General features: G+C 58.7%; 65 protein-coding genes and 1 tRNA gene (2 of these 66 cut by a window edge). 49 read left to right on the plus strand and 17 right to left on the minus strand.

Annotated elements, in window-relative coordinates:
* Positions 1-2: a 2-nt sliver of a hypothetical protein gene (locus tag PH552_RS12335; RefSeq protein ID WP_285166028.1), read on the minus strand. Its footprint begins 214 nt before the window's first position; only 2 of the gene's 216 nt are visible here; its start codon straddles the left edge of the window (only 2 of its three bases are visible, at positions 1-2); the stop codon falls past the left edge of the window.
* Positions 3-17: 15 nt separating this feature from the next.
* Here PH552_RS12335 and PH552_RS12340 point away from each other — a divergent pair, with 15 nt between their 5' ends.
* From PH552_RS12340 to PH552_RS12405, 15 genes are all read left to right on the plus strand, one after another.
* Complete coding sequence (locus PH552_RS12340) at positions 18-443, plus strand: phage tail terminator-like protein (protein ID WP_285166029.1); 426 nt, start codon at positions 18-20, stop codon at positions 441-443.
* 3 nt (positions 444-446) lie between these two features.
* Positions 447-932 (plus strand): hypothetical protein, encoded by a 486-nt coding sequence (locus tag PH552_RS12345; RefSeq protein WP_285166030.1) that lies wholly within the window; start codon positions 447-449, stop codon positions 930-932.
* A gap of 77 nt (positions 933-1,009) precedes the next feature.
* Positions 1,010-1,411: a hypothetical protein gene (locus tag PH552_RS12350; protein ID WP_285166032.1), complete on the plus strand. Its 402-nt coding sequence runs from the start codon at positions 1,010-1,012 to the stop codon at positions 1,409-1,411.
* Between the two features lie 23 nt (positions 1,412-1,434).
* Positions 1,435-1,743 carry a phage tail assembly chaperone gene (locus PH552_RS33835; RefSeq protein WP_483315493.1) on the plus strand — a complete coding sequence of 103 codons (309 nt, stop codon included), beginning with the start codon at positions 1,435-1,437 and terminating at the stop codon, positions 1,741-1,743.
* A 53-nt stretch (positions 1,744-1,796) separates the two neighbouring features.
* Positions 1,797-3,911, plus strand: coding sequence for a hypothetical protein (locus PH552_RS12355; RefSeq protein WP_285166033.1), 2,115 nt, complete (start codon positions 1,797-1,799; stop codon positions 3,909-3,911).
* Positions 3,911-4,567 carry a hypothetical protein gene (locus PH552_RS12360; protein WP_285166035.1) on the plus strand — a complete coding sequence of 219 codons (657 nt, stop codon included), beginning with the start codon at positions 3,911-3,913 and terminating at the stop codon, positions 4,565-4,567. The genes PH552_RS12355 and PH552_RS12360 overlap by 1 nt, the downstream gene beginning before the upstream one ends.
* Positions 4,567-5,196: a hypothetical protein gene (locus tag PH552_RS12365; RefSeq protein ID WP_285166036.1), complete on the plus strand. Its 630-nt coding sequence runs from the start codon at positions 4,567-4,569 to the stop codon at positions 5,194-5,196. Before PH552_RS12360 ends, PH552_RS12365 begins: the two co-directional genes overlap by 1 nt.
* Positions 5,193-5,615, plus strand: a complete 423-nt coding sequence (locus PH552_RS12370; protein WP_285166038.1) for a DUF6950 family protein — start codon at positions 5,193-5,195, stop codon at positions 5,613-5,615. The genes PH552_RS12365 and PH552_RS12370 overlap by 4 nt, the downstream gene beginning before the upstream one ends.
* A complete protein-coding gene (locus PH552_RS12375) occupies positions 5,615-8,179 on the plus strand; it encodes a phage tail tip fiber protein (RefSeq protein WP_285166039.1) in 2,565 nt (854 codons plus the stop codon). Before PH552_RS12370 ends, PH552_RS12375 begins: the two co-directional genes overlap by 1 nt.
* 9 nt (positions 8,180-8,188) lie before the next feature.
* Positions 8,189-8,596 (plus strand): hypothetical protein, encoded by a 408-nt coding sequence (locus PH552_RS12380; protein ID WP_285166040.1) that lies wholly within the window; start codon positions 8,189-8,191, stop codon positions 8,594-8,596.
* Positions 8,596-9,078, plus strand: coding sequence for a hypothetical protein (locus PH552_RS12385; RefSeq protein ID WP_285166042.1), 483 nt, complete (start codon positions 8,596-8,598; stop codon positions 9,076-9,078). Before PH552_RS12380 ends, PH552_RS12385 begins: the two co-directional genes overlap by 1 nt.
* A gap of 2 nt (positions 9,079-9,080) precedes the next feature.
* A complete protein-coding gene (locus tag PH552_RS12390) occupies positions 9,081-9,461 on the plus strand; it encodes a hypothetical protein (protein ID WP_285166043.1) in 381 nt (126 codons plus the stop codon).
* Positions 9,462-9,469: 8 nt separating this feature from the next.
* On the plus strand, positions 9,470-10,522 hold the full coding sequence (locus tag PH552_RS12395) for a hypothetical protein (RefSeq protein ID WP_285166044.1): 1,053 nt from the start codon (positions 9,470-9,472) through the stop codon (positions 10,520-10,522).
* Positions 10,522-11,679 carry a hypothetical protein gene (locus tag PH552_RS12400; RefSeq protein WP_285166045.1) on the plus strand — a complete coding sequence of 386 codons (1,158 nt, stop codon included), beginning with the start codon at positions 10,522-10,524 and terminating at the stop codon, positions 11,677-11,679. Before PH552_RS12395 ends, PH552_RS12400 begins: the two co-directional genes overlap by 1 nt.
* The gene (locus PH552_RS12405) at positions 11,676-12,473 is read left to right on the plus strand and encodes a sialate O-acetylesterase (RefSeq protein ID WP_285166046.1); all 798 of its coding nucleotides are present in this window, start codon (positions 11,676-11,678) and stop codon (positions 12,471-12,473) included. Before PH552_RS12400 ends, PH552_RS12405 begins: the two co-directional genes overlap by 4 nt.
* Here the strand turns inward: PH552_RS12405 and PH552_RS12410 are convergent.
* Together PH552_RS12410 and PH552_RS12415 are read right to left on the minus strand one after the other, a co-directional pair.
* Complete coding sequence (locus PH552_RS12410) at positions 12,470-12,727, minus strand: hypothetical protein (protein WP_285166048.1); 258 nt, start codon at positions 12,725-12,727, stop codon at positions 12,470-12,472. The two genes, PH552_RS12405 and PH552_RS12410, sit on opposite strands and share 4 nt — an antisense overlap.
* A gap of 17 nt (positions 12,728-12,744) precedes the next feature.
* A complete protein-coding gene (locus PH552_RS12415; protein WP_285166049.1) occupies positions 12,745-13,866 on the minus strand; it encodes an acyltransferase family protein in 1,122 nt (373 codons plus the stop codon).
* A gap of 138 nt (positions 13,867-14,004) precedes the next feature.
* Between PH552_RS12415 and PH552_RS12420 the strand changes: the two genes are divergently transcribed.
* The 6 genes from PH552_RS12420 to PH552_RS12445 all read left to right on the plus strand — a co-directional run bounded on the left by PH552_RS12420 (position 14,005) and on the right by PH552_RS12445 (position 16,455).
* A complete protein-coding gene (locus PH552_RS12420; protein WP_285166050.1) occupies positions 14,005-14,304 on the plus strand; it encodes a hypothetical protein in 300 nt (99 codons plus the stop codon).
* Positions 14,288-14,782: a glycoside hydrolase family protein gene (locus PH552_RS12425; protein WP_285166051.1), complete on the plus strand. Its 495-nt coding sequence runs from the start codon at positions 14,288-14,290 to the stop codon at positions 14,780-14,782. Before PH552_RS12420 ends, PH552_RS12425 begins: the two co-directional genes overlap by 17 nt.
* Before the next feature lie 2 nt (positions 14,783-14,784).
* Positions 14,785-15,123, plus strand: a complete 339-nt coding sequence (locus tag PH552_RS12430; RefSeq protein WP_285166052.1) for a ubiquitination-like system serine protease family protein — start codon at positions 14,785-14,787, stop codon at positions 15,121-15,123.
* On the plus strand, positions 15,123-15,581 hold the full coding sequence (locus PH552_RS12435; RefSeq protein WP_285166053.1) for a hypothetical protein: 459 nt from the start codon (positions 15,123-15,125) through the stop codon (positions 15,579-15,581). Before PH552_RS12430 ends, PH552_RS12435 begins: the two co-directional genes overlap by 1 nt.
* A complete protein-coding gene (locus tag PH552_RS12440) occupies positions 15,563-15,886 on the plus strand; it encodes a hypothetical protein (RefSeq protein ID WP_285166054.1) in 324 nt (107 codons plus the stop codon). Before PH552_RS12435 ends, PH552_RS12440 begins: the two co-directional genes overlap by 19 nt.
* Positions 15,887-16,023: 137 nt before the next feature.
* The gene (locus PH552_RS12445) at positions 16,024-16,455 is read left to right on the plus strand and encodes a hypothetical protein (RefSeq protein ID WP_285166055.1); all 432 of its coding nucleotides are present in this window, start codon (positions 16,024-16,026) and stop codon (positions 16,453-16,455) included.
* A 32-nt stretch (positions 16,456-16,487) separates the two neighbouring features.
* Here the strand turns inward: PH552_RS12445 and PH552_RS12450 are convergent, their stop codons facing one another.
* Positions 16,488-16,865 (minus strand): hypothetical protein, encoded by a 378-nt coding sequence (locus PH552_RS12450; protein WP_285166056.1) that lies wholly within the window; start codon positions 16,863-16,865, stop codon positions 16,488-16,490.
* Positions 16,866-16,946: 81 nt separating this feature from the next.
* Between PH552_RS12450 and PH552_RS33750 the strand changes: the two genes are divergently transcribed.
* The 3 genes from PH552_RS33750 to PH552_RS12460 all read left to right on the plus strand — a co-directional run bounded on the left by PH552_RS33750 (position 16,947) and on the right by PH552_RS12460 (position 18,109).
* Positions 16,947-17,099 (plus strand): Arc family DNA-binding protein, encoded by a 153-nt coding sequence (locus tag PH552_RS33750; RefSeq protein WP_350223714.1) that lies wholly within the window; start codon positions 16,947-16,949, stop codon positions 17,097-17,099.
* An 84-nt stretch (positions 17,100-17,183) separates the two neighbouring features.
* Positions 17,184-17,879, plus strand: coding sequence for a phage regulatory protein/antirepressor Ant (locus tag PH552_RS12455; RefSeq protein ID WP_285166057.1), 696 nt, complete (start codon positions 17,184-17,186; stop codon positions 17,877-17,879).
* Positions 17,879-18,109: a hypothetical protein gene (locus PH552_RS12460; RefSeq protein WP_285166058.1), complete on the plus strand. Its 231-nt coding sequence runs from the start codon at positions 17,879-17,881 to the stop codon at positions 18,107-18,109. Before PH552_RS12455 ends, PH552_RS12460 begins: the two co-directional genes overlap by 1 nt.
* A 67-nt stretch (positions 18,110-18,176) precedes the next feature.
* Here PH552_RS12460 and PH552_RS12465 read toward each other — a convergent pair whose 3' ends face one another.
* The 8 genes from PH552_RS12465 to PH552_RS12500 form a co-directional block, all read right to left on the minus strand.
* On the minus strand, positions 18,177-18,371 hold the full coding sequence (locus PH552_RS12465) for a hypothetical protein (protein ID WP_285166059.1): 195 nt from the start codon (positions 18,369-18,371) through the stop codon (positions 18,177-18,179).
* A gap of 1 nt (position 18,372) precedes the next feature.
* On the minus strand, positions 18,373-18,672 hold the full coding sequence (locus tag PH552_RS12470; RefSeq protein WP_183763007.1) for a hypothetical protein: 300 nt from the start codon (positions 18,670-18,672) through the stop codon (positions 18,373-18,375).
* On the minus strand, positions 18,669-19,406 hold the full coding sequence (locus PH552_RS12475; RefSeq protein ID WP_285166060.1) for an SOS response-associated peptidase: 738 nt from the start codon (positions 19,404-19,406) through the stop codon (positions 18,669-18,671). The genes PH552_RS12470 and PH552_RS12475 overlap by 4 nt, the downstream gene beginning before the upstream one ends.
* Positions 19,407-19,417: 11 nt before the next feature.
* Entirely contained in the window at positions 19,418-19,660 is a 243-nt protein-coding gene (locus PH552_RS12480; protein ID WP_285166061.1) for a hypothetical protein, read from the minus strand.
* 315 nt (positions 19,661-19,975) lie between these two features.
* On the minus strand, positions 19,976-20,215 hold the full coding sequence (locus tag PH552_RS12485; protein ID WP_183762998.1) for a hypothetical protein: 240 nt from the start codon (positions 20,213-20,215) through the stop codon (positions 19,976-19,978).
* A 110-nt stretch (positions 20,216-20,325) separates the two neighbouring features.
* Positions 20,326-20,568: a hypothetical protein gene (locus tag PH552_RS12490; RefSeq protein ID WP_285166062.1), complete on the minus strand. Its 243-nt coding sequence runs from the start codon at positions 20,566-20,568 to the stop codon at positions 20,326-20,328.
* 218 nt (positions 20,569-20,786) lie between these two features.
* Positions 20,787-20,860: transfer RNA gene (locus PH552_RS12495), tRNA-Cys, on the minus strand.
* A gap of 202 nt (positions 20,861-21,062) precedes the next feature.
* Complete coding sequence (locus tag PH552_RS12500) at positions 21,063-21,203, minus strand: hypothetical protein (protein ID WP_183768573.1); 141 nt, start codon at positions 21,201-21,203, stop codon at positions 21,063-21,065.
* Positions 21,204-21,265: 62 nt separating this feature from the next.
* Here PH552_RS12500 and PH552_RS12505 point away from each other — a divergent pair, with 62 nt between their 5' ends.
* Complete coding sequence (locus PH552_RS12505) at positions 21,266-21,559, plus strand: hypothetical protein (RefSeq protein WP_183763515.1); 294 nt, start codon at positions 21,266-21,268, stop codon at positions 21,557-21,559.
* 21 nt (positions 21,560-21,580) lie between these two features.
* Here PH552_RS12505 and PH552_RS12510 read toward each other — a convergent pair whose 3' ends face one another.
* On the minus strand, positions 21,581-22,006 hold the full coding sequence (locus tag PH552_RS12510; RefSeq protein WP_183763512.1) for a Rap1a/Tai family immunity protein: 426 nt from the start codon (positions 22,004-22,006) through the stop codon (positions 21,581-21,583).
* A 450-nt stretch (positions 22,007-22,456) separates the two neighbouring features.
* Here PH552_RS12510 and PH552_RS12515 point away from each other — a divergent pair, with 450 nt between their 5' ends.
* From PH552_RS12515 to exoR, 6 genes are all read left to right on the plus strand, one after another.
* Entirely contained in the window at positions 22,457-23,125 is a 669-nt protein-coding gene (locus PH552_RS12515) for a protein-L-isoaspartate O-methyltransferase family protein (protein ID WP_113249858.1), read from the plus strand.
* A gap of 246 nt (positions 23,126-23,371) precedes the next feature.
* Positions 23,372-24,205: a PopZ family protein gene (locus PH552_RS12520; protein ID WP_183763509.1), complete on the plus strand. Its 834-nt coding sequence runs from the start codon at positions 23,372-23,374 to the stop codon at positions 24,203-24,205.
* A gap of 121 nt (positions 24,206-24,326) precedes the next feature.
* Positions 24,327-27,170 (plus strand): valine--tRNA ligase, encoded by a 2,844-nt coding sequence (locus tag PH552_RS12525; protein ID WP_183763506.1) that lies wholly within the window; start codon positions 24,327-24,329, stop codon positions 27,168-27,170.
* A 502-nt stretch (positions 27,171-27,672) separates the two neighbouring features.
* Positions 27,673-28,926 carry an OmpP1/FadL family transporter gene (locus PH552_RS12530; RefSeq protein WP_112340964.1) on the plus strand — a complete coding sequence of 418 codons (1,254 nt, stop codon included), beginning with the start codon at positions 27,673-27,675 and terminating at the stop codon, positions 28,924-28,926.
* 313 nt (positions 28,927-29,239) lie between these two features.
* The gene (locus tag PH552_RS12535) at positions 29,240-29,617 is read left to right on the plus strand and encodes a hypothetical protein (protein ID WP_183763491.1); all 378 of its coding nucleotides are present in this window, start codon (positions 29,240-29,242) and stop codon (positions 29,615-29,617) included.
* Entirely contained in the window at positions 29,610-30,413 is an 804-nt protein-coding gene (exoR, locus tag PH552_RS12540; RefSeq protein ID WP_112340962.1) for an exopolysaccharide production regulator ExoR, read from the plus strand. Before PH552_RS12535 ends, exoR begins: the two co-directional genes overlap by 8 nt.
* Before the next feature lie 168 nt (positions 30,414-30,581).
* On the opposite strand, the gene xth is transcribed toward exoR, so the two are convergent.
* Together xth and erpA are read right to left on the minus strand one after the other, a co-directional pair.
* A complete protein-coding gene (gene xth, locus PH552_RS12545; RefSeq protein ID WP_285166063.1) occupies positions 30,582-31,373 on the minus strand; it encodes an exodeoxyribonuclease III in 792 nt (263 codons plus the stop codon).
* Positions 31,374-31,500: 127 nt separating this feature from the next.
* Positions 31,501-31,833 (minus strand): iron-sulfur cluster insertion protein ErpA, encoded by a 333-nt coding sequence (gene erpA, locus PH552_RS12550; protein ID WP_112340960.1) that lies wholly within the window; start codon positions 31,831-31,833, stop codon positions 31,501-31,503.
* A 306-nt stretch (positions 31,834-32,139) separates the two neighbouring features.
* On the opposite strand from erpA, the gene PH552_RS12555 reads away from it, so the two are divergent.
* The 13 genes from PH552_RS12555 (at position 32,140) to PH552_RS12615 (ending at position 47,419) form a co-directional block, all read left to right on the plus strand.
* A complete protein-coding gene (locus tag PH552_RS12555) occupies positions 32,140-33,357 on the plus strand; it encodes a deoxyguanosinetriphosphate triphosphohydrolase (protein ID WP_183763489.1) in 1,218 nt (405 codons plus the stop codon).
* Between the two features lie 55 nt (positions 33,358-33,412).
* Positions 33,413-35,173, plus strand: coding sequence for an arginine--tRNA ligase (argS, locus tag PH552_RS12560; protein WP_183763487.1), 1,761 nt, complete (start codon positions 33,413-33,415; stop codon positions 35,171-35,173).
* A 61-nt stretch (positions 35,174-35,234) separates the two neighbouring features.
* The gene (locus PH552_RS12565; protein WP_183763485.1) at positions 35,235-37,946 is read left to right on the plus strand and encodes an SPOR domain-containing protein; all 2,712 of its coding nucleotides are present in this window, start codon (positions 35,235-35,237) and stop codon (positions 37,944-37,946) included.
* Between the two features lie 126 nt (positions 37,947-38,072).
* Positions 38,073-39,086 (plus strand): beta-N-acetylhexosaminidase, encoded by a 1,014-nt coding sequence (gene nagZ, locus PH552_RS12570; protein ID WP_113249862.1) that lies wholly within the window; start codon positions 38,073-38,075, stop codon positions 39,084-39,086.
* 74 nt (positions 39,087-39,160) lie between these two features.
* Positions 39,161-39,958, plus strand: coding sequence for a segregation and condensation protein A (locus PH552_RS12575; RefSeq protein WP_113249950.1), 798 nt, complete (start codon positions 39,161-39,163; stop codon positions 39,956-39,958).
* Positions 39,959-39,995: 37 nt separating this feature from the next.
* Positions 39,996-40,688 carry an SMC-Scp complex subunit ScpB gene (gene scpB / locus PH552_RS12580; protein ID WP_112341072.1) on the plus strand — a complete coding sequence of 231 codons (693 nt, stop codon included), beginning with the start codon at positions 39,996-39,998 and terminating at the stop codon, positions 40,686-40,688.
* Positions 40,689-40,933: 245 nt separating this feature from the next.
* Positions 40,934-41,134 (plus strand): twin-arginine translocase TatA/TatE family subunit, encoded by a 201-nt coding sequence (locus PH552_RS12585; protein ID WP_113249863.1) that lies wholly within the window; start codon positions 40,934-40,936, stop codon positions 41,132-41,134.
* Between the two features lie 55 nt (positions 41,135-41,189).
* On the plus strand, positions 41,190-41,900 hold the full coding sequence (gene tatB, locus PH552_RS12590) for a Sec-independent protein translocase protein TatB (protein ID WP_113249864.1): 711 nt from the start codon (positions 41,190-41,192) through the stop codon (positions 41,898-41,900).
* On the plus strand, positions 41,897-42,724 hold the full coding sequence (gene tatC, locus PH552_RS12595; protein WP_112340953.1) for a twin-arginine translocase subunit TatC: 828 nt from the start codon (positions 41,897-41,899) through the stop codon (positions 42,722-42,724). Before tatB ends, tatC begins: the two co-directional genes overlap by 4 nt.
* Positions 42,725-42,824: 100 nt before the next feature.
* Positions 42,825-44,108, plus strand: a complete 1,284-nt coding sequence (gene serS, locus PH552_RS12600; protein ID WP_113249865.1) for a serine--tRNA ligase — start codon at positions 42,825-42,827, stop codon at positions 44,106-44,108.
* 15 nt (positions 44,109-44,123) lie between these two features.
* The gene (gene surE, locus PH552_RS12605; protein WP_113249866.1) at positions 44,124-44,888 is read left to right on the plus strand and encodes a 5'/3'-nucleotidase SurE; all 765 of its coding nucleotides are present in this window, start codon (positions 44,124-44,126) and stop codon (positions 44,886-44,888) included.
* A gap of 4 nt (positions 44,889-44,892) precedes the next feature.
* Positions 44,893-45,546, plus strand: coding sequence for a protein-L-isoaspartate(D-aspartate) O-methyltransferase (locus PH552_RS12610; RefSeq protein WP_112340950.1), 654 nt, complete (start codon positions 44,893-44,895; stop codon positions 45,544-45,546).
* A gap of 169 nt (positions 45,547-45,715) precedes the next feature.
* The gene (locus tag PH552_RS12615; RefSeq protein WP_183763483.1) at positions 45,716-47,419 is read left to right on the plus strand and encodes a LysM peptidoglycan-binding domain-containing M23 family metallopeptidase; all 1,704 of its coding nucleotides are present in this window, start codon (positions 45,716-45,718) and stop codon (positions 47,417-47,419) included.
* A 78-nt stretch (positions 47,420-47,497) separates the two neighbouring features.
* Here PH552_RS12615 and PH552_RS12620 read toward each other — a convergent pair whose 3' ends face one another.
* Positions 47,498-48,373, minus strand: coding sequence for an ATP-binding protein (locus PH552_RS12620; RefSeq protein WP_210278891.1), 876 nt, complete (start codon positions 48,371-48,373; stop codon positions 47,498-47,500).
* A gap of 201 nt (positions 48,374-48,574) precedes the next feature.
* Here PH552_RS12620 and yajC point away from each other — a divergent pair, with 201 nt between their 5' ends.
* From yajC to PH552_RS12645, 5 genes are all read left to right on the plus strand, one after another.
* Positions 48,575-48,922 carry a preprotein translocase subunit YajC gene (yajC, locus tag PH552_RS12625; RefSeq protein WP_047634659.1) on the plus strand — a complete coding sequence of 116 codons (348 nt, stop codon included), beginning with the start codon at positions 48,575-48,577 and terminating at the stop codon, positions 48,920-48,922.
* Between the two features lie 157 nt (positions 48,923-49,079).
* Positions 49,080-51,623 (plus strand): protein translocase subunit SecDF, encoded by a 2,544-nt coding sequence (secDF, locus tag PH552_RS12630; protein ID WP_285166064.1) that lies wholly within the window; start codon positions 49,080-49,082, stop codon positions 51,621-51,623.
* A gap of 4 nt (positions 51,624-51,627) precedes the next feature.
* On the plus strand, positions 51,628-52,014 hold the full coding sequence (locus tag PH552_RS12635) for an Mth938-like domain-containing protein (protein WP_069611981.1): 387 nt from the start codon (positions 51,628-51,630) through the stop codon (positions 52,012-52,014).
* Positions 52,015-52,029: 15 nt separating this feature from the next.
* On the plus strand, positions 52,030-52,890 hold the full coding sequence (locus PH552_RS12640) for a phytoene/squalene synthase family protein (protein WP_113249869.1): 861 nt from the start codon (positions 52,030-52,032) through the stop codon (positions 52,888-52,890).
* A gap of 77 nt (positions 52,891-52,967) precedes the next feature.
* Positions 52,968-53,429 (plus strand): hypothetical protein, encoded by a 462-nt coding sequence (locus PH552_RS12645; RefSeq protein ID WP_112340945.1) that lies wholly within the window; start codon positions 52,968-52,970, stop codon positions 53,427-53,429.
* A 33-nt stretch (positions 53,430-53,462) separates the two neighbouring features.
* On the opposite strand, the gene trmFO is transcribed toward PH552_RS12645, so the two are convergent.
* A protein-coding gene (gene trmFO, locus PH552_RS12650; RefSeq protein ID WP_113249871.1) for a methylenetetrahydrofolate--tRNA-(uracil(54)-C(5))-methyltransferase (FADH(2)-oxidizing) TrmFO crosses the window boundary here: on the minus strand, positions 53,463-54,156 show its 3' end. It continues 743 nt past the right edge of the window; only the last 694 of its 1,437 coding nucleotides appear in the window; the start codon falls outside the window, past its right edge; its stop codon occupies positions 53,463-53,465.

Consider the following 54,156-nt stretch of genomic DNA (forward strand, 5'->3'; position numbering starts at 1 on the left):
ATAGGTAGCACCGATACATGGCGACCACGACCGACGCAATCATATTCGCTGCATTGCAGGCGCACTTGCGGACGATGCCCAATGTCCTGCCGATCGCTGGCCCGAACGTTACGTTTCCGGCTGCAGGGCAGACGAAGCCAGAGAAATTCCTGAAGCTCGACTTCCTGCCGAACCGGACGCGACAGATCACGCTTGGCGACGATCCGCAGCAGAAAATCGGGCTGTTGCAGGTTTCGGTCATGTGGCCGGTCGGAAAGGGCATCCTCGATGCCGTGGAAGTGGCCGGCACGATCATCAACCGCTTCAAGAACCAAGTCCTATTCGCCTCTGGCGTGAAGATCACGATCAGCAGCGAGCCGTGGGCAGCAAGCCCAATCCAAGACGTGGACCGGCTGAATATCCCGGTCACCGTGCCTTACATCGCCTTTGAACCGGAGACCTAACCCATGGCGAACAAATCCACCAAAAAGGGCTCGAAAGTTTACGTCTGCGCGACGGCCCAAAACAGCGATCTTGTCGAAAGTGCCTATGCCGCTCTGACATGGGTTCAGGTCGGCAAAGTCGGCAATATCGGTGACTTCGGCTCTGACTCCACCATCAACAATTACAATACCTTGGACGAGCCTGTTCAGCAGAAACAGAAGGGTGTCGCCAATGCCGGCGATCCGCAGATCGAAGTGGCTTCCGTTGGCGACGATCCGGGCCAGATGATCCTGCGCACCTTCGGAGATCCGCTGAACATCAACAACATCGCCATCAAGATCGAGCGCAATGATGCGCCTCCCGGCAAGACAAATACGATCTTCTATTCCCGCGGTGTCGTTTCCGGCCCGCTCTATCCCGGTGGTGGTTCCGATGATTTTGATCTGGAGCGCTTCACCATCGGCCTCAACCAACTGCCGATCCGCGTCGAGCCGGTAGACACCCCGTAAGCGCGACCCCGCCAGACCGTATGCGCGCGTCCAGTCGGGCGCGTGCGACAACCCACGCCAACCAGTAAGGTGCTTCCTTGGACATCTCCAAACTCGTCAATTCCGAAGACCTCTTTGAACTTCAGCTCTTGCATCCCGCAACCGACGAGCCGCTCGGCATTACGTTTATGGTCCGCTCGGCTGAGAGCAATGAAGTGAAGAAGGTCGTTCGCCAACATTCCGACAAGTTCCTCGCCAGCCGCAAGAAGAAGCTGACATCGAGCAAGGTCGAAGACGAATATCTCGACCGCGCCGCCGCTTCGATCGCTTCCTGGAGCTGGGGCGAGCAGCAGTGGAAGGGCGAGCAGCCGGTGCTCTCCTTCGAGAAGGCTCGTGAGGTCGTCGAGGAGGCGGGCTGGATTTACGATCAGGTCTCCGCCGCCAGCGAGGAGCGGGCAAATTTTACGAAGAACTCGGAGAAAGGCTCTCCGAAGCGGTAGCCATCGTAGCGCGCTACGACACCCTGAGGGATAAGAACGGGGAAACACGGCGCGAGCGAAACGAGGCATTCGAGGTCGACAGCCCGGATCCCGACGTTCCCGAGTTCTGCACATTGCTGTGGGACTGGTTTTGGCAGTTGCGATCGGCACAGGCTCCGGGGTTTAGCGGCCCGGTACCGATCTCCAATGCTGAACTGCTCGCTTGGCTCCAACTTACCGGCAATGTCCTACGACGGGAGGAAATTGCCATCTTTCGCACCATTGACCTCCGCTACGTGACGGAGGTCGAGCGGGAGGCTGAGGCGATCCGAGAGCGAGAAAGTCAGAAATAGGGTTTTGGGTGCTCGGCGCCCCATGTTTGCCATTGTATGGGAAAGGCTGAGCTATGGCTGATGTCGCGCAACTCGGCGTGCAAGTTACCAGCAATGGCGTCAATGAAGCCACGGCTGGGCTGACGAAGCTTTCCGGTGCCGCAGCTCGGGCCCAGGCTGATACCGAGAACCTCTCCCACGCCAGCCTTGGCGCCATTGGTGCATCTTCCGCCGCGGCCAAGGCCTATGCGGATGTCGGATCGGCTGCGGCCTCGTCCTCAAAGCAGGTCGAGATGATGAACCGCGCGGCAAATCAGAACAATGCCGCCCTGAATGCAACCATAGCGCCGTCGAAGAATGTCGCCTATCAAGCCCGTATGATGGCCTTGCAGCTCTCGCAGGTCGCGCAGCAGACGCAGGCCGGTGGCGATTTCATCCGAGCACTCGCCATTCAGCTTCCTGACTTGGCGACAGGTTTCGGAGCCGTTGGTATCGCGATCGGCGTCGTGGGTGGCATTGCACTTCAGTATTTCGGTACACTGATCGGAAGCGGTGAAGATTCAGCGAAGGTGCTCAAGGAGCAGCAGCAGCTTATCGAGGCCACCGCGCAGGCATGGGATGAGGCCGTCCCGGCGCTTCAGCAGTATGTCGATCAGCTTCAGCGCGCAGCCGATCTGAAGAATTTGGACGAGTCCCTGAAAGTCCTCAGTCAGCAGACGATTGCCAACGTCAAGAGCAGCGTCGATGATCTCAGAGGATCGTTCGCCAATCTGACGCAAGATTTGCGGCAGGCCGGCGAAGAAGATCAGGTCATCATCAATCTGGAAAAGGCGTTCAATGATTTCGTGAAGGCGGCCCAAGAAGGCAAAGACGTCACGAGTCAAGTGAAGGCCGTCAACGATGCCCTCTCGGCGGCGATCAACAGCACGGGGCTGCCGGCGCTATCCGAATGGGCGACGTCATTCAACGGCGTGGCGACGGCGGCGGCAAATGCGGCAGGCAAGGTGGAGCAGCTATCAAACTCTGCGCTTACAGCAAAACTCTTTGGCGGCGACAAACTGAACCCGCTCAACCCACTCTCGATCTATGATGGAAAGGTCGTCTCGAACGATAACAATCCGCCTGGAACGGTAGTCACGGATGATGGGCGTTACGTCCCGACCCCTACGCCTTCCGATCGGCCTTCGCCATATGGCTTTGCGGAGCCGAAAACGAACACTGCCGGGCTCAAGCGCAACGCCGATGCCTACCGCGATCTCATCAAGAATGCCCACGACCGCATCGACCAGATGAAGCTTGAAGCTCAGACGGCCGGCGAAACGGGCATTGCAGCGGAAACTCTGAGTTTCAAGCTCAAGCTGTTGCAGGATGCCACCGATAAGGGCCGGACGGTGACCGCTGCGCAGCGCGCAGAGATCGAAAAGCTTGCCGACGCTTATAAGGAGGCTGCGACTGCTGCAGCGACCGCCAAGCTCCAGGCCGACCTCGCCTTTCAGCAGAGGCAGATGGGCCGATCGACGCTCGATCAGACCGTAGGGTCCACGCTGCAGCAATATGGCCTGCCTGATGATTTGAACTCATATGAGGCCAGCCTTATTCGCGCCAATGAGCAGATGAAGACGGCTCGCGAGCTGGCGGGCGACTTCGTTTCGACGCTCACAAGCGGTCTGCGCAACGGGGAGGGGCTCTGGAAGTCCTTCGGTAACGCCGCCCTGAGCGTCTTGAACAAGATCACTGATACTCTACTCAATGACGTGCTGAACGCCTTGTTCAAAGTCGGCTCTGCTGGGTCTTCGGGTGGCGGCCTGTTCTCTAGCCTTCTTGGTTTGGGTGGCGGCGCGTTCCCACCGGCTCCGACCCCGAGCATCGGTCTATATGCCAACGGGACAAATTCGGCGCCAGGCGGCCTTGCATGGGTGGGCGAACGAGGCCCTGAGTTGGTCAATCTCCCGCGGGGGGCGCAAGTTGTGCCGAACCATCGGCTTACTGCGTCCAATCAGAATGACGCCAGCGGCTCCGCTTCCGGCGTGCATGTCACGGTCGGTGTCACGGTCGATCAGAACGGAAACCTGAAGGCCTATGTGAAGAACGTCGCGCAGAGCGAGGCAAAGGATGCGGTTGGTCAGTATGACAGCCAGGTGCTGCCGTCTCGCGTCAACCAGATAAACAAGGATCCGCGGGCGCGATAATGGCACTGACCTTTCCCCTGTCGTTGGCGAACTTCGCTGACAAGCTGAAAATCGTCTCAGTCAAATGGCAGTTGCAGCGCCGTGATGAGATTTCAGGGCTCGGTAGCGGCCTCGTCCTCACGGCGCAGCTATCGCCGCCGCTGTGGACCGGCTCTGTCACCCTGGCACCGCTTTATCATGGCGAAGCGGATCAGATACAGGCGCTCATTGAAAGCCTCGACGGCTCCCTGAACGACTTCTATCTCTATTCGCCTCGTCGAGCCTATCCTCAGGCCGACCCTACAGGATCTATCCTTGGAGCGGCTACCCCACAGATTGCGGCGCTTGGAGTCGACAATAAATCGATCCAACTCCAGGGCCTTCCGAACGGATATAAGCTCACGGCTGGTGACTTCCTGCACTTCGATTACGGGAGCAATCCAGTTCGACGTGCTTTCCATCGGCTGATGGAGACAGGATCGGCCAATGGTAGCGGTACCACGCCGATGCTCGAGGTGCGGCCCCACCTTCGGCCGGGAGCTGTGGTTGGCGCGGTAGTCACGCTGATCAAGCCCGCCGCCCGCTGCTTTATTCCACCGGATACGTTTGATCCGGGCGAAACCGCCGCGATGATCGCAGGCGGCATGTCGTTCCAAGTGATGCAGAGGATTGTCTGATGCGCGATAACATTGATAGCGCGACAGCCGCCTATCTGCAGGCGCGCCGTGGAATCATCCGGCGCAATTTCGTCTGGGTCGAGGCGAAGAACAGGAGCACCGGCGGCGTCGAAACCATGGGCCTTTGGGATGGCGACGAAGTGGTGACGGCCACCGTTATCAGCGGGCAAACAGGCCTGCCGGTGAGCCGGATTTACGTCGGAGCCGGTTCTCTTCTCAACGTCGACAGCATTCCCTTGACCACCGACCTGACGGTGCGGACGGTCAAGGTTTCCCTCTCGCAGATAAATGCTGCCGTTCAGCAGATGGTTCGCGGCTACGACACACGCCGGGCTCCCATCGAAATCCATCGCGGATTTTTCAGTATCGATACAAACGATCTGGTGGCACCACCAATCCCGCGTTTCGTCGGGTGGATCAACGGCAACCCGATCAATACGCCTCCCATTGGTCAATCGGGGAACATAGAGGTCTCATGTGTTTCCCACACCCGAGCCCTCACATTCCTCAATCCAGCGAAGCGGTCGGATGAATATCAGCAGAGGAGGAGCGGCGATCGTTTCCGCCGCTATACCGACGTCGCCGGCAATTGGCAGATCTATTGGGGTGAGAAACGGGCGAACACATGACGATCGAAAGAAAGTACACCTGGCGCTCCGATCTGTCGGCCTACATCCATTCAGTCGCGAGAGCACCGTTCGAATGGGGAGGGCATGACTGTGCCCTCTTTTCCGCTGGCGCTGTCGAAGCAATGACTGGCGTTGATATCAGCGCCGACTATCGCGGGCGATATACCACCCTTGCCGGTGGCCTTCGCCTTCTGAAGCGGAAGGGCTTCGCCAGTCATGCCGATCTCGCCGCATGTATCTTCGAAGAGATACCGGTCGCCATGGCATCCGTAGGCGATATTGCGGCGATCAAGGTCGAAACAGGCGGGATCTATGCAATTGGCGTTGTCCAGGGGCCGCGCATCTATGTCGTTCGGCCGGGTGAGGCTGGATTAGGAACGGTCGATCTCTTGGCCGCTGAAAGGGCTTTCCGAGTCTAATGCCAATCATTCGTGTTCTTCTAATCGCCGCATGGTTTCTGCTGGCGATGATCTCGCTTGCCCATGCGGACCCGATCACGGCCGCTATCACGACGATTGCGACTACGATCGGGCAACTCGGCGTCGCTGCAAAGCTGGTGTTGGGCATCGCGCTCGAGGTTGGCGGCTCGCTTCTATCACGAGCGCTTGCGAAGAAGCGGGATACACCACAGTCGGGCATCAAAACAGATGTAGCTTCTGGGGGGAATAATTCCCTTGCTTTCATCGTGGGTACCTATGCCACGGCAGGCAGCCATGAATATGTCGGGAGCTGGGGAAGCGCCGGGAAGACGCCCAACGCCTACCTGACGCAGGTTCGATCGCTCTCTGATTTGCCTATCGCCGGTGTGGGCAATCGCATCTGGATCAATAGCGAAGCCTGCACGATCGACTATAGTGATACCAGTTATGGCACCCAAGGTTTTCCCGTTAATGAGTTCAAGACCAACGGCAATGACAACCACCTTTGGGTGAAGCCGTTAACCGGAAACCAGATTGCTGCTGACCCATTTTTGCTGTCGAAATTCGGGACCGATCCTGATCGGCCGTGGTTAAATGACATGATCGGTCGTGGCGTCGCCATGGCGATATTCACCGCTCAGTATGATCGTGAGCTCTTCACAAGCACGCCGTCGCCCATCTTCGAGGTTCAGGGCATCCCGCTCTATGACCCGCGCAAGGATTCAACCGTTGGCGGCTCGGGATCGCATCGCTGGGGCCAGCCGGGAACCTATGAGTTCTCGGATAACAACGTCGTCATCATCTACAACATCATGCGCGGCATCTACTATGCCGGCACGTTGATTTACGGTCCTGCGGTACCGGCCGCTCGTCTCCCGCTTTCTAATTGGTTCGCGGCGATGAACGAATGCGACCGCCTAATCAATCTTGATGGTGGCGGTACCGAAAGACAGTTCAGGGCCGGCTACGAGATCGAAACCTCCAATAAGCAGCCGGTCGATATCATCGACGATATCTTGCTCGGCTGCAACGGTCGGATGGCGGAAATCGGCGGCGTCTATAAGATCCACGTGGGCGCGCCGGCGCTCCCAGTCTACTTCTTTACCGATGACGATATCATCGTCACGGACGGCCAAAGTCTCGATCCTTTCCCTGGCTATGAGAACACCTACAACGGCGCATCGGCCTCATATCCGGAGCCGGAAACCGGCTGGCAGATGAAGGATGCGCCGCAATACAGCGATGCAAGCTTTCTGGCGGCCGATGGCGGTGAAATCCGCCTCGCCTCGTTGGAGTTCAATGCCACACCGTTTCCGGTGCAGGTTCAGCGCCTTATGCGGTCAGTTACCAATGACAACCGCAACTTCCGGCGCCATCAGATCAATTTGCCACCTGAGGCGTGGCTGTACGAGCCGCTTGATACCTTCTCGTGGTCGAGTGACCGCAACGGCTACGTGTCAAAGCAGTTCCTGAACACGGGTATGGATGATCTCGACAACGCCAACCAATCGGTGGCGCTGTTGGAGACTGATCCGACCGACTATGATTGGAGCCCGACATTCCAGCTCCCTTGGACGGTGGGGCCGCTTACGCCGAAGTTTCCACCATCCCAGCCCATGTACGGCTGGCAGGTAGGACCGGCGACTATTAACGATAGCAATGGCGTACCTTGGCGTCCGTCGATGTTTGTCAGTTGCGCGCCGGATCAAACGGATGTCAGCAATGTATGGGTCCAAGTGCGGCTGGCGGCAACGGGAGATATCGTTTTTGACAGCGATTCCACACGTTACGGCTCGCCCTATAGCTGGGTCCTGAATGCCAATTTCAAAGGCAATACAGACTATGAGGCACGAGGAAGATTTGTGCCGTTCTCGGGTCGAGCAACCGAATGGTCTGCATGGCTGCCGGTCACGACGCCAAATGTCCTAGTTACCGATCTGCTGGTCGATCTGGCGCACGTTAAGAACGACATCCTTAACCGCTTTAAGGAGCTGCAGGCCGAGATAGATGATACTAGGCCGCTGATCGAACAGCTCTTGGTCAATACCCAATCCGATAGCGTAATTTTTGACGCCGCACAGCGAACTCTTACCGCTACGGTTGGAGAAAACAAGGCGTCTTTTGATGAGCAAATCGCCGTGGTCGCCGATGATATATCGGCTGCTGTCGCCCAAACAACTGAGATATCCGCAGAACTGGCAGACCGCTTTGCCGAAGGACTCATCAAGTTTGCTGCTGCCGCCGACCAGACAGGCGTGAATGCTCGCTTTTCGATCTTCCTGCGCGCCGGGGTAGGTGACGCCTATATCGAAAGCGGCATGTTCCTCGAGATCTACACAGTGAGCGGTGTGCAGAAATCGCGCTTCTCGGTCTTGGCGGATCAGTTCAGCGTTCTGAACCCTGACAATCTCGGCCAGTCATTTCTGCCTGTGGTGGTCGAGGGCGGTGTGTTGAAGGCACAATTCGCCAACATCGGCACAGTAACGGCCGGTCTCATCAACGGCGGTCCCGGAGCAAAGATGGTGATCGATATCACCAACGGCTCAATTACCGTTTCTGATTGAGGAGGGATCATGGTTGCTAGAGCACTGATATGGCCCGCACGTATCATTATTTCGAGGCCTGGGGTCCCGGTTTCAGGTTCGATTGCCGACAGCGACAAGATATTCGACTCCGATTGGAATTGGTCAGGTCTGCTCCTCGAGGCAAAATCTGCAACCGATCCAGGTGGCGGAGATTGGAACGTTTTGTTCAATCATGATTACGGCTATCGACCATGCGTTGTTGCCAGGATGCTTGCAGCGAGTAGCGTGTCGGTGCCGTGGTCCGGCCCGAGCGTGCAATCACCTTCGCAACAAATGGGGGCAGGGCAAGCGGTCCCGATAATTTACAGCGACAGGATCGTGTTTCCGCGAGACCGCACAACTGGCGGTTCAATGAACTATGGCACGATCGAATATGAAGTTTATGGCGTCGATTGATGGCAAACAGGATAAAAATTGGCTTCAACCCGGCAGTCTCGGATTACGGCATTTTCATCAGCAAGCCTGGACGGGATGTTTCCGACACAAGCACAAACTATCTGCTGGATAGCCGCTATCGTACGCTGATGCTTCACGCGAATGGCCAAGTAGGCATGACCAGCTATTCGGGCGTTGCAGGGAAAACAATCTGGTATGCCGAGGTAAGCTTTCCAGATCTCGGATATCGGCCGGTTTTCTTCGGCAATATCAAATATGACAGCGCCAACCCAGCCAATATCCCGGTCAATAGCGCGGGAGTTCCAATCTCGCTGTGCGGAACCTACGGTCAGGTCGGTTCCGGCGGACAGGTGTTCCTCGAAAGCGGCGTTTGGCTTTTCAACAACACCACACTTCGCGGGCGGGCAGTTATGGATGTAAGCGGCTCGGGCGGCAGTATGACCATGACCTGGATGGTCTTCAAGAACAGGTTTGGTGAATAGCCATGGTCAGGCGTGTCTGTATCGGCAATTCCGGCGGTTCGTTTCTATTCCGATCCAGCCAGGCCGGAAACGATGCCGTTTCCGGTGATATTTCGCGGATGGCGATCTACGAGGGACAGGTGCCGATGGTGCCGAAGGCCTTCGGCGAGGTGGACGTTCCGTTTAGCCTGAGCTTGGGGGCATCAACGACGGTGAACATTCCTTCGCAGGTGTTCTCATACCCGCCATTCATACTCATCAAATCTACGGATGGAGTCTTGCCCGGCACAGATACCATTGGCGGCTGGTTTGTGGCGGGAACAACGCCACGCCTGCAACTCTACAATCGGGCGCAGCCAGGTATTACCCGTCGCCTGCGTTGGTGGGCATTCGCTGAACTTTAGGACAAAACATGACGACGCCATATAAGACGGGCACCATCACGCTAACGAACGGTTCCGCCACCGTCACCGGATCAGGCACTGCTTGGCAAACTGCTTTGATAACGGGCGGCACGGTCTACGCAGAAGCTCCGGGCGGCAATGCGTTGCCGATCGAAAGCGTCGACAGCGATACTGAGATCACGGCGGCAGTCGAGTGGACGGGTGCCAGCGGTACATATTCTTACGCCCTCATGCGCGACACGTCTTATGGCGCGCAGCAGGTCGCCAACGCAAATACCCTTGCGCAGCTGATTGCTGAGCTCAGGGCTGGCACGATCTTTAAGTACGACGCCAGCGGAACTTTGGCGGGGCGGTCTGCTTATGACGGTCGCGCAGCGGGCTTCGCATATCTTGTGTCGGCTGGCGTCACTGAGCCGGTACTATACGTAAAAGCTTCTGCGACAAGCGGTGACTGGAGCGGCCCATTCCATTACGGAGTAGGGCCGACCGGGCCGATTGGCCCGGCGCCGAACCTTTCCATCGGAACCGTGACAGGCCTTGCGCCAGGGTCCAATCCGACAGCTTCCTTCAGCGGTGCAAGTCCATCATATGCCCTGAACCTTGGACTACCGCAGGGCGCCAAAGGCGACAAGGGGTGGGCGATTGCACCCGAGCTGGTGGCGGACGGCGCACGCTACGTCCTTCGTATTGCATCATTCATAGGCGGCGAAGGAGCGCCGCCAAGTGGCGCCGGTCTTTACGTGGGAGCATCGGGGCTCGTCTCGAATATTGCGGATGCAGTCGACATTCGAGGCGATACAGGTCCTCAAGGCACGCGTGGCGTTCAGTGGCGTGGCGCGTGGTCTGGCTCAGCAGCCTACGCGGTCAATGATCTCGTTCTGGATAACGATAGTGACGGAAAGCAGGCTGTCTGGATCGCGATCACTGCCAACACAAATGCGCGTCCAAAGGACAATCTCTCAAGCTGGACTTATTTCCCCGGCTCATTTCCCGGCACGATCAACGATGGCCTCTGGAGTGATCCGGTTACCGAAACCTATAATGATGGGACCTGGGCATAATGAGTACAGACAGAATTCTTATCCATGGCAGCACCGCGCAACGAATGACGAGAACGCCTGCTATCGGGCAGATCGGCAGCGACGACACGCTCAAAAAGATTGTTCTAGGTGACGGAAGCACGCCCGGCGGTAAAGTCATGCCGGACCAAGCTGACGTTGATGCCGCAAAGGTCCGTGCAAATCATACTGGCACACAGGACATTGCTACCGTCACTGGCTTGATCTCCTTCGGAGGTCGACTATCCCTTGCCTCTGGGTCCCCAACCTCGGAAAGCGATATTTCTGGGGGCGTCAATATCTACTATGTCCCGCTGATGGGTGCCTACGTGCCTATATACAACGGCACCGTCATCGCCATGGCATCGATCGGCACGCAATTGACACTTGCTTTGGACAATGCGAGCGGTCACGCTGGTTACCATCAATCCGGCAAGAACTTCGATCTGTTTGCTATCAATGATGCCGGTACTATCAGGCTCGGAACGGGGCCTTCGTGGAATTCCGGCGCTGTTGCCGGTTCGGATGTTGCGCGAGGCACTGGCGCAGGGTCTACTGACCTTGAGAGGTTCAACGGCCTTCTTGTGAATGCCAACGCCATGACGGTCCGTTTTGGCGCTGCTGCCGGAAATACCGTTTCTGTCCCGGCGCGCCAAGGGACTTATCTTGGCAGTTTCCGTGCAACAGCGGACGGCCAGGCGAGTGACTCGAAAGCTCAGCGCCTGCTCTTCAACGCTTACAATGTCATGTTTCGCAATTTTCGAGTGGCGGGTACGGCAGCCAGCTACACTTACTCGACCGATGCATGGCAGAGCCTTGCTAACGCCGGGCTTAAGGCTGAAATCCTTCTCGGGCTCACCGGGACGATTGTGAAGGCCCAAGCAAGCGCACTAGTGCAAAATAGCACGGATACAGTACGCGTGGTGCGGGCCGGCATTGGCTTGGATTCTATGGGAGCGCCCTTCGATGGAGCTTTGACTGCAAGCATCCATGCCACCACGCAGCTCAAGCAGATGCTGGCCGCTTTTGAGGACTGTCCTGGTCTTGGCTACCATTATCTTGCTCCATTGGAGAGAGGTGCAGGCACCGATACACAAACATGGTATGCCTACGGTTCCGGCATTTACCGTGCAGGAATGATCGGGAGTTTGCTTTCGTGACCATTGTCTATGGAGCGCCTGCCGATCTATTCAGGATGTCAGAGACAGCCTTGAAGTCATACGCCGATACCTCGCTAAAAACGCCCTCTGACCCTCGCAATTTTTCTGGAGATCAGATGGCGACCTTCATCGTCGCAGGTCAATCCAATGGGGCAAACTATTCTACCGGATCGCTGTACAGTCCGACGAATGCCACCAAGGTCGACAACCTGAATCCCTTGGACGGGGCGACCTATCGCGGCTCAGATCCAGCGCTAGGCGCGTCTGGAGATATGGCGTCATGGTTATTTCGCTTTGCTGACCTGCTGATTGCAGCAGGTCTCTATAGCCGGGTTGTAGTGGTGCCGGTCGCGGTTGGAGCAACGAGCATTCTGCAGTGGGCGCCTGGCGGTGCCATTGCAGATCGCCTTGGCGCAGCTGCGGCGAGATGCGCAAATGTCAGTCTTGCCGTCACAGCCGTCCTCTGGCAGCAGGGCGAGGCGGATACCGCAATGGCAACCGCTGACTATAAGTCAAATCTAATGGCGATGATTGCTGCCATTCGAGCACGAGGTCTAGCCGCTCCGTGGCTGATCGGCAAATCAACATACAACGGCGGCGTCACATCGGCGAGCGTGCGAGCAGCTTGTTCTGAGGTTGTGAATGGAACGGATATCTTCGCAGGAGCAGATACAGATACGCTCACCGGTACGACATATCGAGAGCCTACGCTGGTGCACTTTAATGAGGCGGGGATAAGCGCGGCCGCTGCTCTTTGGAGGGATGCCGTTTCCGCCGTATTTGGCGGCTCCTAGTAGGTGTCAATCCACCCGTCATTGTCATTGCGCTCGCGATGCGTCAAATGCCGAAATTGCCATCTGCCGTCGATTTTTCGAGTCATGACGATGCCGCGGGCACTGGTGCCGTCGATGAGCTTTCTGGTGCGCATAAGGTATCTGCTGTGCCATTCATGTCGTCGCAATTCGAAGACAGACGTCATGTGCATTAAAATATAGAAGGCCGGAGTAACCACGAAAAGAAAGATAAAAAAGCCGATCTCTGGCGTCATGGAGGTCTCTCGCAAGGCTAAGACGACATATTATTCGGTGCGGCCGCAGATTGTCCAATGGAATTTGTGTGCGGACGGACAACCCATTCCGTGAATTTGCCGCTTGCGATATGCCCAATTCTTTCGATTGGGAGAAAGGCTCTGGCGACTCCTACGCATGCCATTGCCGTGACCACACCGATCGCGAATGTCGTCTTTGGTCCGAGATGATCGTGAAAGCGGATAATCAGGGGAGCCATAAAAGCGCCGATGACTGCAAAATGTGTGAGGAATATCGGGAATGATATTCTGCCGAGGAAGATCGAAATTCTGTTGGTTGATAGAAACTTGCGGAACGGTCTAAAATTGAGCGCCTGATAGAGAACGAGAGCGCAGACTACCGTGCGGATCTGATCAACGGCAGGGATGGCGTAAGCAAGCGCGGCACAGCTAAAGATGTAGAGGCCAAGGATCGACAAAACACCGATAATGGGATGATCTAGCACAAAATGGTTTTCCTGCTTAATCCGGCGTTCAACAATCAGCGATCCGAAGAAGAAGCATGCGAGGCTTGGGAAAACGACGAGCAGAAAGCAGCCGGCGACCAAAAAGGCCATCCCAGGATTTCGCATTGCGTCGCTGCAGAAAAGCGCCAGGAAAAGGATGATCGATCCCGCGAACTCAATCGCCATGGTCCATAGAAACGGCACCATATCGGATTGAATCTGCGTTGGGGCAAATACGCCAGCGAACGAGAAGTAAAATACGTTCTTGAGAGTGACATCCGCAACCCAGTTTAGCCCGCGCCAATCCTCTCGCTTCACAAACACCGACGCTTCTGGACCTTTCATAAGATGAAGGTGAAATAGTAAATATACCAGCAAGGCAGCGGCAAGAATTGGCAGTGCGAGGCGCAGATGGCGCCTGATCGCTGCGGATATCAAATAGTTCTGGCCGCGGCCCATGTGAAAAGGTGCCGACAGTGCTGCGCCGGACACTAAAAAGAAGATTGCAATGGCGGTCTGCCCATTGATCAATCCGTTTACGAAAAAGGAGCGATACGCGGGAATAATACCGCCGAAGCTCTCCCAAAACAGATGAAACAGTACCACGGAAAGCGCCGCCCAGCCGCGCAGGCCGTCGAGTTCTGAAATTCTCATCCTCAGCTCCAGCTTTTGTCTCAAGCTGACCGTTTAGCTGGCTGCGCCGAATTCGCCAACATCAATCATAGACGGAAAATACAATGTACCCCACGAAATATTTCGCGGCGGTGCGCTCTGCATTTCGTAGGACACCCCATGAAACCGAAACTTGTTCCAGAGGCCTGGACCGTGCTCCTCCACGCATGGTCCTCGCGGCTGATGGTGATCTGCGTGCTCCTGCAATTGCTCGAGCAGCCGATCGTCGACGCCATCCAGCAGTGGGTAACCGGATACTCGTGGTGGACCCGCGAGATCGTTCAAATCCTGATCGCTGCGGTCGGCGTTCTCGCGATTTGGGCGCGCGTCACCTTCCAATCCAAACTTCAGGAAAAGATCACAGCCGCCAAGATCAAGCGGCAGATAAGGGCACGGTACGGCGATGAAGAGCAACGTTAAGAAGGGCGGTGGGGCAGCCGTCGCCGCCGGCATAGCAATGGCCGTCACAACATTGGCAGCCCCGTCTGAGGGCTATTACGGGTACGTCTATAATGACCCGATCGGCGTCCTGACATATTGCTATGGCGAAACTCAGAATGCCAAGGACATGAAGGGGCGCACCTTCAGCCAGCAAGAATGCCTCGATCTGCTGAAAAAGCGGATGGCGCATTACCAGCAGGGCAACGCGGCTTGCGTGAAGGGCTATGACGACCTCTCGCCCTACGTCCAGATGGCGTTCAACGACTTCAGCTACAATCTGGGCAATGGTGCGTTCTGCGGGCCTATCGCTGGCCTTCTGAATGCCGGCAAGGTGAAGGAAGCCTGCCAGCGGCTCACGCTCTACAACAAGGCCCGCAAGAACGGCGTGTTGGTCGAACTCCCCGGCCTGACCAAGCGGCGCTCTCTTGAGCAGATGTATTGCTTGAAGGGGGCATGACGATGGCTGCTATTTCCAAGAAGCTGCGAAGCGTTCAGGGCGGCCGCCTGATGTTCTGGTGTCCAGGCTGCGATGGCGCGCATATGGTTGTGGTAGGCGAGGGTGACGGCCCGCGTTGGGGCTACAACGGCAACCCCGACGCTCCAACCTTCACGCCGTCCGTTCTCGTCCAATATAACGGCAAAGACGCGGGCATCGATGGCGCACCGCCGGCAATCTGCCATTCGTTCGTGACTGATGGAAGAATTCAGTTCCTCGGGGACTGCACCCACAGCCTCGTTGGGCAGACCGTCGAGCTTCCGGATTTCGATCCTGAATACCAGATCATCGGAGAATCTTGATGCTCGCGATCCTCAGCGCACTCGGCCGCCTGATCGGAATAGGCGGCGTCCTGTTCATCGGTCTGCTTCTCTATGAGGAGGGCGTGCCAGGCGCCAGCCGCATCGCCTTTCCGGAGAGTTGGCCCGTTGTCGGCGGCTTTGGCCTCGTTGATATTCCGATCGCCGGCGACCTCACCGCCGGCAGGGTCCACACCTACGCTGCCCAGCAAGTGAAGCTGGCGACAGCCGACATGGTGACGAAGTTCGAACGCGATACCTTGGCGGCTCAGCTGGCCAAGGAGAAGGAAGATCGCCTGCGCGCGGAGCAGATGACCACTGAGGCATCGGAACGCGCTGACGCGGCAATCCATGCCAAGACAAAAGCGCAGCAGGACCTTGAAGCGCGGATCAAGGCAGACACGGCCCCAGACGGCGGCCGCTGGACCGAGGAGGATGAGAAATGGAACGCAAAGCGCTGATCCTCCTGCTCCCGGTCGCTCTCGCACTGATGAGCACCAAGGGGTGCCAGACGCTCGAGGAGCGTGCGGAGAGGTCCGCAAAGGTGAGGGGCGAAGTACAGGCCTCGTCTCCGCCGCCGCCCATGCCGGCTGCATGCACTGCTCATGTCGAGCGCGTCATTCCCAAGGTCGGCGAAAAATTTCGCTGGATCAATCAGCGTTGGGAGGTGACTGCCGACAATCGCGACCGGTTGGCAGACGATTGCGCCGCCTGGGACCGCGACCGGATGTCCGGCAGGGCAAACTCCAGCTCCGCCTCGAAATGAAGTCTGCCGCGAACCTTCTCGGCTTCCTCACATTCTCTTCCACGCTCGCGGCTCTTTTGCTGCTGGCGTGGCATTCCATCTAGCATTTCATAGGGCAGGGCGCGGATTAAATGGGCACAGGCAAAGAGGACACGGCTATGAACAGGCCTCGGATCATCTTCGACTTCAATCTCGGCACTCTTCTTCCGCTGCTCGCCTTGGCTCTGGCCGGCTGGGACCGCTATGCGGCATTGGAGGCGAAGGTTCAGGTCATCGACCAGCGCGGCCTGGCGCGGATGCAGATCTCCGACACGTTCCAAGCCGAAACAAAGAAGGCTCTCGCTGATGTTGCCAGCGCCCCAAAGGATATCGTTGAGCTGAAGAAGGGGCAGGAAGTTGCCAATGCCCGCATGGACCGCTTGGCTGACCTGATGATCAATGGGCAGGATGCGATGCGGCAGACGATGCAAACCGGCTTCGATCTTCTCCGCAAAGATATGTCCGCCATCTCGACAAAGGTCGAAGTCGTCGGATCGAAGGTCGATATGATGACTGGAAAGCCGTCGCCGGGAGTATTCCGCCCGCGATGAATTGGCCAGACCGGGGCGCCAAAAACACGGGCCTACTCGTCGTCCTGAGTAAGCTTCGGAAAGCTATTGTCCTTTCCTTTCGTCGCAACAATACGACGTAGGGATTTAACGAAGGTTGGGTCTAAATTGCCATCTGAGGCGGCAATTTCCTCAATTAGGGAACTCATCAGCTTCTGTTGCTCAAGCAGCCAGCGAAGCACCTTCATTTCATCGGACGACCGGCGTTTCAGATCTTCTAGCATCTCGACGGCTTTAATAAGAGCGTCCTTTGCCATGTCCGTCTCTTCTAGCCGAGAAAGGATTTCCGCGTGCATCGTCACTCCACGCTTTTCTGCGGCTGCGAAAATCTTGTTGTAAAGGGCAATTGGCAACCTCAAACTGGTGCGAATGATTTCAGGTTCTTTTTCCATTTTGACACCATTTTGACGCTTGACGTCAATTAGACGTCTGATAATGTATTGACGTCTAATTGACGTCTCTAAGAGGAGTACATGGAAAAGGTTAAGAGGTCGAGTCTCACCGTGAGGCTTCCGCAAAATTTGCGTGACTGGATCGCCCAGCGGGCCAACGAGAATTTTACATCAGTCAATGACGAGATAATTCGGCTCATCAAGGAGAGCCAGAAAGCGACGGCGGGGAAATAGCTTTGGTCGGCATTCCCCGCCGTCAACTGGAAGACCGCTTTCGTAGAGCGGATTCAACATCACACCGGAAATTGAGGTTCCGATATGAACGACATGATCAATATCACAGGTGGTATGCCTGTAACAATGTCCAGCCGCGAAATTGCCGAGCTAACAGGCAAGCGCCATCCTGACGTGAAACGCGATATCGAGCGCATGCTTTCCGACCTGTCAGAAGATGTGAGCAAATTTGCTCACATCTATTTCGACAGCATGAACCGGGAGCAGCATGAGTTCCGTCTCGACCGCGAGCTGACCGAAACTCTTCTGCTCGGCTACAGCGCTCCGCTTCGGCGAAAGGTGCTCGCCCGACTCCGTGAACTTGAGGGCATTGTCGCCGACCCTTCGGTCGCGCTCAACGACCCGTTTTCCCTGCGTAAGCTCCTTCTTGATAATGTCGAAAAGGTTCTGGCGCTGGAAAGCAAGATCGAAGCGGATAAGCCGAAGACGTCTTTCTACGACGCCTATATCAACGCCGATGGCCTCTACACTTTGCAGAATGCCGCTCGATCGATGAATTGCCGTCCGAACCTTTTCGTCCGATGGCTCAAACAGAAGTACATGTTCTACCAAGGGACCGCCCTTGTCCCACGCATCCAGTATATTCAGGCAGGAATTTTTGAGGTGAAAAGCGAGATCGTAGACGACAAAGCGCGCCCTCGCTCGTACATCACCGCAAAGGGACTCGAATATTTCACGTCTCGTGTTCCTGACGAGATCAAGGCGGGGAGGGCAGCATAATGGACCGCCGCACAGTCCTCAAAGGCGGTCTTGTACTCGCTGCAACTTCTCACGTTGCAGCTCTGGCCCCTTCTTTGACCGACGAAGTTCGAGAAGATCCTCGCGTCACGATCCGCCGACTTTCGCACCAGATTTCGGAATTGCTTGATACCGTTCCAGACTATGAACAGGTCACCATTAAAGCGAAGTCGGTTGGCCGGTGGGCCATCTACACGTCATTCACCGTTTAGGGGTTTAATAGAGTTGAACCAAATTTAAGCGGTTCCTCGGAGCCGCTTTTTGTTGTGGCGCCGCACGTCAGCCTCTAGGGCGATCCCCATACCGCGGCTGGCGATAGTCCAGCCACCGATGCTCGAAGCAAAACCACTTTGTCTCGCCCTTGCCGATGTCATAGCCGAAGCCGCCCCATGCCTGGCAGCCGGAATGCTCGCAATAATGCTCATGCATGGCCGACGGCGTGTGGATTAGCACCGCACTGGTTTCGTCGCTCATCTCAGTTCATTTGTCCTTTAATCGCCCGGTCCATAGAGCCTAGCAGCGATTCTGAGAAATACTCCAAAGTCTTTAGCGCATCGGCGAACCGTTGTGCATCTGGCGTGCCGAGGGCGCGCATTCCATTGTCGCGGATATCAAGCCCGACCTGTTGGATAACAGCATTCGTAAATCCTCGTATATCCCCGGATGCAGATCCGAGGCTCCCGAGCAGATGGCCTATGAGGAAATCATGCATAAGACAGCGGGCATCTAGCTCGACGATCGTCTTTTCCAATCTCTCGACGCGACTAGCGATCATTGTACTTCTCCTTTGGTTTTCCTTGGTGGCAACAGCACCAGTTCGTCGTCTGGCAACGGCCGCTGGAGCGCCTTTGCTTCCTGCCATGGCGCGGTAAGCCACGTCTCGACCTCGTCTTGATTGCGAAGGATGGCCGGCATCGCCTTCTGATGGATCGGCGCGACGACCCCATTCGGCTCCGTCGTCAGAAAGCCAAAGAGATCGACCGTTATCTCTCCCTCCTTCACCTTCCTCACGGATCGCCATTGCGGCACCCATAGGCCCGCAAAGAACATCAGCGGCTCGTCCGCGCTGCCTGCGAACCAGGCGTTCGGCGTTCTCCCTCCCTCGATCTTGCTTGCCGGGTCCGGCTCGGCGAACCGCGTGAACGGCACCACGCAGCGGTTTTCCACGCCAAGCCATCGCGCCCAATGTCTGCTCGAGGTGTTGCGGACGTTCGTCGTTCCGCCATCCGGCTCCATCCTCAGAAGCTCATCGAAGTTCACTTCCTTGCCCTTGGCGCGAAGCTTGTCGGCGCGTTTGGTTGCCGCGTCCAATTGCGCCTTTTGAGACGACGGCAATCCCCAGCGGACCTTGACCAGTTCTCGGCCGGCCGGCGTGTTCCGAACGATCGGCGCCATCTGATCGGGATAGAGGTCCAGTTCCGGCTCAAGGTTGCCGATGCTGTCGGTCATCGCCCTGGTAATCTGCCGAATGGCTTCCTGATTGGTCGTGACATTATAGAGATTGCACATTCAAGACTCCTCTACCCTCTTGCCTGCGAGACAACGACAATCTTTGCCATCCCCTTGACGCCGCACTTCTTGCACCTGAGCAGCCGCGCCGCGTCGGCGATCGACGCTCTCTTCCCAAGCACCTTTTCCAGCCTCTTCGGTTCGACCTCGCTTTTCCTCCCGCACGGGCAATGCGCGTAAAGCCTATGCCATTCCCTCAAATCGGAAAAGCTGAGCGTATCCTTCTCCTTCGCCTTCGGATCGATGTAGCCCATCCGCCTCGCCCATTCGTCGGGCGAGAAATGAAAGTGCATCTTGCATCGATCATAGAAGGCGTTCTCTGTGCGTTTGCATCCCAGCGACTTTGCGACCAACGGCAGAAGCGACGGCATCGTCTGATTGCCATGTTCTTCCAACAGAGCGGCCGGCTTTATGCGCTTCAGGATCTCGCAGTCCTCGCAGATGAAATCGACCGTTTCCCCCTTATGATCCGCGAGCATGTTTGGTGGGGAAGTGGCAGGTTCAACGTTGCGCACGTCTCCGCTCCCGCCGCAGCGCGGCGAGCCTTCTCTTCATGTTTTCTGTCTATCTCAGGCGGCGTTCAGGTCGGCGATTTCGCCATGCTTCGCGAGCAGCCGGGGCGACGACATGTCGCCGGTCTCTTCGTCGACCATGACGGCATAAGCCGCAACGCCAACAAATCGCGAAGCCATTGAGGCCGCGATCTTCTCCGCAGATGGAATGCTTGTCGCCTGGCGCATCTCGCCCGGCACCAGGTTGCCACGGTTCTTGCGATACGGCAGGACAATGAATTTCTCGGCGGTACTCATGGCGTCTTCCTCAATTTGTTCTCAAAATGTTCTCATTTTGGAGAAGAGTCAAGCCGGCTCGAAGACACTGCAGATAGCCTCATCTTTGGCGGCTATTGGAACGGTCAAGCCTATTCCGGCCGAAAGCGCTTTTTGATCTGGTCCAAGGCAACGTCTAAGCCTGCGTTCTCGATCACGGTGAGGACGTGAGCATCAGCAACCTCGACGAGGGCAGTCGCGACCTCCTGCTCATCCCATCCAGCTTCAACAGCCGCCCGCGCAAGATCGCTGAATGCGACGTGGACTGCGTCTTGGCATTTCAGGTGCCGGTCCGGATCTCCCGGCGGCAAGGTTGGTGGTGGAATATAGCTCATTGCCTCAGGGTGGACCCGATCGGCGGAAAATCAAGAGTGGATAATCAGATGACTGCGCGCTTGGGCAGGTTCTGCTTTGGGTGTGATCAAGATTGAAAGAAAAGAGGAACGGATTGCCACACCTCATTTTAGTGTGGCGGAACGGTTCAAGTCCAAATTGCCACACCTCGAAAATAGTGGCGTATTATCAATTGTTTGCAATTGGCTTAGAGAAAGAATGGAGGCCTCGCCCGGAATCGAACCGGGGTGCAAGGATTTGCAGTCCTCTGCGTAACCACTCCGCCACGAGGCCATCAGGAAACAATTTGCGTTGTGGTGGCGCGGATTTAGAATGATCCAAAGAAAACCGCAAGAGGCAATTTTTGAAAAATGTTCTGTTCGATTTCTAAAGCATGTGGTGGTTGAAACCGATCCATTTGCCGTTCGTTCGGCGGGCATAGTTATCCACACCACCGTTTTGGATTGCTGTACGTGTCAGTGGCGACCTGTTCGCATTATGTCGTCAGGATAAGCAACGCGACGCTAAGCAGCGTCAGAACTGCGAAGATTGGCAGCAGCATCTCCATGACCAGCCGAGCGAGCTTGTTGCGCTCGCACGACGTCAGCGTAGACCACCGCGACCTCGGCAATTCCATAGAGATTCCCCCCACCGCAGCGTCGCATTTGAAACTGAAATGACGCTTAAGGTACAGGGGAGATGGCATTTCTGCAGACCGGGCGGCGGAAATATCGTGAGGCGCAGCTGGGTGTTGCGGCGATCGTCACGTCCGGAAAAGCAAAAGCGGTCCAGTCTAGGGAAAAAACTGGGCCGCCTTTCGCTGGACTAGAGGTCAATCAAATTCAGCGTCCTAATTATAAGTTTTACTTACTAATTGTCAACGGGAATGAGATGTGGCGTGCCTCGGTGACGTGGGCCAAAGCAAAGGCATTGTTCCACGGGTCTTCATGCTGGGGTGGGATTTTGGAAGATTCAATTGCTTATGGGAGTTGAAGCCGCAGGGACTGGGAATGCCTATTCCTCGAGGCATGGAAAGGCGAATTTGTAGGAGCGTGCGATCAGCGAACTGGCGGGGCGTTCGAGCTGCCATGAGTGTTCCGCCATCCACTTGCAGGCGATCGCGGTTGCCTTTGTGTTGCTGAGATCGGGCGGCAGGCAGAAAGCGCCGACGAATTGCTGAAGATAGCGCTCGTAGCGGGACGAGTTCTTCGGCGTCTGCTTGGTGGCACGGATTGTCAGGTTTTTCGTCCGCTGTGCTTCGTCGAGAATGCCCTGAATATAGGCCGAAGCGAGCGTGCGATCCTCTTCGCACCATTCGTCGAGCTGTTTGCCGGTCACGACGTGTCCGATGATGGGCGTCGCCTCCTGCGGTGCTTCCTCGCTCGATGCGCCTTGAGGCAGAAGAAGGAGAAGCGCTGCGAGGGAGAGCGAAAGCCTCATTCGGAAACCTACATCATGGAAGAAAGACTGGCAGCCAGGAAGACCACGAGCGGCAACGAGGTTGCAACGAAAAGAACGAGAGAGACGGGCATCCCAGTCACCTTCTATTCGAATTTAGTCTTAACCCGAAAGGCTTCGGGCCGGAAGGTTGATCTGTGACCACACTCAGGCGGTTCCAGGTTATGAAGCGTGGTCCTGGGAAGTTAACATTTTACTAACGGATGCTTCGATCTGAAGCACGGCGAGCAGCGCGATGTCGTCGGCAACGGGATTTGTCGAGAGGTCGGACCCGCATTCCAGGGCGCCGTTTGTTGTGCGCGGGCGACGCCTGGCCATGAATCTCCGCCCCAGTTGCCGCAATGCCTTGAAAGCGTGGCGTCAGGCGATTAAGACACGCGTAACAGAAAGCAGAGCAGGCCCGTTCGGGCATGAAGGGCGCAAGAGGACAAGATGGATTTCGAAGCAGCGCGCGTGAAGATGGTCGAGAACCAGATCCGGACGACGGATGTCACCTCCCATTCCGTGTTGAACGCCTTTTTGACGGTACCGCGCGAAAATTTCGTGCCGGAGAAGTCAAAGCTCCTGGCTTATATCGACAATGACATCGAGATCGCCGCTGCGTCGGCCGGCAAGCCGGCCCGCTTTCTCATGGAGGCATCGCCATTGGCAAAGCTTCTGCAGCTTGGCGTCATCACCAAGCAAGACAAGGTTCTCGATGTCGGCTGCGGCACTGGATATGTAGCCGCCATCCTGTCGCTGCTCGCCGAAAAGGTCGTCGCCCTCGAAAGCGATGAGGAACTTGCCGCTCAGGCCAAGGCCAATATCGCCGCACTCGGCTATGACAATGTCACGGTCGTCACCGGTGATCTGGAAAAGGGGTACGCCGGCAATGCCCCCTATGACGTGATTTTTATCGATGGCTCGATCGAGCAGCTGCCGCAGGGACTGCTCGACCAACTCGGCGAAGACGGCCGCCTGATCACGGTCATCGGCTATGGCCATGCCGCCCGCGCCACTGTTTTCATGCGCGAACGCGGCGCCTTCTCGGAAAACGTCTTTTTCAACGCATCGATCAAGCCGCTGCCGGGCTTTGCCAAGGCCAAGGAATTCGTATTCTGATTTTCAGAACGGTCTGATAATCCAGCTTGCGACAGGCGCCTCGTGGCGCCTGTTTTTTATTGCCGTCGCCTGTGGCAGAATCGCAGGCGATGGAGCGATTCGTCGTGGTCGTAACAAAACTGTGCATCACCGGGTTTAGTGCTTTGACGGTGATTTTTTTCCCGAAGGCAGTCATCTAGGGTGGCCCTGATTCGGGTGCCGTGTTGGCGCGTTTCCGGTCGTTGAATATGGAAAACGGGGATGAATATGGCTCAGCCAAATGTAGTGCGTGAACCGTCCATGGAAGAGATCCTGGCATCGATCCGCAGGATCATCGAAAGCAACGAGCCTGTAGGCACCAAGCCGATTTCCTCCCCTCATCTTGCCGCTTCCAGCATGCGCGACGACGATATTCCGCTGACCGTGGATGAAGAGTTCGCTGCCGCGGATCGCGCCCGTGCCGCGGAGCAGGACCCGCGTTTCGTCGCCGCAAACTCGCAAATGCCCGTTGCCGAGCCGGATGGTGCCGGTCGCGGCTTGTCGCTGGCGGATGTCGCCGCGCGCGTGCGCGCTGCATCCGAACGCAACGCCGCTGCATTGCTGAATGCCGGGCGCGAGCCCCCGCAGCCGCGTGAATTGCCGCCGGCCATGGCCGCGCGTCTTGCCGAAGTCCATGTCGAGCCGATAGCCGATGTGCCGCTGCGGCAAACCATTGCCGATATCGCAGCGCCGGCAGCTTCACTGGCTACGCAGGCTGCCGCAGAGGTCGGTGCCGAATCCGGAAGGGAAGAATTGCAGCCGACGGTCGCTGCCCCGGAGCCGACCGCTGCCGTTGCGGCGGAAATGGAAGCGTCCCTGCCGCCGGCGCAGCTCGTGTCTGCATCGCCGCTGATGTCTGAAGCAGCCGGCGCGCAGGTTACCCGTTCGTTTGAAGAGCTTGCCGCCATCGTCGATGGCGGCCCGCGCCGCTCCCTCGATGAACTGGCTCAGGAAATGCTGCGCCCCATGCTGCAGGAATGGCTCGACGATAATCTGCCGACCCTCGTCGAGCGCCTCGTGCGCGAGGAAATCGAACGAGTGGCCCGCGGCCCGCGCCGCTGACAGCCTGAGCTTCGGGTAGTAGATCCGCCGCTCCGGGCTCCGGGGCGGCTTTTTTATTGACTTGCCCACAGCCATCCTATTTACAACCCGCATCATCCAATCCTCAAGATCCGGTCATAAAATGCTCGACAAAACATATGATTCCGCCGCCGTCGAACCGAAGATCGCCCAAAAATGGGATGAGGCCGACGCCTTTCGCGCCGGCGCGAACGCCAAGCCGGGTGCGGAAACCTTCACCATCGTCATTCCGCCGCCGAACGTGACGGGTTCGCTGCACATGGGCCATGCGCTGAACAACACGCTGCAGGACATCATGGTGCGGTTCGAGCGCATGCGCGGCAAGGACGTTCTCTGGCAGCCTGGCATGGACCATGCCGGCATCGCCACGCAGATGGTCGTCGAGCGTCGCCTGGCCGAACGCCAGCAGCCGGATCGCCACAACATGGGACGCGAAGCCTTCATCGAGAAGGTTTGGGAATGGAAGGCGGAATCGGGCGGCTTGATCTTCAACCAGCTCAAGCGCCTCGGTGCCTCCTGCGACTGGTCGCGCGAACGCTTCACCATGGACGAGGGCCTGTCCAAGGCCGTTCTCGAAGTCTTCGTCACGCTCTACAAGGAAGGCCTGATCTATCGCGACAAGCGGCTGGTCAACTGGGATCCGAAGATGCTGACCGCGATTTCGGATATCGAGGTCGAGCAGCACGAGGTCAACGGCAATCTCTGGTACCTGCGCTATCCGCTGGAGCCGGGCGTCACCTATCAGCATCCGATTGCCTTCGATGACGAGGGCAAGCCGACGGAATGGGAGACGCGCGACTATCTCGTTGTCGCCACTACCCGTCCCGAGACAATGCTCGGCGATACCGGCGTCGCGGTCAATCCGAGCGACGAACGCTACAAGTCGATCATCGGCAAGCACGTCATCCTGCCGATCGTCGGTCGGCGCATCCCGATCGTCGCCGACGAATATCCGGATCCGACGGCTGGCACGGGCGCGGTGAAGATGACGCCTGCGCATGATTTCAACGATTTCGAAGTCGGCAAGCGCCGCGGTCTGCGCGTCGTCAATATTCTGACCCCGGAAGCCACCATAACCATCAAGGACAACGAGGATTTCCTCGAAGGTCTCGATCATCCGGCCGCCTTGCATGGCGCATGGGACGAGCTGGAAGGCAAGGATCGCTTCGAGGCGCGCAAGATCATCGTCCGCATTTTCGAAGAATCCGAATTGCTGGATAGGGTCGAGCCGCACAAGCACATGGTTCCCCATGGCGACCGTGGCGGCGTGCCGATCGAGCCGCGCCTGACCGAGCAGTGGTATGTCGACGCCAAGACGCTTGCCGAACCGGCGATCGCCTCCGTCCGCGACGGCCGCACGAAGCTCGTTCCGAAGAGCTGGGACAAGACCTATTACGACTGGATGGAAAACATTCAGCCGTGGTGCGTTTCGCGTCAGCTCTGGTGGGGTCACCAGATTCCCGCCTGGTATGGACCGGATGGTCAAGTCTTCGTTGAGAAGACCGAAGAAGAGGCGCTGCAGGCGGCGATCCAGCATTATCTCTCGCATGAGGGGCCGATGAAGGCCTATGTCGAGGACCTGCTGGAGAACTTCAAGCCGGGCGAAATCCTGACGCGCGACGAAGACGTGCTCGATACCTGGTTCTCGTCCGCGCTCTGGCCGTTCTCGACGCTCGGCTGGCCGGATGAGACGCCGGAATTGGCGCGCTACTATCCGACGAATGTCCTCGTTACCGGCTTCGACATCATCTTCTTCTGGGTTGCCCGCATGATGATGATGGGCCTGCATTTCATGAAGGATGAGAACGGCGAGCCTGTCGAGCCATTCAGCACGGTCTATGTCCATGCGCTGGTGCGCGACAAGAACGGACAGAAGATGTCGAAGTCCAAGGGCAACGTCATCGATCCGTTGGAACTGATCGACCAGTACGGCGCCGATTCCCTGCGCTTTACGCTGGCGATCATGGCGGCGCAGGGGCGCGACGTGAAGCTCGATCCGGCCCGTATCGCCGGCTATCGCAATTTCGGCACCAAGCTCTGGAACGCGACGCGCTTTGCCGAGATGAACGGCGCCAAGAGCGACCCGCATTTCGTGCCGGAAGCAGCCGAACTCACTGTCAATCGCTGGATCCTGACCGAGCTGGCGCGTGCCGAGCGCGACGTTACCGAAGCGCTGGAAAGCTTCCGCTTCAACGATGCAGCAAGCGCGCTTTATCGCTTCATCTGGAACCAGTTCTGCGACTGGTATCTTGAACTGCTGAAGCCGATCTTCAACGGTGACGACGAGAACGCCAAGGCGGAAGCCCAGTCCTGCGCTGCTTATGTTCTCGAAGAAACCTACAAGCTGCTGCATCCGTTCATGCCCTTCATGACCGAAGAGCTTTGGGCGCATACGGCCGGCGAGGGCAATGAGCGCGACGGCCTGATCTGCCATGCCGATTGGCCGACGCCTTCCTATGCGGATGATGTTGCCGCCGATGAAATCAACTGGCTGATCGACCTTGTTTCCGGCATTCGTTCGGTGCGCTCGGAAATGAACGTGCCTCCGGCAGCGACCGCTCCGCTGGTGGTCGTCGATGCGAACAGCCTGACTCGGGAGCGACTGTTCCGTCACGACGCCGCCATCAAGCGGCTGGCGCGTGTGGAAGCGGTCTCGCTTGCCGATACCGCGCCGAAAGGTGCGGCACAGATCGTTGTCGGCGAGGCGACCGTCTGCCTGCCGCTCGGCAGCCTCATCGATCTCTCGGCCGAAAAGGCGCGCCTTGAAAAGGCGATCGCCAAGAACGACCAGGAGATCGCGCGCATCAACGGCAAGCTTTCGAACGAGAAGTTCGTTGCGAACGCGAATCCGGATGTGGTCGCCGCCGAGCGTGAGCGCCTCGGTGAACTCGAAGGGCAACAGGCGAGCCTGAAGGTGGCACTGGCGCGGGTCAGTGAAGCGAGCTGAGAAAGAGAGAACTGAAGCGTATCGCGGATCTTTCAGATTCGCCTAAGTTCTTGATCTTGTGCATGTCGTAATCGCAAATCGCTGTACGCCTTTGCACGACATGCTTTCAAATTTGATGCAAGGCACGCGGCTTACGTTGCGTGCCTTTCTTGTTTGTTTCTTTGATTCGATGTCGATGAACTGAGCCGTGCGCCCTAATCCACCGCCAGTTTCACACAGGCAAAACATATTACATGGAAATCCGCTCGCTGTTCGTGAAAAGCAGAGCTGTTGTCATATTGTAACAGGATTATTGCCGCGAAGAATAAAAATCTAAGCAGGGAAGAAAATGACATTAAAAAGGAAAAATTTACCTAATTGCACAGTTTTTGTGCGGCGCAGTTCGTTTTCTTACGTAAATCAATCACTCTTTTACCGGGTTTCATCTCTTGTAGGCCGCATTGCCAATTCAAGTGATCGTCGCAACAATCGAAAAAGCGAATGCACACGTGGGGGAGTTACAATGGCATTTTCTATTGCGTTGAGGAGCGCAGTTTCATTCGTCATCGGTACGTCTTTTGCGAGCGCAGCCTTTGCGGGCGGCCTCGATCGTTCCGGTTATGACATCGACTTGCTCTTCGACAAGGGTCGTTATGTCTTCGAGTCCGGCGTTACCTATGTCATGCCGGACCGCAAGTTGAAGAATGCGAAAGACATCGATCCGACAGACGGCAATCTCAATAACCGAAGCCACTCGACCGATGCCTCGAAAAATTACGCGATGCCTTATGCCGCCTTCAAGATCGGCATCACCGACAACATCGACTGCATGGCCGACTATTCCCAGCCATTCGGCGGGTATCTTTATGAGGGCAAGAACTGGGCTGGCGCCAACAATGAAATCAAGGTGAAGGTCCGCACGAACAATTATGGAGCGACCTGCTCGTACAAGTTCGATGCTGGTCCGGGCGAATTTCGCATCATCGGCGGCGGCTTCTACCAGGAGGTCAGCGGTTTCAAATCACGCCTCGTCTCGGCCATCCCGGCTCCGCTTTCCTCTGTCTACGACGGCGTCGGCTCGCTCGATGTGGACGGTCACGGCTGGGGCTGGCGCGCCGGCCTGGCCTATGAAATCCCCGAATATGCCTTCCGCACGAGTCTCGTCTACAACAGCCGGGTCAAGTACGACAATCTCAAGGGCAGTGTGGATCTGACCGAGCTGCCGCCGATTCGGCCGTTCTTCGGCTCGGTCACCTCCGTCTTCGGGTCTGCGGACGCCCCGGACTCGCTGGAGTGGAAAGTGCAGAGTGGCATCGCGCCGGACTGGCTGGCCTTCGGCTCGGTCAAATGGACGAATTGGAGCGTCCTGCAAAGCATCGCCCTTTGCCCGACCTCGACCCGCAGCATAGCCTGCAGGACCGGCGGTCCGACCCAATTGACCTCGCTTGACCTTCTGTATCGCGACGGCTGGACCATCACGGGCGGTATCGGGCATAAATTCAATGACAAATGGAGCGGCGCGATCAGCCTGAGCTGGGATCGCGGTACGAGCGACGGCTACGGCATGAACTCCGACACATGGACACTCGGCGCAGGTGTTGCCTACAAGGCGACGGAGCACGTTCAGTTCAACTTCGGCGGCGCGCTTGGCCTCATGACATCAGGCAAATCCGGGCCTGTCACCCGCGGCGGCATCGTCTATGGCGATGATGCGACCTATAGCTTCGGCAATGACCTGGTCGCCGCTCTTCAGACGTCGGTGAAAGTCAGCTTCTGACGATAAGTCGTTGGATTGACAAGCTTATCGTCTATCGCCTCATCATATCGACAAGGTCGCGGGCCTGGACAAGTCCCGCGGCTTTTCTTTGCCTGGCTTGGATGGATCGAAGCGTCAAACCGGCCTCTTTGCCGGATTTATGGTTAAGGAAGTCACAAGGTCGGTCAAATCTTTGTGACGAATTAGCAACACTCTATTTCAAGACATTGCAGCCACGTGATGAGATTACAATTTGTCCATTTCCCGCCACAAATGGGGAGCAGCGATTACGTGGGCACAGGGGTTGGCCTTGTAGAAAGTGCGTAAACGATCGATGGGTGAACTTCCACTTTGGCATAAGCAACAATCCGGGATCGGGGCCGTGATGCTTCCGATGCAGGGGAAAAGTCTTTGTCCGCCAAGGGAAACCGTCAGCCTGACGACGTTCGATCTCACTCCTCGGCAAGCGAATGAGAGCGCGGGTTCGGCGATGGGATGCGATAACGGCCGCACGAATGCTGGTTTGGACATAATTGCAAGCTATGCTCGCAATTGTGGCAAACAGCCTCGGTTGAATGCCATGGGAACCGTCTTTGCAAAGGATGATCCAGTCTCATGCGCCATCAGGGAAAACATTCGCGAAACTGACGGCGTTCATGCAAGCGCCGTGACAGGCCCGAATGGAGCGAAAGAAATCGACTGTTATGTTTAAGTCCGAGTTCATATCAGCGAGAGTCATGATGCTCAGCCTGTCCCTTGCCACGGCAGTGGTGTTGGCAGGTCAAGCCAAGGCATTCGATATCAATGCCGGTGTCACCAAGGAATCGGGTCCGTTCGACCTCTTCAAGTTCGGCTTCAAGGCCTACAAGAACGGGCAGAAGGAAGAGGCGGTCGAAGCCTATCGTTATGCCGCCGAAAAGGGCCATACGGGCTCGCGCTGGGCTCTCGCCAACATGTATGCAGATGGCGACGGTGTGACGCAGAACGATTTCGAAGCGTTCAAGATCTATAGCGAGATCGCCCAGCAGGGCGTGGAGCCGGGTTCGGAAGATACCGGTTTCTTTATCAACGCGCTGCTTGCGCTTGCCAGCTACTACAAGACCGGTATTGCCAACAGCCCGGTCAAGATCGATCTCAATCAGGCCCGCCAGCTTTATTTCCAGGTTGCATCCACCTTCGGCGTTCCTGAAGCGCAGTTTCAGCTCGCGCAGATGATGCTGACGGGCGAGGGCGGCGCCACCAATGTGCAGCAGGCCAAGAAGTGGCTGAACCAGGCACGCAAGAGCGGCCATCCGGGTGCCATGGCCGTCTTCGGCAATATCCTGTTCCAGGAAGGTCAATCCATCCGGGGTCTCGCCTTCATGACGGCGGCACTGGACAAGTGCAAGCCGAAGGACTGCAGCTGGATGGAAGACCTGCAGGAGCAGGCATTTTCCGTTGCCAATGAGAACGACCGTCGCGTGGCGGTCTCCATGGCCCATCAGCTTGACGTCGCCGGCTCTGACTGATTGCCGGCTTTCACTGCCCCGTTGCCGCGATGGGGGCGGTTGCCGAACTCTCTTGTTTTAGGCTGACGTCTAAGCCTTTCCGCTTTCCTTCGGATCGCGAAGACGCTCTGTCTCTTTATTTCCTGTGCAGTCCGGACGGAAAACCGCGAGACCTTTTCCTGGAATGCTTTAGTTGGCGAAATCGAGATGCGCGATGACCGGGACGTGGTCGGAAGGCTTTTCCCAAGCGCGCACATGCTTTTCGATTGCCGTCGCAGTGAGTCGATCGGCAGCTTCCGGTGAGAGCATCAGGTGATCGATGCGGATGCCATTGTTCTTCGGCCATGCTCCGGCCTGGTAATCCCAGAATGAGTAAAGCTTCACCGCATCCGTTGTCGCGCGCACGGCATCGATAAAGCCGAGATGTTCGAGCTGACGGAAGGATTGGCGCGTCTGTGGCAGGAACAGCGCATCGCTTTCCCAGACCTTCGGATCGAAGCAGTCATGCGGCTCCGGAATGACATTGTAGTCGCCAGCGAGCACGAGGGGCTCCTCGAGCGCGAGGCGATCCGACGCGAATTTGCGCAGGCGCTCCATCCAGGCGAGCTTATAGGGATATTTCTCGGTATCGACCGGATTGCCGTTCGGCAGATAAAGGCAGCAGACGCGGAGAGCGCCGTGGCCCGGCACGGAAAACACCGCTTCCATGAAGCGCGACTGTTCATCCCCGTCGCCGCCGGGCAGCCCCCGCGTCACCTCATCCGGCCTGATCTTTGAGAGGATGGCGACACCGTTGAAACCCTTCTGCCCGTGGGTCTCGACATGATAGCCGAGCGCCTCGACCTCCAGCCGCGGAAAACCTTCGTCGATTGTCTTGATCTCCTGCAGGCAGACGATGTCCGGGCTCGAATCCTTCAGCCACTGGCAGAGGTTTTCAATACGCGCTTTGACACCGTTGATGTTCCAGGTGGCGATTTTCATGGATAGCTCATTCCTTTGCTTCGCCCTGTTGTATCTGCAGCCGACGGGCTTGACTACAGCCCATATCAAAACCGGCCCGGAGCGATGGCTCCCGGCCGGCGATCAAGCTGTGGAAAAGGGGAAAGCCTCAGATCGAGAAGCTCGTGCCGCAGCCGCAGCTTGCGACCGCATTCGGATTCTTGATCTGGAAGGATTGGCCGAGGAGATTATCGACGAAATCGATTTCGGAACCGGCCATATAGACCAGCGACAATTGGTCGATCAGCACGGTGGCGTTGTCCTTTTCGACAACGATATCATCATCTTCCGGGCCTTCGACGAGATCGAATTTATAGGAGAAACCGGAACAGCCGCCGCCTTCGACGGCAACGCGAAGCGCGCGTTTGCCGGTCTCCGCGCCGACGATCGCAGCGATTCGCTTCGCCGCGGCGTCCGATAGGGTAACGTTAGTCTCAGTCATGCTTTCCTCCTGCCGGGGTCAAGATCCGGAGAGAACCAAATAGGCCGTCGAACTTTCAAACGGCTGATATCCATAGCCTTTATCATGAAAGTCAGGCCGGTGACAGCTTTGGTTTCGTGGTTGAGCCACGCACCGTTTTGCTGTTTTCTTGTCTATAGGTATGAAGGCCGCAATGCGGCGTCAATGGGTCACCGCTTCGCGATGGGATACTATATTCCGATCTGCGAGCAACGCCTTGGCCGGGTATGATGAAACGACCTTCGCATCTATGATTGTGCGGGGGCCAGATGCCGGAATGGATTGGTAATGACGATCGATACGCATGCATTGGGTTTTGGATATGGTGAGAAGGCGGTCTATGCAACGGACCCCTGGGCATCGCGCGGAAGGCTCTATGACGAGGGGGCGAGCCCCACGCGCTCCGAATTCCAGCGCGATCGCGACCGGATCGTCCATGCGACCGCTTTCCGGCGCCTTAAGCACAAGACGCAGGTCTTTATCGCCCAGGATGGCGATCACTACCGCACGCGGCTGACGCATACGATCGAGGTGGCGCAGATCGCGCGCGCTCTGGCGCGTGCTCTGAAGGTGGATGAAGATCTGGCGGAAGGCGTGGCGCTGGTTCACGATTTTGGCCACACGCCTTTCGGCCACACCGGCGAGGATGCGCTGCACGAGATGCTGCTGCCCTATGGCGGCTTCGATCACAATGCGCAGTCGCTGCGCATCGTTACCAAGCTCGAGCGCCGCTATGCCGATTTCGACGGGCTCAATCTCACCTGGGAGACGCTCGAAGGCCTGGTCAAGCACAATGGCCCGCTAATGACGCCTGATGGCAAGGGCATTCGCGGGCCGGTGCCGCAGCCGATTCTCGACTATTGCGAAATCCACGATCTCGAAATCGCGTCCTTCGCCAGCCTCGAAGCGCAGGTTGCCGCGATTGCCGATGACATCGCCTACAACACGCATGACATCGACGACGGTTTGCGCTCTGGCTATCTGACGTTCGATATGCTGGAGGAAGTGCCGTTTCTCGCGGGGCTGATGGCCGAGGTGAGGGCGCGCTATCCGCATCTGGAGCCGAGCCGCTTCACGCACGAAATCATGCGCCGCCAGATCACCCGTATGGTCGAGGATGTCATTGCCGTATCGCAGCAGGCACTTGCCGAAATCAGGCCGGGCAATGTCGCCGACATCCGGGCCGCCGGCCGCGTCGTCGCGACCTTTTCGCCTGACATGGCGCAAACCGACAGGCTGATCAAACAGATGCTGTTCAAGCGCATCTATCGCCATCCCGACATCATGCGGATTCGTGCCGGCGCGGCGCAGATCGTAACGGATCTCTTCCACGCCTATATGGAAAATCCCAAGGAGATGCAGAGCCACTATTGGGTCGACCATATCGCCGGGCTTGCGATCGCCCCCAAGGCAAGGCATGTCGGCGACTATCTGGCCGGCATGACCGATACCTACGCCATCAGCGCCCACAAGCGCCTGTTTGACCAGACTCCCGATTTGCGGTAGGCAGCGGCGGCATCGGGCCGATAGCGGCCTGATCAAGCTATGCGTGGACAATATGATGAACCTTTTCACCGACTTCGAAGTAAGAATTAAGAACGCTCTCGAGCAAATTGATATTGTGAGGGAAAAGCGATCTGAAGTCGGTTTCGGACGTATCGGCGTGGAGCCGCCGCGCGACGCCAGCCATGGCGATGTCGCCACCAATGCGGCCATGGTTCTGTCCAAGCCGCTGGGCACAAATCCGCGTGCGCTTGCCGAGATTATCGTCGCCAAGCTGAAGGAGGACGCCGACGTTGCCGAGGTTTCGGTAGCGGGCCCCGGCTTCATCAATATCCGTCTCTCGGTCGGCTACTGGCAACGTCTACTATCGACGATGATCTCCGAAGGCGAGAAATTCGGCCGCTCGAAGCTGGGTGAGGGGCAAAAGGTCAATGTCGAATATGTTTCGGCCAACCCGACCGGGCCTATGCATGTCGGCCATTGCCGCGGCGCCGTTGTCGGCGACGCGCTGGCAAACCTGCTGGCCTTCTCCGGCTATGAGGTTACCAAGGAATATTACATCAACGATGCCGGTTCGCAGATCGACGTGCTGGCGCGCTCCGTCTTCATTCGTTATCGCGAAGCGCTTGGCGAGCAGGTGGGCGAGATCCCGGCGGGTCTCTATCCTGGCGATTACCTGGTTCCCGTCGGCGAGGCGCTCGCCAGGGAATTCGGCACCAAGCTGCGCGGCATGCCGGAAGAGCAATGGCTTCCCATCGTCAAGGATCGCGCCATCGACGCGATGATGGCGATGATCAAGGAAGACCTGGAAGCGCTGAACGTCAAACATGACGTGTTCTTTTCCGAACGCACCCTGCATGCCAATGGTGCCGCGCTGATCCGCACCGCGATCAATGACCTGACCTTCAAGGGCTATGTCTACAAGGGCGCGCTGCCGCCGCCGAAGGGACAGCTTCCGGAAGATTGGGAAGATCGCGAGCAGACGCTCTTCCGCTCGACGGAAGTGGGCGACGATATCGACCGTCCACTGATCAAGTCGGATGGTTCCTATACTTACTTCGCTGCCGACGTTGCTTACTTCAAGAACAAGTTCGACCGAGGCTTCAACGAGATGATCTACATCCTCGGCGCCGACCATGGTGGCTACGTCAAGCGGCTGGAGGCGGTCGCGCGCGGTGTTTCCGATGGTGCGGCGAAGCTGACCGTGCTTCTGTGCCAGCTCGTCAAGCTCTATCGCAATGGCGAGCCGGTGAAGATGTCGAAGCGCTCGGGCGATTTCGTCACGCTGCGCGAAGTCGTCGATGAAGTCGGCCGCGATTCCGTGCGCTTCATGATGCTCTACCGGAAGAATTCAGAGCCCCTGGACTTCGACTTTGCCAAGGTCACCGAGCAGTCCAAGGACAATCCGGTCTTTTACGTGCAATATGCGCATGCCCGTTGCATGTCCGTTTTCCGTCAGGCCAAGGAAGCCTTCCCGGATATCGATATTGCCTCGCTTGATCTGTCGAAGGCGGTCCTCGGCGCGATCTCCGATCCGGCCGAACTACAGCTTGTCGCAAAGATTGCGGAGTTCCCGCGAATCGTCGAAGCTGCAGCGCAGTCGCAAGAGCCGCATCGCATCGCATTTTACCTTTACGACCTGGCAAGTTCCTTCCATGGACACTGGAATAAAGGTAAAGATTTACCTGAATTACGTTTTGTTAACGATAAGAACCGAGAATTGAGCATTGCCAGACTTGGGCTGGTGTACGCTGTCGCGTCGGTTTTGAAGTCGGGTCTTGGTATAACCGGGACCGCAGCACCTGACGAAATGCGATAAACGTCACCATTTACCCACATTGCGCTGGCATTAACTGTAGTGTTTGCGAGTGGAACGGGTGATGGCAGAAAAACAGTTGGCGTATCGCGCAAGCGGAAACGACGAGTTCTTTGCGGATGATGATCCGCTCGCAGAACTCGCTCGTATCGTAGGTTTTGAGCCGCGCTCTGCTGCTCAAGCAACTCCTGCGGCTCAGCGGCAGGAGCCTGCCTTCAATCTTGAAGACGAGCTTCTTCGCGAATTCGAGCGGTACGATACGCCGCGAATGAGTCCGGCAAATGACATCTCCGTCCCGACGGAGCCGGTATCTCCTCCAAGCCAGGCTCCAGTCGAGCCCGTGCGGGCCGAGCCGAAATTTGAGGAGCCTGCCCAGCAGGTTGCTGCTCCCGTCAAGCCGACGCTCGGCGCTCGTGACCTGATCGACGAGCTGGAAATGTCGATTGCGCCTGCTCTGCAGCCGGCGTCGAAAGCTGCGCCCGCCGAACGGCCGGTGGTGGCTCCGGTCGCCAAGACGCCGCAATCCGCTGCTGCCACGATGCGGCTGCCGATAGCCAATTTCACACTGGCAACCCCGGTTGCGCCGCGCGAGCAGCCGGCGCCCTTCAATGCGGCGCCGGTACCCCCGGCAGCTCCTGCCGAAGCAATGTTCGACGAGCTGCCGGATTTTGAGCAGCTTGGCCCTGTCGAGCCTTTCATCGCCCAGGAACCGGCTTCGAAGCCCGTAGAGCCTGAGCCCACTCCGGCTGTCTTCAAGGCGCCCGAGCCGCCAAAGATCGCCAAGGCCGATCCCGCAGCGCTTGCCGCCGAGATCGATGCCCTGCTGGCTGATGTGAATCGGTATCCGGTCCCCTCCAGGGCCGCTGCGCCGGACGAGCCGGCTTTCGGCGATTTCAGCGCTTCGTTTGACGAACAGTCGATAGCGCCGGCTGCATCTGCGGCTGCGCTGTCGCGAGAAGAACCGAAGCCGATCGCCTTCGATGCGGAGGATCCGTTCGCCGGTCAGGATTTCGAATTCGATCTTGCCGATATCGAGATGGAACTTGCCGGTCTCGATTTCGCCGAAGCCGACAAATCCTCCGACGCCCGGCAGCCGGCTCCGGCAGCGCCCGTTGTAGAGCCGATCGTTTCCCGCGCAACGCCGGTTATGCCGGCGCAGGTCGCTCCTGCAGCTGCCGCCGTAGCGCCGCAGCCGATCCAGGCAGCGCCGATGCCGGTCGTGCCTGCCGCTCCCACGGCAGCTCCGGCGTTCGAGGTCGAACAGGCACTGCCTTTCGATCCCACTGAAATCTCCGAGACGGAGGATCGTGTCGAGACCTTCGAGGGCTCGCATGTTCCGCACCTGCCGCCGATCGAGCCGGAAGAGCCGGTCGTCGTTCCGCCGGAATATGATTTCGATCTCGATTCCGAGATGGCGAGCCTTCTGGGGACGCCTGCCAAGGAAGCCGCATCCGAGCCGATCAAGCCGGCTGCCGCTGCCATGCTCGGCGGTGCCGCCGCTGCGGCCTCGTGGTCGAAGAACGCGGCTGCCCAACCCGCTGCACCCGTTGCCAAGCAGCCCATCGAGGAGTTCGACGAATTCGAGCGTGCGCTGGAAGAAGATTTCCGCCGCAGCTACCGCGAAGCGTCCAGCCCCGTCGAGAACGTCGCCAGAATGACGCTGAACCCGGCCGCAGGCGGCCGCCGCCCTGTGCGCTCCATGCGGGGCATGGCGACCGCCGCTGCCGTCATCGTGGTTCTCGGTGTCGGCGCCTATGGCGCCTATAGCTGGATCCGCCACGGTGCGCCGATCTCCAGCTTCTCCGGCGAGCCGCGCGTGATCACCGCCGATAGCGACCCGGTAAAGGTCGCCCCGGAAAATCCGGGCGGTACCGTGGTCCCGAATCAGGACAAGGCCGTGTACGACCGCGTGGCGGGCGACAGCACTGCAGCGCCGAAGCAGAAGGCTCTCGTCTCCTCCAACGAGCAGCCTGTCGATGTCGTGCAGAAGACCCTGATCCCGGAGGCGGTTTCTCCGGATGACGGCAGCGCCGATCAGGTCACGTCGACGCCGGTCGGCGAAACCGAGGATCCGCGCCTGTTGCCCAACCAGAACGGCGGAAACACCAATGTCGCCGCCAATGGCGACGATCAGGTGCCGGCTATTTCGCCGCGCAAGGTCCGCACGATGATCGTCAAGCCGGATGGCTCGCTGGTTCCGCGTGACGAGCCGGCCGTTGATACGACGACGACCGCTGTTGCGAAGCCCGCGAACAATCAGGTCGCGTCGGCCAATCCGCGCCCGTCTCAGGCAAACCCGCCGGCCGCAGCCCAGCCCGATAGCGGCGATGCCGCCAGCGCCGAAAGCACGCCGATCCGCGTCGTCAAGACGAACCCGGTTCCGACGGCACGTCCCGAGCCCGCCGCCAAGGCCAATACCGCTGCTCCGGCCCAGGAAGCCCAAGTTCAAGCTCAGCCCAAGGCTCAGCCGAAGCAGGTTGCATCGGCAAGTCCTGCTGCGGCAGCTCCGGCTGCGGCCTCTGCCGCGGGTGGCGGTGCTTACGGCGTCCAGATCGCATCCCTGCCGACCGAGGCCGATGCGCAGAAGTCGCAGGCGAACCTCAAGGTCAAGTTCGCCAGCGTCATCGGCAACCATCCGCTTGAGATCCGCAAGGCCGATATCGCCGGCAAGGGCACCTACTATCGCGTCCGCGTCGTCGCCGGCTCCAAGGATGAGGCCGCAGCCATCTGCACGCGCTATCGCGCCGCCGGCGGCACCTGCCTGATCTCGAAGTAAGGATCGGATACGGAACTGATAAAAACGGCGGGCCTCGGCTCGCCGTTTTCGTTTGAAATATGCTGTTCCTGTGTATCTCGGCTTGACGTCACTCGCATTTCCCGGCGCAAGCCTTATGATTCGGATATGACCGAATCGAAATCCATGATCCTCGGCTGTAGCGGCCACTCCATCACGCCCGAAGAGCGTTCCTTCTATCAGGGGGAGCAGCCATGGGGCTTTATCCTGTTCGGGCGCAATATTTCCGAGCCGGCGCAGATCGCCGATCTCGTTGCGTCCCTGCGTGACAGCGTCGGGCGCGATGCTCCTGTTTTCATTGATCAGGAGGGCGGCAGGGTGCAGCGCATCCGTCCGCCGATCCTGCCGCATTACCCCTCGGGGCAGGCGCTTGGCGATATCTACCGTCAGGATCGTGAACGCGGCCTGCGGGCCGCTTGGCTCATGTCGAGGCTGCATGCCTTCGATTTGCTGAAGTTCGGGATCAATGTCGATTGCCTGCCGGTGCTGGACGTGCCGGTGGAGGGATCGAGCAATGTCATCGGCAATCGCGCCTATGGCTCCGATCCGGTGACGGTGACGGAGATGGGGCGTGCTGCGGCGGAAGGTCTGAAAGCCGGTGGCGTACTGCCCGTGATGAAGCACATGCCCGGCCACGGCCGCGGCTTTGCCGATTCGCATCACGAACTGCCCGTCGTCTCGGTGCCGCGTGCGGAGTTGGAGGCGCATGATTTCGCCCCCTTCGTGGCCCTCAAGGACGAGCTGATGGCAATGACATGCCACGTTGTCTTCACCGATATCGATCCGGAAAACCCGGCCACAACCTCGCGCAAGGTGAATGAGGAGATCATTCGCGGGCATATCGGTTTCCAGGGGTTGCTCCTGTCGGACGATACCTCGATGAATGCGCTGAAGGGCACGATCGGCGAACGTGCAGCAAATATTATTGCGGGCGGATGCGATATCGTGCTGCATTGCAATGGCGTCATGGACGAAATGCAGCAGGTCGTTCGCAATGTTCCCGCTTTGGCGGGTGCGTCGCTGACAAGGGCCAAGGCGGTCGAAACGGCATTCGGCAGAAATGATGGCGCCGATGAAGCCTCTATTCGGGCGGAATTCGACGCGATGTTCGCAGTGGCGTAAAACCGGACTTCGAGGAACGGACGGGTGACAGAGTGAGCGGCAGCACGGACAAGCTTCAGCAGGCGGCAACGCCGATGGACAAGCTCTGGCAGGAGGGCGAGGCGCAGCGCGGCTCGCACGAGCCGTCGCTTGTCGTCGATCTTGCCGGCTTCGAAGGACCGCTCGATCTGCTGCTGCATCTGGCGCGCATCCAGAAGGTCGATCTGTCCCGCATCTCCGTTCTGGCGCTTGCTGAGCAATATCTTCAGTTCATCGAAAGCGCCCGGCGCATTCGAATCGAACTCGCGGCCGATTATCTCGTCATGGCCGCATGGCTCGCCTATCTGAAATCCAAGCTGCTGATCCCGCAGCAGAGCAAGGAAGACGGCCCGACCGGCGAGGAGATGGCGGCGACGCTCGCCTTCCGCTTGAAGCGCCTGGAGGCCATGCGCGATGCGGCCACCGACCTCGTCAATCGCAATCGTCTCGGCCGGGATATCTTTGCGCGCGGCGCACCGGAACATATTCCCGATCGACGTCAATCCGCCTTCGACGCCAGCCTCTATGATCTGCTCACCGCCTATGCGAGCCTGCGTCAGCGCCAGGCCGTGACCCAGGTGACGATCGAGAAGCGCCGTGTCTGGTCGCTCGCCGATGCTCGCGTCATTCTCGATCGCATGATCGGCGAGATCACCGATTGGACAGCATTGGAACATTACCTGCTGAGCTATATGACGACCGCCAGCGATCGCGTAACAGCCATCGCCAGCGCATTTGCGGCTTCGCTCGAACTGGTGCGCGAGGGGCAGCTGGAAATTCGCCAGGAAGGCGCGTTTCAGCCGCTCTATATGCGGCGCGGGCCGAAGCATTCGTCGCTGGAAGCAGCGGAATAGGGCAGGGACAGGCGTGAACGAACCGGACGACGAGCATATGGAAGCGGAGGCGGAAACGCTTGAGATCGACGAGCGCCGGTTGAGCGAGGCCGAGCGGATCGCCGAAGCGCTGGTTTTCGCCTCGGCGCAACCGGTTTCCGAGGCCTTCATCGCCGAGCGCGTGGCGCGCGGCGTCGATATTGCCGCCGTCATGCAGAAGCTCAAGGCCGATTATGCCTCGCGCGGCGTCAATCTCGTGCAGGTGGATGGAGCCTGGGCCTTCCGCACCGCCGCGGATCTCTCCTTCGTGATCCGGCGTGACGAGAGCGAGGTGCGAAAATTGTCCCGCGCCGCGCTCGAAGTGCTGGCCATCATTGCCTATCACCAGCCGGTGACGCGTGCGGAGATCGAAGACATCAGAGGCGTGCAGACCTCCAAGGGCACACTTGACGTGCTGATGGAGTCCGGCTGGGTTCGCTTTCGCGGCCGCCGCCGCACGCCGGGGCGGCCGGTCACGCTTGGCACGACGCGCGATTTCCTCGATCACTTCGGCCTCGAAGAGCTGCGCGACCTGCCTGGCCTCGAAGAGTTGAAGGGGGCAGGGCTACTATCCGGCCGCATTCCCGCCAATTTCAACATCCCGTCGCCCTTGATGAACGACGAGCTGACCGAAGACGAGGATCCGATTACCCAGATGGATCTGGAAGAGCTTGGCATCCTGCCGCCGACTGGCGCAAATTCCAGCGATTGAGCCGTTTGGTGACCGTTGGAACGGGTTGCTGCGCTCTCCGTAAATTTTCACGAAACCACCGGCAAAGTCTCTCTTTCGCCATCAGCGGATGCGAATATACAAATCATCCTCTCGACTTGGAGACGCTTGATCGCCCGCATGGGCGTTCATCATCCCGATATGCGTGGATGCAGTAAATTTTGGTGTTTGAAAAACATCCGCAAACGTCTTACATCGGAAAGACACTGTAATTGGGAGTTAAAGTAATGGGTTCTCTAAGCATATGGCACTGGCTCATCGTCCTGGCCATCGCGCTTTTGTTGTTCGGCCGTGGAAAGATCCCGGAGCTGATGGGTGATGTCGCCAAGGGCATCAAAAGCTTCAAGAAGGGCATGAACGACGACGAGGATACGTCGACGCAGACGACGTCCCGCACTGTCGAGCATAAGGCTGACGAAACGAAGTAATCATGTCGGGCGGGCGCCAAGCTGAGAGGCTTGCCGTTGGCCCAGGAGCCTTTGCATGTTCGATATAGGCTGGTCCGAGCTCGTGATTATTGCCGTCGTAGCCTTGGTGGTGATCGGCCCCAAGGAATTGCCGGCGACCTTGCGGACAATTGGCAAGATGACGGCCCGGGCAAGGAAGGTCGCTGGCGAATTCCGCGCCCAGTTTGACGAGGCCATGCGCGAAGCGGAGCTGGACGACGTGCGCCAGACGATCGCCGATGCGCAGAAGCTCAATCCGGTCAACACGTTGCGGGAAGCCATGAACCCGCTGCGCGAGATGGGCAATGAGATAAAGGCCGATCTGCAGCGCGCGACCAGCACTGACAAGGTTGCACCCGCTGCAACGCCCTTGCCATCCGAGCCGGTTCCGGGCGTTTCGTCCGGCTTGCCGGAGGCGCTCTCGGCCACATCGGCGCGGGGCGATCCTGCCCCACTTGTCGCGCCCGCTGCCCAGCCATCCGCTGCCGCGAGCGAAGCGGCGGCAAGTGCAGCCGTCGAAAAGCCGAAGGCCGTTCGCAAGCCGCGCCCGAAGCCGGTCGCCAAGGTCGACGATGTTGCGGCCGCCGCCGTCCAGACGCCCGTCGTAACGGAAAAGCCGAAACGAGCCGCAAGCAAAGTCGCGACCGCCGCTGCCGCAGAGAAGGCGCCTCCCGCTCCCAGGAAGCGCCCGACCGCTACCGCCAGCAAGGCGACGCCTAAAACGCCCAAGAAGAAGGACCAGGCATGACGGGTGATATCGATGATAAGCCGCAGCCGCTTATCGAACACCTTATGGAATTGCGCACGCGGCTCATCTGGTCGATCGTAGCCTTCTTCATTGCCTTCATCGGATGCTTTGCCGTGGCAAAGCATCTCTTCAACTATCTGGTCTATCCCTATAAATGGGCGGTCGAATGGGCGCATCTAGACCTCTCCAAGGCCGAGCTGATCTACACGGCCCCGCAGGAATTCTTCTTCACGCAGGTGAAGGTCGCCATGTTCGGCGCCCTGGTGATTTCATTTCCGATCATCGCCGCGCAAATCTACAAGTTCGTGGCGCCGGGTCTCTATAAGAACGAGCGTTCCGCCTTCTTGCCATTCCTGATCGCGTCGCCGATCCTGTTCCTGATGGGTGCCGCGCTCGTCTACTTCTTCTTCACGCCCATGGTCATGTGGTTCTTCCTGAAGATGCAGCAGGCGCCAGCCGATGGTCAGGTCGGCATCGCGCTGTTGCCGAAGGTCTCGGAATATCTGAGCCTCATCATGACGCTGGTCTTTTCCTTCGGCCTCGTCTTCCAGCTTCCAGTCATCACGACGCTGCTTGCGCGCGTCGGCCTGCTGACGTCGACTTGGCTGGCGGAAAAGCGCAAATTCGCGATCGTTTTCGCTTTCATCGTTGCCGCTGTGCTGACGCCGCCGGATCCGATGTCCCAGATCGGCCTTGCACTGCCGACGATCCTTCTCTACGAGATTTCCATCTACGCGGCGCGACTCGTGGAACGCCAGCGTACCCGGCAAGCGCTTGAAGAGACTGGCGGGACTTCCGAGATCACCAAGACGGATAACGTCTAGGCGAGGAAGTCTTCGCTTCGTTTCCCAGGTATTTGCCGTTTCGACCTCCGACCGAGACCTCGGTCGGAGCTGTACTCATGTCAAACGACCTGGAACGAAGATGCTTGATATCAGATGGATTCGTGAGAATGCCGAGGCTTTCGATGCGGCGCTTGCCAAGCGCGGTGTGGAGCCTCTGTCGCAAAGCCTCATTGCGCTCGACGAGAAGCGCCGCTCCGTCATTCAGTCCGTCCAGGATATGCAGTCCCGCCGTAACGCCGCCTCCAAGGAAATCGGCGCGGCTATGGCGCAGAAGAACAGCGAGCTTGCCGAGAAGCTGAAGGCCGAAGTCGCTGACATCAAGACCACGCTCCCGGCTGCGGAAGAGGAAGAGCGCGCGCTGACGGCGGAGCTCAACGACGCGCTGTCGCGCATCCCGAACATCCCGCTCGAGGACGTGCCCGTCGGCAAGGATGAACACGACAACGTCGTCAAGCGCGTCTGGGGCGCCAAGCCGACCTGGAACCATGAGCCGAAAGAGCATTTCGATATTGGCGAAACGCTGGGCTACATGGATTTCGAGCGTGCCGCCAAGCTTTCCGGTTCGCGCTTCACGGTGCTGACCTCGCAGCTCGCACGCCTGGAACGGGCGCTTGGCCAGTTCATGCTCGATCTGCACACCAGCGAGCACGGCTATACCGAAGTCAGTGCGCCGCTGATGGTGCGTGACGAGGCAATGTTCGGAACAGGTCAGCTGCCGAAATTCGCAGAGGATTCCTTCAAGACCACGGACGGCCGCTGGCTGATACCGACGGCAGAGGTATCGCTGACCAATCTCGTTTCTGGTGAAATTCTCGATCAGGAGAAGCTGCCGCTGCGCTTCACCGCACTCACGCCGTCCTTCCGTTCGGAAGCAGGCTCCGCCGGTCGCGATACGCGCGGCATGCTGCGCCAGCATCAGTTCTGGAAGTGCGAGCTGGTGTCGATCACCGATGCCGAAAGCTCCATTGCCGAACACGAACGGATGACGGCCTGCGCGGAAGAAGTGCTGAAGCGCCTCGGCCTACATTATCGCGTCATGACGCTCTCGACCGGCGACATGGGCTTCGGCGCGCGCAAGACTTATGACCTCGAAGTCTGGCTGCCGGGGCAGGATACCTATCGCGAGATTTCGTCCTGCTCGGTCTGCGGCGATTTCCAGGCGCGGCGCATGAGTGCACGCTATCGCGGCAAGGACGACAAGAACACCAAGTTCGTTCACACGCTGAACGGCTCCGGCACGGCAGTCGGCCGGTGTCTGATTGCCGTTCTCGAGAATTATCTCAATGCCGATGGTTCCGTCACTGTTCCGGACGCACTGCTGCCATATATGGGTGGTGTGAAGAGGATCGAAAAAGCAGCATGATCGAGCGGTGGGGCGATGCGTATTCTTCTGACCAACGATGACGGCATTCATGCCGAAGGATTGGCTGCGTTGGAGCGCATCGCCCGCACCTTGTCTGATGATGTCTGGGTTGTCGCGCCCGAGACGGATCAGAGCGGTCTCGCACATTCGCTGAGCCTTTCCGAGCCGCTGCGCATGCGCAAGGTTTCCGACAAGCACTTTGCGCTCCGGGGAACGCCGACCGATTGCGTCATCATGGCCATCCGCCAGGTTATGGACGGCAAGCCGGATCTGGTGCTTTCGGGCGTCAATTCCGGCTCGAATGTCGCCGACGACGTGACCTATTCCGGAACCATAGCCGGCGCGATCGAAGGTACGCTGCAAGGTGTGCGCTCCTTTGCGCTGAGCCAGGCCTATCTCTATGAAAACGGCGCGCGCGTCGTGCCCTGGGACGTGGCCGAGGCGCATGCACCGGCCCTGCTCGGCAAGCTCATGGATGTCGACCTGCCCGAAGGTACCTTTCTCAATCTCAATTTTCCGAATTGTCGTCCCGGCGAGGTCGATGGGACGGAAGTGACGGCGCAGGGCAATCTCGCTTTCAACGTGCAGGTGGAGGAGCGGGCTGACGGTCGCGGCTTCCCTTATTATTGGCTTCGCTTCGGCGAACGCAGTGGTATCTTCCGTCCGGGAACCGATATTCAGGCGTTGAAACAAAATCGTATTTCGGTAACGCCTTTGAAACTCGATCTGACGGATTATTCGGCGCAGGACCGCGTGGCGCGGGCGCTCGGTATGGAGTAGCGGATTGACACCTCGTTTGGTGGAAAAGGAAGGCTTTGCGGCCGTGGTTCTGCGGCTGCGGGCGGAAGGCATATTGGATATCGATCTGATGACGGCGGTCGAGCAGACGCCGCGCCTGCCTTTCGTGCCGCCGCAATTTACCGATGATGCCTATTCCAGCCGCACGATCCCGATCGATTGTGGTTCCTTCATGGAGGGCATCGATCTGGTCGTGCGCATTCTTCACAGTCTGAAGATCAAGCCGGGACACCGTGTTCTCGAAATCGGGACGGGGAGCGGTTTCACCGCTGCGGTCATGGGGCGAATCGTCGAGCGTGTCCTGACGATCGACCGCTACAAGACGCTGACCACCTCGGCGCAGCAGCGCATGGATACGCTCGGGCTGCGCAATGTCGTCATCCGCCAGGCAGATGGCAGCGCCGGCCTGCCGGGCGAGGGCACCTTCGACCGCATTCTGGTCACCGCCGCATTTCCGACCATGCCGCGCTTTTATGCCGAGCAGCTGGTATCGGGTGGATCGATGATCGCGCCGCTGATGGTATCGGACGATGTCTGCCGGTTGGTGCGGCTGACAAAGACGGGCAGCCGCTTCGAGCGTGAAGAGCTGTTCGATGTTCCCTATCAGCCGATCGTGCCGATGCTCGCCTCTTATCTTTGAGGCTCAATTCGGGATAATGCCTGTGAAACATGGCGTCTCGGCGCCGTTTCATCTTCTATGGTTAGCAATTCCTCAAAAAAACACATGCCGCACCAGTGCTTTAACCGCATGGTAAGATTAACGCGCTTTAATCGACCCATAATCGGTTGCGTCTCAAGTGGGTCGAGTCATGGGTTTCAGTCTTTCTTCGAATTTCGGTAAATCGGCAGGGAAAGTCCTGGTGGCCATTCTTCTGGCGAGCACCGCGACGGCTTGTAGCTCAGACACGACCCGGTTCAGCGGGCTCTTCAACAAGACGGACAATGTGACGACCGGTTCGATCAACCGGCGCGGCTTGAATGGTCCGAATGGCGATCCGGTGCCGCGCGCCGATGTCGCGCAGGCCGGCGGTTACGGTCAGCAGGATTATTCGCAGCAGAGTGCACCGGTGTCGCAACCCTATCCGAATTCGCCGGCTCGCTATAACCCGTCCTACTCCAGCGCTCGTGCATCAACTGCACCTGTCGCAATTCAGCGCACCGAACTTGCTCCTCCCAGCGCTTCCGCCAGTGCCGCTCGTCCCCGCGGTGGTTCGCGCGCCGAAACCGAGGCGCTTGCTCAGCCGTTCCCGGCATCGCGCAGCAATAACGGCTCGCGCGCGGCGCCGGCTCTCGCACCCGATGCGATGTCGACCGGCACGATCAAGACGGCGGCGACACCTGAGATGTCTCCCGGCTGGACGACGGTCAACGCGCCAAGCGTAACGCTGCGCCAGGGCGAAAACATCGCGCTTCTGTCGCGCCGCTACGGCGTTCCGGAAAAGGAAATCCTGCGCGCCAACGGCCTGCGTAACGGCGCCGGTGCTCAGCCGGGTCAGCAGATCATCATCCCGACGATGAATGGCGCCGGTGCCTCAAGTCCAGCGAAGATGGCGTCTGAAGCAACGGACCTTTCCAAGGGCGGCAAGATGCCGGCCCCGGTCAAGGCGCCGCAGCAGGAAGCCCTCGCGCTGCCTTCCGGCAATCAGATGCGCGGCAAATCCCAGGCGGGTCTCGCCGATCCTAACAAGCTTGCAGCCGGCAACGGCAAGGGTCCGACGCCGAAAGGCGCTGGCACTTACGTCGTCAAGCCGGGCGATTCGCTTGCTCGCATCGCCAAGGAGAGCGGGGTTACCGTCGCCGAGTTGAAGCGCGCGAATAACATGCAGGCCGGCGACGGCATCCGCATCGGCCAGGCGCTGGCATTGCCGCACGGCGCCGTTGCCGCCGCGGACCCGGTCAAGACCGCTTCCATCGAGCCGCAGAAGGTTTCGGCCAAGCCCACCGCTACGCCGGTTGCAGAGCCGAAGCAGGCGGCCGCCGAACCGATCGCAAAGCAGGCTCCGAAGGTTGTCGCTCATGCGGATACCACAAGCGATGCATCTGCCAAGCCGAAGGAAGTTGCCTCCGCTTCTCCGAGCCAATCCATCAATGATGCCGCCAAATCGGATGCGCAGGCCGATGCGCCGGAAGCAACCGGCATCGGCAAGTACCGCTGGCCGGTTCGCGGTGCCGTGGTTGCCGGCTATGGCTCCAACGTCAACGGCAGCCGCAACGATGGTATCGACATCTCCGTTCCCGAGGGCACGCCGGTCAAGGCTGCTGAAAACGGTGTCGTTATCTATGCCGGCAACGGCTTGAAGGAGCTCGGCAACACGGTTCTCGTCCGTCACGACGACGGCACCGTTACGGTCTACGGCCATGCCGATGCGCTCAACGTAACCCGCGGCCAGAAGGTTCAGCGCGGCCAGACGCTGGCAACGTCCGGTATGAGCGGCAATGTCAGCCAGCCGCAGCTGCACTTCGAAGTCCGCAAGAATTCGGCTCCGGTCAACCCAATGACGTTCCTTGAATAGGTAGTGCGTCTCAAGGACTCTGCAAAAAGCCCGGTCAATGCCGGGCTTTTTGTCGTTCAGGGCCTTATTGGTCGAAGATCAATCCCGTTCCAGCACGATGCGCTGCCGTCCGGCGAGATCCTGGATATATTGCCAGGCGACACGACCGGAGCGGGCGCCACGGGTCGTCGCCCATTCGAGTGCCTCGTGATGCATTTGTGCACGATCGAGCTCTAGCTTGAAGTGATCGGCATAGGCATCGATCATCTGCAGATAATCTTCCTGGCTGCATTTGTGGAAGCCGAGCCAAAGGCCGAAGCGGTCGGAGAGCGAAACCTTCTCTTCCACGGCTTCCGAAGGATTGATGGCTGTCGACTGTTCGTTTTCCATCATATGACGTGGCAGCAGGTGGCGCCGATTGGAGGTCGCATAGAACAGCACATTGTCCGGCCGGCCCTCGACGCCGCCATCCAGCGCCGCCTTCAGCGACTTATAGGCCGTATCGTCGTGATCGAAGGAGAGATCATCACAGAAGATGATGATGCGGTGCGGAACGGCTTTCAGGATATCAAGCAGCACCGGCAGCGAGGAAATGTCTTCGCGATGGACTTCGATCAATTTCAGCGAAACGCCGGTCGTCCGACGTACGTCTTCATGCACGGACTTGACGAGAGACGATTTGCCCATACCGCGCGCGCCCCAGAGCAGGACGTTGTTGGCGGCGAAACCTTCGGCAAAGCGAAGCGTGTTTTCATGCAGAATGTCGCGCACATGATCGACGCCTCGAATGAGGGTCAGCGCCACACGGTTCGGTCGTGGCACCGGCTGCAGATGAAGCCGGGCGGGGGCCCAGACGAAACAATCGGCGGCGTTCCAGTCATTGATGGCCGGAGCCGGCCCGGCAAGGCGTTCAAGCGCATCGGCAAGGCGGCGGACTTCGGCAAGGATCAGGGCATTTTGGTCTTCAGTCACCATTTCCTCCTGAATATTGAACAAGAAAGTCGTAGAATGCGCGCTGTCTTGCCGGGTATCATGCTCCTTCGGGGGCTGAAAGGCTAACAGACCGGGAAAACGGTACGGTTGACGGCTGTTTTTGTTGCATTCGTCATGCGCGTAACTATATTCCGGCCACCTGACGCGGGGCCTGTTCCCGCTCGGAGTTCAAGGGAGTTCTCGATGTTTATCACCAACGCATATGCGCAGAGCGCGACAGATTCGGCCGCGAGTGCCTTCGGCGGTTCCGGCTTTGAAATGATCATCCTGTTTGTGCCGCTGATGGTCGTTTGGTATTTCCTTCTTATTCGTCCGCAGCGTGCTCAGGCGAAGAAGCGTGACGAGATCCTGAAGAACATCCGTCGCGGCGATCAGATCGTCACCAGCGGCATCGTTGGTAAGGTCACCAAGGTCATCGACGAGAAGGAACTGGAAGTCGAGATCGCCGAAGGCGTGCGCATCCGCGTCGTCCGCAGCGCCATTTCCGAAGTTCGCGTCAAGGGTGAGCCGGTCAAGGCAGACGCCGCTTAAAGCCTTGGGCTGAGAGCAGCGCCCGTCGCCGCTCGGGATCCTCGAAATTCGGGATCGACTTTCCTGAGGGATTGTGCACAATTTCAATATGTTACTGCGCCCGTTCATTTTCTTTTGAAGATGGGGCGCGGTAGGGAAGCCCTAAATCGAGAGAGCGATGCTGCACGTCTCCTGGTGGAAGACCGCCCTGATCTGGTTCGTCGTTCTCTTGAGCGTGCTTCTGGCCGCTCCCAATTTATTCGGTGAGCGCGCGCTTTCGTCCCTCCCGGCATGGTGGGCGCATCGAAAGATCGAGCTAGGTCTCGATCTGCGCGGTGGATCGCATCTGCTGCTGAAGATCGAACGGAGTGACGTCGAAAAGGATCGTCTGGAAAGTATAGTCAGCGATATCTCGACGCGCTTGCGCACCGTCAATGTCGCTTATTCGGGCCTGACAGGCACTGGCCGCAAGATCCAGCTTCGAATCAACGATTCCGCACAGGTTCAGGCTGCTTTGACGGCGTTGCGACCGTTGACTGCCGGACCGGACAAACCGTCCGTGGTTCTGTCCCAGGGGGATAACGGTGCGCTGACGCTCGATATCACCGATGCCGACATCAATAGCCATGTGTCAGCGGCGATCGCACGCGCGATCAAGGTCATCCACGCCCGCATCGCCCAGCTCGGCGTGGGAGAGCCGCTGATCCGCCGACAGGGATCCGATCGTATCATCGTTCAGGTGCCCGATCTCGCCGATGCGCAGCGGCTGAAGAACCTTCTCGGCCAGCCCGCCAAACTTAGCTTCCGCCTGATCGATCAGTCGATGTCGGTCCAGGACGCCATGGACAAACAGCCGCCGGCCGGGTCCGACGTGCTGTTTTCCGAAGATGATCCCCCGGTCGGCTATCTCGTACAAAGACAACCTCTGCTCTCGAACGTCGATTTTTCCGACGCGGTCTCCGTTACCGACGACCAGACCGGCGAGGGAACGGTTTCCGTCAAGCTGACGCCGGAGGCCGCCCACCGCTTTGCACAATCGACGGCCAGCAATCTCGGCAGGATCATCGTCGTCGTGCTTGACGATCAGGTCATCTCCGCTGCATCCCTGAAGACCGTCATCGCAACAGGCGAGATCGACGTTCCCGGAGACTTCACGGTCCAGGGTGCGCAGGACCTGGCCGTCATGATCAAGAGCGGACCGCTGCCGGCAACGCTGACGACGGTCGAGGAACGGACCATTCAGCCGGGCCTCGGCGGCGAAACGGCGCGTTACGGCCTGATTGCCTGCATCGCCGCCGCAGTCTTCGTGGCCGCCTTGATGATCGGCTTCTATCGCCTGCTCGGCATCATCGCGACCATCTCGCTCATCATCAACATGATCATGGTGGCAGCGCTCATGGGTGTGCTCGGCATCACGCTGACGCTGCCGGGCGTGGCTGCGATCGTCTTGATCATCGGTATCGGCCTCGATGCGCTGGTACTGATCTATGAGCGCGTGCGTGAAGAGGAAAAGAAAACTCATCTTCTCGTCGATGCACTGCGCCACGGTTTCAACCGGGCAGCCGCGACCGTGGCCGACGCCAATCTGACCGTGCTCATCGTCGCAGCCATTCTCTTCTATGCAAGCACCGGCGCGGTTCGCGGCTTTGCCGCCACTCTCATGGTCGGCGTCTTCACCACCTTCTTCACCTCCTGCTTCGTTACGCGGTCGCTGGGGAATATGTGGATATCGCGCCGCAAGCCGCGCACGTTGCTGGTCGGCGTGCGAAGCGGCGTTTTCGACAACGCCAACATCCGGTTCATGGGCATCCGCCGTTACACTTTCACGGTAACGGCGGCTCTGTCGGTCATCACACTTGTCGCCTTCGCGACGGTCGGCATGCATCTCGGCATCGATTTCGCCGGCGGATCGATCATCGAGGTCCGCGCCAAACAGGGTGTTGCCGATGCGGTGGATATTCAATCGCGCCTTGAGGCCGTCGTTCCGGGCGATGTGCGCGTCGAGCGGCTTGCCGATCGCCTCGGCGCCGTGATTCGCGTCCATGCACAGGAGGGCGGTGAAAATGCCGAACAATCCGCCGTATCCCTCGTGCGGGACGAATTGGGCAAGGACTATAATTTCTCACGCGTAGAGGTCGTCGGTCCCGCCGTATCGGGTGAAATCACGACGACGGCCTCCCTTGCCGTACTGGCGGCTCTCGTTGCAATTCTCGTCTACATTTGGCTGCGTTTCGAATGGCAGTTTGCGGTCGGCGCGATCATTGCGACGCTGCACGACGTCATTCTGACGCTCGGCCTCTTCGTGCTGACGGGCATGGAATTCAACATGACCGGTATTGCCGCGATTTTGACCATCGTCGGCTACTCGCTGAACGACACGGTTGTCGTCTACGACCGCATGCGTGAAAATCTGAAGCGCTATTCCCAGATGCCGCTGCCGATTCTGATCGACGCCTCCATCAATCAGACACTATCTCGTACCATTCTGACATCGGCGACGACGCTTCTGGCGCTCTTCGCTCTCTACATCTTCGGCGGCGAAGTGATCCGTGCCTTCACCTTCGTCCTGCTTTTCGGCGTCGCTGTCGGCACTTTCTCGTCGATTTATATTGCGGCGCCCGTGCTGATCCTGTTCAAGCTGCGTCCGGACAAGTTCCAGACCGGCGGCGAGAGCAATGGACCCGCGGCCGGCAACATCCAGTCAGGCAAACCAGCGGTGTGATACAGTGGCTAAAGGAATAGAAATCCGTAACGCGCATTTCCCGGGGCGCGCACCGATCGACGCTTACGGCAATGGCGGCTTCCGCTTCGCCGACATGTCGCATCGCGGCTCGCTGCTGTGTCTGCCCTCGGGCATCTACGGATGGGACATGCTGCAGGGCGATGCGCTGACGCCGGATCGCTTCCAGAAGGTTCTCGATGAGGCTGCCGAGATCGAAGTGCTGCTCGTCGGCACCGGCATGGAGCTGCGACCGCTTCCCGCCGAGCTGAAGGCCGCCCTGCGTGGAAAGCAGATTTCGTCCGACCCGATGAGCACGGGAGCGGCGGTGCGCACATTCAACATCATGCTGTCCGAATCGCGTGCCGTGGCTGCGGCGCTGATCGCCGTCTGACCTTCGGATCCACGTATGACGATAACAGCTGCGCCCCGTAGCAACCGGGACATCTGCCTCGCAACGCTTCGCGACACCGATCGCGATCGTTATCTTGCCTGCCTGCTGGCACCGGAAGAGAAGCGCCCGGCACTTGCCGCGCTCTATGCCTTCAATGCCGAGCTGGCGCGCGTGCGCGATCTTGTGCATGAGCCGCTGCCCGGTGAAGTGCGTATGCAATACTGGCGCGATCTTCTTGAAGGGCAGGCCCATGGCTCGAGCGAGGCCAATCCGCTGGCGTCCGAGCTTCTGACCGCGATCGAAGAATACCGTTTGCCGCGCCAGACGCTGATCGACATGATCGACGCGCGCATCTTCGATCTCTACGATGACCCCATGGAGAGCCGCAGCAGCCTCGAAGGCTATGCCGGCGAGACGGCTTCGGCCCTGATTCAGCTGGCAAGCCTGGTCTTGTCCGCCGATGAGGCGAAGCGTTCTGCGGACGCCGCAGGCCACGCCGGTGTCGCACAGGCGGTTGCCGGACTGCTGCTGTTGATGCCCCTCCATCGCCATCGCGGCCAGCTTTACCTGCCGCTTGAGATTCTGACGGCGACGGGTCTCGACCGCGATTCCTTCCTTGCCGGCGAGGATATTCAGCGCATTTCAGCGGCCATCGAAGCATTTGCCGGTCTGGGCCGGGAGCACCTCGCCAAGGCGAGGGCGGCAGGGGCCATATCGCAGGCGGTATTCCCGGCCTTTCTGCCCGTCACGCTGGCCGAGCCGGTCTTGAAGCAGGCTCAGAAGCTCGGCGCTGGTCTCTTCGATCGATCCCTTGCATTGCCGCAATGGCGCCGGCAGCTGCGCATGGCGATGGCGTCGATTACAAAGAAAATCTAAAATACGACAAGCTCGCGCAAGTCTCGGCCTGTATGGAGAGTGCCGGCACTTGAATTTGCATTTCCGGGGGAGCTGCCATGGGTATTATCGTCTGGTGCATATTGTTCGCGATCGTCATCTTCATTGCCTATTACGCGACGCGTATGGCATCGCAAAACAAGGAAGACGGCCTGCACGATACCGGCCTCGCCATTCTGGAGTTCGGCCGCGCCTTTCCAACCGAGGCGATCCGCCAGTTGCAGACGACGGCCGACGGACAGGCGGTTTTCGTACGGCTGCATGACGACAAAGCGGGCTTTATGCGCAATGTGCGCAATCACTTCAGCGTCCATTTGATCGAGCCCGGTCGGGCGCATGCCAAGATCTCGGCAACCGGTCGCGGCTTGACCGTCGATTTTCTGGATGCGCCCCACCACAACGGCACGTTCGAATTCAAGACGCCTGCCGAAGCCGCGGAAGTGTCGCTCTGGCTGCTCGGCAACTATGTTGCCGGTGAGGACGCCAAGCTGCAGGATCAGGCGTCGCCGGCTAAGGCTTGAAAATCCCGAAAGCTCGGCCTCAAGCTCAGATGGTCAGGCGCTCTCCGCGAGAACCGGCGCCTGCACGCCGAGCCATTTCGCGCAGTCGGCAAGCGCACGCTTGGCGATAAGCTGACGCTTCATGATGGTTTTGTCCTTGCCGCGGAAGCGCTTGACGCCTTCCGGCTTGACGATCGATCCGGGTTGCAGCTCCGGGAAGAGCCCGAAATTGATGTTCATCGGCTGGAAGGAGCGCTTGCCCGGCTCCTCGTCCGAAACGATATGGCCGCCGGTGATGTGGTTCAGTAGCGAGCCGAGCGCCGTGGTGGACGGCGGCAGCGAGGGTACTTCGCCCTTGCGCTCGGCAGCGGCGAAGCGGCCGGCGAGCAGGCCGATGCTGGCGCTTTCGACATAGCCTTCACAGCCGGTGATCTGACCGGCAAAGCGCAGGCCCGGGCGCGACTTCAAGACCAGGGAGCGATCGAGCAGGGTCGGCGAGTTGATGTAGGTATTGCGGTGCAGACCGCCGAGGCGCGCGAATTCTGCATTCTCAAGGCCGGGGATCAGCCGGAAGATCTCTGCCTGCGCGCCGTATTTCAGCTTCGTCTGGAAGCCGACCATGTTGTAGAGCGTGCCGAGCGCATTGTCCTGACGCAGCTGCACGACGGCATAGGCCTTGACGGTGGGATTATGGGTATTGGTGAGCCCCATCGGCTTCATCGGCCCGTGGCGCAGCGTCTCGCGCCCG

This window comes from Rhizobium aureum, assembly GCF_030182495.1.
Lineage (GTDB): Bacteria > Pseudomonadota > Alphaproteobacteria > Rhizobiales > Rhizobiaceae > Rhizobium > Rhizobium tropici_C.

Excerpts from the sequence above, each read along its gene's own strand:
- PH552_RS12380 (WP_285166040.1), top strand. The coding sequence starts at position 8,189 with ATGGTTGCTAGAGCACTGATATGGCCCGCACGTATCATTATTTCGAGG.
- PH552_RS12425 (WP_285166051.1), top strand. The coding sequence starts at position 14,288 with ATGAAGAGCAACGTTAAGAAGGGCGGTGGGGCAGCCGTCGCCGCCGGC.
- PH552_RS12535 (WP_183763491.1), top strand. The coding sequence starts at position 29,240 with ATGGGTGAACTTCCACTTTGGCATAAGCAACAATCCGGGATCGGGGCC.
- PH552_RS33750 (WP_350223714.1), top strand. The coding sequence starts at position 16,947 with ATGGAAAAGGTTAAGAGGTCGAGTCTCACCGTGAGGCTTCCGCAAAAT.
- tatB (WP_113249864.1), top strand. The coding sequence starts at position 41,190 with ATGTTCGATATAGGCTGGTCCGAGCTCGTGATTATTGCCGTCGTAGCC.
- xth (WP_285166063.1), bottom strand. The coding sequence starts at position 31,373 with ATGAAAATCGCCACCTGGAACATCAACGGTGTCAAAGCGCGTATTGAA.
- PH552_RS12395 (WP_285166044.1), top strand. The coding sequence starts at position 9,470 with ATGACGACGCCATATAAGACGGGCACCATCACGCTAACGAACGGTTCC.
- secDF (WP_285166064.1), top strand. The coding sequence starts at position 49,080 with ATGCTGCACGTCTCCTGGTGGAAGACCGCCCTGATCTGGTTCGTCGTT.
- PH552_RS12575 (WP_113249950.1), top strand. The coding sequence starts at position 39,161 with ATGGACAAGCTCTGGCAGGAGGGCGAGGCGCAGCGCGGCTCGCACGAG.
- surE (WP_113249866.1), top strand. The coding sequence starts at position 44,124 with ATGCGTATTCTTCTGACCAACGATGACGGCATTCATGCCGAAGGATTG.
- erpA (WP_112340960.1), bottom strand. The coding sequence starts at position 31,833 with ATGACTGAGACTAACGTTACCCTATCGGACGCCGCGGCGAAGCGAATC.
- PH552_RS12585 (WP_113249863.1), top strand. The coding sequence starts at position 40,934 with ATGGGTTCTCTAAGCATATGGCACTGGCTCATCGTCCTGGCCATCGCG.
- PH552_RS12345 (WP_285166030.1), top strand. The coding sequence starts at position 447 with ATGGCGAACAAATCCACCAAAAAGGGCTCGAAAGTTTACGTCTGCGCG.
- PH552_RS12400 (WP_285166045.1), top strand. The coding sequence starts at position 10,522 with ATGAGTACAGACAGAATTCTTATCCATGGCAGCACCGCGCAACGAATG.
- PH552_RS12490 (WP_285166062.1), bottom strand. The coding sequence starts at position 20,568 with ATGAGCTATATTCCACCACCAACCTTGCCGCCGGGAGATCCGGACCGG.
- argS (WP_183763487.1), top strand. The coding sequence starts at position 33,413 with ATGAACCTTTTCACCGACTTCGAAGTAAGAATTAAGAACGCTCTCGAG.
- PH552_RS12365 (WP_285166036.1), top strand. The coding sequence starts at position 4,567 with ATGCGCGATAACATTGATAGCGCGACAGCCGCCTATCTGCAGGCGCGC.
- PH552_RS12565 (WP_183763485.1), top strand. The coding sequence starts at position 35,235 with ATGGCAGAAAAACAGTTGGCGTATCGCGCAAGCGGAAACGACGAGTTC.
- PH552_RS12465 (WP_285166059.1), bottom strand. The coding sequence starts at position 18,371 with ATGAGCGACGAAACCAGTGCGGTGCTAATCCACACGCCGTCGGCCATG.
- PH552_RS12360 (WP_285166035.1), top strand. The coding sequence starts at position 3,911 with ATGGCACTGACCTTTCCCCTGTCGTTGGCGAACTTCGCTGACAAGCTG.
- PH552_RS12385 (WP_285166042.1), top strand. The coding sequence starts at position 8,596 with ATGGCAAACAGGATAAAAATTGGCTTCAACCCGGCAGTCTCGGATTAC.
- nagZ (WP_113249862.1), top strand. The coding sequence starts at position 38,073 with ATGACCGAATCGAAATCCATGATCCTCGGCTGTAGCGGCCACTCCATC.
- PH552_RS12505 (WP_183763515.1), top strand. The coding sequence starts at position 21,266 with ATGGCATTTCTGCAGACCGGGCGGCGGAAATATCGTGAGGCGCAGCTG.
- PH552_RS12415 (WP_285166049.1), bottom strand. The coding sequence starts at position 13,866 with ATGAGAATTTCAGAACTCGACGGCCTGCGCGGCTGGGCGGCGCTTTCC.
- PH552_RS12485 (WP_183762998.1), bottom strand. The coding sequence starts at position 20,215 with ATGAGTACCGCCGAGAAATTCATTGTCCTGCCGTATCGCAAGAACCGT.
- PH552_RS12645 (WP_112340945.1), top strand. The coding sequence starts at position 52,968 with ATGGGTATTATCGTCTGGTGCATATTGTTCGCGATCGTCATCTTCATT.
- PH552_RS12445 (WP_285166055.1), top strand. The coding sequence starts at position 16,024 with ATGAACAGGCCTCGGATCATCTTCGACTTCAATCTCGGCACTCTTCTT.
- PH552_RS12640 (WP_113249869.1), top strand. The coding sequence starts at position 52,030 with ATGACGATAACAGCTGCGCCCCGTAGCAACCGGGACATCTGCCTCGCA.
- serS (WP_113249865.1), top strand. The coding sequence starts at position 42,825 with ATGCTTGATATCAGATGGATTCGTGAGAATGCCGAGGCTTTCGATGCG.
- PH552_RS12450 (WP_285166056.1), bottom strand. The coding sequence starts at position 16,865 with ATGGAAAAAGAACCTGAAATCATTCGCACCAGTTTGAGGTTGCCAATT.
- PH552_RS12370 (WP_285166038.1), top strand. The coding sequence starts at position 5,193 with ATGACGATCGAAAGAAAGTACACCTGGCGCTCCGATCTGTCGGCCTAC.
- PH552_RS12525 (WP_183763506.1), top strand. The coding sequence starts at position 24,327 with ATGCTCGACAAAACATATGATTCCGCCGCCGTCGAACCGAAGATCGCC.
- PH552_RS12555 (WP_183763489.1), top strand. The coding sequence starts at position 32,140 with ATGACGATCGATACGCATGCATTGGGTTTTGGATATGGTGAGAAGGCG.
- PH552_RS12455 (WP_285166057.1), top strand. The coding sequence starts at position 17,184 with ATGAACGACATGATCAATATCACAGGTGGTATGCCTGTAACAATGTCC.
- PH552_RS12470 (WP_183763007.1), bottom strand. The coding sequence starts at position 18,672 with ATGATCGCTAGTCGCGTCGAGAGATTGGAAAAGACGATCGTCGAGCTA.
- PH552_RS12355 (WP_285166033.1), top strand. The coding sequence starts at position 1,797 with ATGGCTGATGTCGCGCAACTCGGCGTGCAAGTTACCAGCAATGGCGTC.
- PH552_RS12460 (WP_285166058.1), top strand. The coding sequence starts at position 17,879 with ATGGACCGCCGCACAGTCCTCAAAGGCGGTCTTGTACTCGCTGCAACT.
- PH552_RS12435 (WP_285166053.1), top strand. The coding sequence starts at position 15,123 with ATGCTCGCGATCCTCAGCGCACTCGGCCGCCTGATCGGAATAGGCGGC.
- PH552_RS12530 (WP_112340964.1), top strand. The coding sequence starts at position 27,673 with ATGGCATTTTCTATTGCGTTGAGGAGCGCAGTTTCATTCGTCATCGGT.
- PH552_RS12520 (WP_183763509.1), top strand. The coding sequence starts at position 23,372 with ATGGCTCAGCCAAATGTAGTGCGTGAACCGTCCATGGAAGAGATCCTG.
- PH552_RS12410 (WP_285166048.1), bottom strand. The coding sequence starts at position 12,727 with ATGACGCCAGAGATCGGCTTTTTTATCTTTCTTTTCGTGGTTACTCCG.
- PH552_RS12440 (WP_285166054.1), top strand. The coding sequence starts at position 15,563 with ATGGAACGCAAAGCGCTGATCCTCCTGCTCCCGGTCGCTCTCGCACTG.
- PH552_RS12340 (WP_285166029.1), top strand. The coding sequence starts at position 18 with ATGGCGACCACGACCGACGCAATCATATTCGCTGCATTGCAGGCGCAC.
- PH552_RS12620 (WP_210278891.1), bottom strand. The coding sequence starts at position 48,373 with ATGGTGACTGAAGACCAAAATGCCCTGATCCTTGCCGAAGTCCGCCGC.
- PH552_RS12375 (WP_285166039.1), top strand. The coding sequence starts at position 5,615 with ATGCCAATCATTCGTGTTCTTCTAATCGCCGCATGGTTTCTGCTGGCG.
- yajC (WP_047634659.1), top strand. The coding sequence starts at position 48,575 with ATGTTTATCACCAACGCATATGCGCAGAGCGCGACAGATTCGGCCGCG.
- exoR (WP_112340962.1), top strand. The coding sequence starts at position 29,610 with ATGTTTAAGTCCGAGTTCATATCAGCGAGAGTCATGATGCTCAGCCTG.
- PH552_RS12480 (WP_285166061.1), bottom strand. The coding sequence starts at position 19,660 with ATGGGCTACATCGATCCGAAGGCGAAGGAGAAGGATACGCTCAGCTTT.
- PH552_RS12390 (WP_285166043.1), top strand. The coding sequence starts at position 9,081 with ATGGTCAGGCGTGTCTGTATCGGCAATTCCGGCGGTTCGTTTCTATTC.
- PH552_RS12615 (WP_183763483.1), top strand. The coding sequence starts at position 45,716 with ATGGGTTTCAGTCTTTCTTCGAATTTCGGTAAATCGGCAGGGAAAGTC.
- PH552_RS12515 (WP_113249858.1), top strand. The coding sequence starts at position 22,457 with ATGGATTTCGAAGCAGCGCGCGTGAAGATGGTCGAGAACCAGATCCGG.
- tatC (WP_112340953.1), top strand. The coding sequence starts at position 41,897 with ATGACGGGTGATATCGATGATAAGCCGCAGCCGCTTATCGAACACCTT.
- PH552_RS12475 (WP_285166060.1), bottom strand. The coding sequence starts at position 19,406 with ATGTGCAATCTCTATAATGTCACGACCAATCAGGAAGCCATTCGGCAG.
- scpB (WP_112341072.1), top strand. The coding sequence starts at position 39,996 with ATGGAAGCGGAGGCGGAAACGCTTGAGATCGACGAGCGCCGGTTGAGC.
- PH552_RS12430 (WP_285166052.1), top strand. The coding sequence starts at position 14,785 with ATGGCTGCTATTTCCAAGAAGCTGCGAAGCGTTCAGGGCGGCCGCCTG.
- PH552_RS12420 (WP_285166050.1), top strand. The coding sequence starts at position 14,005 with ATGAAACCGAAACTTGTTCCAGAGGCCTGGACCGTGCTCCTCCACGCA.
- PH552_RS12500 (WP_183768573.1), bottom strand. The coding sequence starts at position 21,203 with ATGGAATTGCCGAGGTCGCGGTGGTCTACGCTGACGTCGTGCGAGCGC.
- PH552_RS12510 (WP_183763512.1), bottom strand. The coding sequence starts at position 22,006 with ATGAGGCTTTCGCTCTCCCTCGCAGCGCTTCTCCTTCTTCTGCCTCAA.